The organism is Mesorhizobium sp. M7A.F.Ca.US.005.03.1.1, from assembly GCF_003997975.1.
GTDB classification, from domain to species: Bacteria; Pseudomonadota; Alphaproteobacteria; order Rhizobiales; family Rhizobiaceae; genus Mesorhizobium; species Mesorhizobium ciceri.
Genome location: NZ_RZRO01000018.1, coordinates 1 through 57,671, shown reverse-complemented (window position 1 = coordinate 57,671; position 57,671 = coordinate 1). Strand labels below are relative to the sequence as shown.

Here is a 57,671-nt window from a genome sequence, read left to right as displayed (position 1 = left end):
GTAGAGAACCGGGCGAAGACTTCCAAGCAACCCCGCCAGCAGCCCGCCCAACACAGCGAAGGCAACAATAGACCATTTTCGCCTTGCCAGAATCACGAAGAGTTGGCGCGACGCGGTGGGCGGCTCGACATATTCGCGCAATGACCGCACGTGCACTCTGCCTTCGAGAACCGGTGCTGGTGGTTGATTGATCCGTGGCAGCTGGATCGGGCTGATTGCGGAACCTACCATTTTATACTCCTGCCAGATCGGGTTCATGAATTGGGCCGGTTTGCTGTGCTTGCCGGTTGGCTTGGCTCCGCCAGGCCTGGAACATCAACGCGGACCACAATTCGCGCGAGCGGTTCTGGCCATCAATGTGATCGCGCCAGCAGGCGTCGATCTTCGCAGCGTCCAATACGTCACTGCTTTCTGCTCGCATGTCGGCGAGAAGATCGCTGGCCCAGTTGCGCAGCGGACCCCGCAGCCATGCTGCGATAGGGACATCGAAGCCCTGTTTCGGACGCTCGATCAGGTGCTGCGGGAGATACCGGCGTAGCAATCGACGAAGGATCCATTTGCCGGCGCCATCACGAACTTTCATGTTGGATGGCAGCCGCCAGGAGAATTCGACAACGCGGTGGTCGAGCAGAGGACACCGGCCCTCAAGGCTGTTGGCCATGGTGGCACGGTCCAGCTTCACCAAGATATCGCCGGGCAAGTATCCCTCCATGTCATCGCACAGAAGACGGGAGAGCAGGTCGTCAAGCGGCGGACCGCCGTAGCCGTAGATTGGTTCGGTGGGCCGCTGACGTCCCAGGTTTTCAGCCTGTGGCCGCGCCAGCCGCTGAAACAATTCGTCTTCATTCGATGCCGTGAGCAGCCGGGCGAGACGTTCCATCCGGTCGCTCCGGATAAAATGCCTCGCGCTCGCAGAGAGTGGCAGTTTGCCGATGACATCGTCGCGTCCGGCGCGTGCGAAAAAACCTGCCCCTGCCGCCAAGGTTCGGCGCAGGTGTCGGGGCAGACGCAGGTGTCGTTTCAACCGCTCCGCCATGAAGTGGCGGCCGTATCCTGCGAAGCATTCGTCACCGCCGTCGCCCGACAGCGCTACGGTGACGTGCTGACGAGCGAGCCTGGCAACGAGCAAGGTCGGTATCTGCGATTCATCGGCGAAGGGTTCATCCCAGACCTGCGGCAACTCGGGAATGACGTCACGTGCGGCGCTGGGCGAGAGGTGAAGTTCGGAGTGGTCGGTACCCAGATGACGGGCAACAGCCGCTGCGTATGGAGCTTCATCAAAGCCGCCCTCTGCGAACGAGATCGTGAAACTGCGAACCGGCTTGCAGGATTGAGCCTGCATCAGGGCGATCACGGCTGAGCTGTCGATCCCGCCCGACAGGAAGCCGCCCAGAGGGACGTCGGCGATCATGCGTTCCCGCACGGCCAGCCGAAGCCGGTTGTCCAGTTCGTCAACCAGATCGTCGTCGGTGCCGGTAGCGGGGTTCCGTCGCCCATCGGCTGCAACGTCAGCCAGTGACCACCAGCGGTGAACGCGTTGCGAAAGACGGTCCGCGCTGCGGTCTTCGGCATAATTCGCCGCGGTGACGGAAAGGACGGAACCAGGCGGCAGTTTGAACACGCCTCGCCAGATACAGAGATGGTCCGGCACCCATCCCGTTGAAAGCATTGCCGCCGCGGCATCAAGATCAAGGTCGGGAGAAAAGCCCGGAAAGGTGTTGATCGCCTTCAGCTCAGAGGCGAAAACCAATGCGTCTCGGGTCGAAGCAACATAGAGGGGCTTTTTGCCCATCCTGTCACGGGCCAGATGCAGGCTTCTTGTCTTCAGATCCCACAATGCGAACACGAACATTCCGGCAAAGCGTGTGAGGGCGGTCTCAAGCCCCCAATGCTCGATTGCGCTGAGCATCACTTCGGTGTCGCTGGCACCTTGAAAGGTTTGGCCCGCACCCTCGAGTTCGCAACGCAAATCGCGAAAATTGTATATCTCACCGTTGAAGGTGATCACGTACCGGCCGCTGGCAGAATGCATCGGCTGGTGCCCGGCGGCTGACAGGTCGACAATTGCCAATCGCCTGTGGCCCAATGCGATTCCAGCCTCGCGATCGGCCCAGAGCCCTTCGCCATCCGGGCCCCGGTGACGCAGCGATGCGGTCATCCGCCCGATCGCTTGGAGCGGCTTTATGTCTGTGGCATCGGAAGCCAATAGAATTCCGGCGATCCCACACATTTAGGGCACCCTGGGCTCGGCAAGTTGCCGCCGAAGTGCGGTCGGATTTCCGGCAACGAGGCAGAAAGCCAGCGAAAACCACACGATCGGATGGCGGATGATCAGGTGAGGCATGCTGAAGATTATCGTCGACGCACCGAGCACCAGCAGCGCGTCGAAGCCCGCTCGCCAGGCAACCGACATTGCGGCTCCCACGATCCAGACCAATGCCATCACCGCAAGCAATCCGCCCTGCAGGTAAAGGTCAAGAACGGTATTATGGGCCTCGAAAGGTCGCTGCAGAAATTGACGGTCGGCGACGGGCGGGCGCTCGAGGTGAGGCCCAGGGCCCAATCCCAGCGACCCGGATTTCAACCCCGTTTCCACCGCGTCCTGCCACAGATAGAGCCGGAGTTCGAACGTTTCGAGTGTCGCTTCCCCACCCTGGTCCTTGGTAAGGCTCTTGGCAAAATGGGCGACGCTGGCCTCTTCGGTGAGCGCGTAGGGCGTCATCGCCAGCGCTAAAGGCAAGGAACCCGCCAACAGCACAATTGCTGACAAGCGGGGCAGGCTGGCGCGACCGCTTGTTGCGATCCATGCACGAAGCCGCAATCCGAGAAAGACGAGGCAGCTCAGGATACTGGTGTAGAGATAGGTGTCGCTCTTCGTCAGCCGGCCGACATAAAAGGTCAGGATCAGGCTGGAGAATGCGAGCAAACGGCGCCATGGGTTACGGGTGGTCGTGGCAAGGTGCAAAGCCAGGGGGCCAAAAAGCGCGCAATAGAGCGCAAGTTGGTTCGGGTTCTCGGACCAGCCACGGAATCTGTCCCAGAACCAGGGGTCGACGCCGGGCTGGTGGGCTACCCCAAATGCCAATCCCAGCTGAATTACGAAGCTTCCATTGGCGATGGCGATCACCCACCAGGCACTGCGGCGAAGGTGACGATCGGCGTCGGGCTCCGCGGCCGCCAGGCATGTGAAGCCGGCCAGCAGCATGTAGGCCATCAGGTCATGTACCAGCCCGGTCAAGTAAAGGACGGTGGTCAGGTAGCCGACGATCGTGCCGATTCCCAAAGCCAGCGACAAGATCAGCCAGAAGCTCGCCAGTTGGACAAAAGCGGGTGTGACCTGGAGACGACCCCCGGCGAATATTCGTCCAATCGCCAGAACGATCCAGATCGCGATGAACAATTCGCCATAGCCGAGCGGCAATCCCGGAACGGCCAGTTGCGTCGCGTAGGACATCGCAACTCCCAGGGCGAGCAAGGCGTCCCGGATCATTGACGTGCTCCGCCCCGGTGATCTGCGAGGCTGCCCTCAAGTGCGACAGCAGGGAGCGGTCGCGGAAGCCCCGCGCGGAGTGTGTTTTCGTACAGGTCGCAGTACTGATCGACCACCAACGGCAGGGCAAATCGCTCCCGCACAAGTTCAGCGGAACGGACGCCCATTGCCTTTGCCCCAGCGCGGTCGGACAGCAAGTCTATTGTTCGCGAGGCAAGGGCATCGGCGTCATGCGGTGCAACCAGGTAGCCATTCCACCCGTCTTCGACGACGTCTCTGCAGCCTGGCATCCTGGAAGCCACGATTGGCAGTCCCGAAAGCCCCGCTTCCAGCAACACACGCGGTACTCCTTCGCGATACTGGGTGGGAAAGGCGAATACATCGGCCATGCCAAGGAGATCAGCGACATCGCGTCGTGGACCCAAGGCCAGCACATGAGATGCGTGCCGGTCGATCTCGGACTTGTCGATTGCGAATGAGCCTTCGGATTCTCGCGGGCCGACAAGCACAAATCGTGCTGCTGGTCTTTCGGCCACGACGCGAGGAACCGCCTCGAGGAGGGTTCCCACACCCTTCTGACGGGTCAAGCGGCCGACAAAGATCACCACTTCGGCGGACTGGAGGCCGAGTTCCCTACGCATCTTCGTTGCCGAGGACCCGAGATGGCGCACCGTTGCGAACGCATCGACATCGATTCCGGAACTGCGTATCAGTCGCGAGCTTCCGCGACCGGTCAGCCGAAAGCGCTCGAAGAACAGTTGGTCATCACGATTTTGGAAAACGGTCGCCGCCGTCCACGAAGACGCGAGCCATTGCAGCGCGCAATAGACCGGACGCAGGGCCAAAGCGCGAGGCGCCAGAGATGAGAACGTCCAGCCCAGCCCGTTGATGGTGCGAATAACCGGAACTGTTCCCCGCATGGAAAGGGGCGTCAACAGATTTGGCTTGGTGTCGAAACTCTGGATGATGTCGGGCCGAAGCTCCCGCATCAATCGGCGCATCGTTCCGAGAGCACGCCATTCCCCGCCGCCAGATGCAAACCGGTCGAAGGAAAACCTGTGATGCGAAATGTCATGCCTTAAAAACGGTACGGGAGAACCGCTCGAGACCGCCGTAACGCGAAAGCCTTTCTCTCGCAGCGCGATGAGGAAGGGAACTCTCAAGGCGTGATCCTCGCCTCCCACGCAGACCAGATGTGGGTTCATCTGCCTCTCCCCAGCGCACACGGCGGGCAATCGAGTAACTGACGCTCTCGATGCTGCCACGGCCCGGTTTCATCACCTATGAGCGCATCCCGCCCGAGTGCACGCTATGGGGAGGCCGGGTTCCTGTCCTCGTCCGTTTGAATGACACCATGATGTTTGGAAAGGGGTAGGACCAGTGAGGCGAGATTCCCTCGCAGTGGGGAGCGCTAATGTCCCTCCTGCCTTGCCGATGCAGTCTCACCGGGACGCCCCCACGGCATTGCCTGAAGTGGGCACGATGAGTGGCTGGAGTAAGGCGTGGCGGACCTGAACTCCGCGGCTCGCTGATGGGCGCGAAGTTCGGACGCTCGGCCCAAACGACTGTCGGCGAGGCCCCAAGACCTCGCCGACCTTTTAAGGCATTCGTCGCTGGAGCGTCAGGTGACCAGGAAAGACGATGCGGTAATCGACAGATGCGGAGAGAGGCTCGCGAAATGGATCTGGTTTGCGCCTCCGACGCCGTCGCTGTCGAAAGAAAGAGCTCCGGTCGAACTGTTGTAGATAATGTGATCGGAACTGTCATGCGCCGCTTTGCCGGCAAAGAAAGCGTCCGACGAGAGGCCCCCCTGATCGAGACCGGCAAAGATGGAATGGTCGAGGTGGATCTTGTCCTGGGCTTTGTTGAAATCAGTGATCGTGTCGACGTTTCCAGAACCAAGGGCGGTACTGAACACGAAGGCATCTCTGCCCCCGTGCCCGGTCAGCGTATCGGCCCCGCCGCCACCGTCGATCTTGTTGTTACCGGCATTGCCGTGAATGGTCTGTCCGAATTCGTTGCCGGTCAGATTGATGGCGGCCTTGCCGGACGTCTTGGTGGTTGCGAGTTGCTCGATGTGCGAGCCAGCCGAAAGAGCGAAGCTCACCGAGGCAAGAACCTTGTCGAGGCCGCTTCCTCTCTGCTCCACCACCTTGTCGTGGGCATTGTCGACGTAATAGGTGTCATTGCCGCCATAGCCGGTCATCTTGTCGGCGCCACCGCCGCCATTGATCTTGTTGGCACCGCCATTTCCATAAATGGCTTGACCGAATTCGTTGCCGGTCAGGTTGATGGACGCCCTGCCACCCGAATTGGCGGTGGAGAGCTGCTCGACATGTGATCCCGCCGTAAGAGCGTAACTCACCGAGGCCGCGACCTTGTCGAAGCCCCCGTTTGGCGCTTCCATGACCTTGTCATGAGCATTGTTGACGAGATATTTGTCATTGCCCCTGGTTGCGTGGAAAACGTCTGCGCCGCGCGTGCCATGGAAGACATGATCGCTGCCCGACGGGGCCGGCGCGGTGGGAGCAGGGGTGCCGACGTGAGTAGGAGGTGTGGTCGGTGTGCCGACCGGATCACTGACCGGGGGCGTGACAGGATCACTAACCGGGGGCGAGACCGGGGCATGGGTGCCCTCGAGATTGTGCTGGAGGAAAAAGGCTTTCAGTTCCGAGGCGCTTTCAAGCGCGGTGTCGCCATTCTGCGTTCCCCATTTATAGGTATAGTCAAAGGCCGGCGACGGAACCAGTGCGGCCCAACGATCAATCATGGCCTGCTCCTGGGCAGCGGTGGGCATGACAAACTTGCCGCCAGCGCTGGTTTCCCAGTTGCCACCACCGAACGCCTGGTAAAGCGGGACGATCTTGTCAATCGGGATGCCTGCTTCACCGGCAGCCGCAACCATCTTGTCGATATGGGTGTAGTCGGGAGCCGAAGTGTTGTTGATGGGGTAATAGCCGATACCGTAGAAATCGATGCCCGTATTCGCCGGATTGTAAGCGGCGTGGGCCGGGTCGTTCGGGTTCATGTAGCTCGGGGAGCCATCCGTGCCCAAGTTCATCATCGTGATGAAGGTCTTGGCGCCGGGAACATGAGAATGAATCCAGTCGGATTCCGCCTTTAGGTTTGCAGCGGTTGCGTAGCTGCCCCACTTGCCTGTCGGATCAGGCTCGTCGCTAAGGTAAAACCCGAACACATTTGGATTACCTATGAAGGGAGTGACTTTATCAATGAAAGACGAAGTTACTCCGTCGTGCTCACCGAGATAAACCAAGCCTTTCATGCCATCCGGCAAGGCATTGACTTGCGAAACGTACTGAACATCAGCCAGATTGAATCCGGCGGTTGCGATCTCGGCGGCTGATCCACCGGACGCGTAGTGGAGTGTCATCCAAAAATCCTTTGGTTGATTCGGTTATGCCCCACGTCTGCTTAGTTGACGGCGCATATTAGGCCCAAATCAAATACGACACCCGCTGGATAGAATCTTTGATCGCCGACAGGATTGCTGCACAGCAGGAGATGTTCCGCTTCGGGTCAACCGAAGTCTTTTAAAACAGTGCCGCAACAACAACATAAGCCCCTCTCATCCGGCTCATTGTTGAGCCGCGTGATTGGGAAATATCCGCCTTTCCCGACCGGGTTATCCCCAACTAGGGGAAAGCCAATTGGGGTGCCTCGGCACATGAACCGAGGCTTGCGCTGACGCCCTCGCGGCTCACCCGCCAACTTGACGGTCGAAAGATCGTGCCGCTTGCGGCGTGAAGCGGCCACCTATCGCTGCTTTAGGAGCACTTTCTGCTTTGATCCTATTTAAAAAATCGATGGCCCAACTCTCGTTTGAAATATGATCCGATCCAGCGCATGGAGAAAAAGTCATCTCTCCAAAATATATGTCACCATTAATGCTGTACAAATCGACCCTGACAAACTCAACATCCCTAGATATCGTTTCCGCGATCTCGATCATTTTTTCGAGATTTTCCGGCCTTTCTACGTTTTCTGGCAGGTCATAACCATACATGACATCAATCTGCTTAAAATCCGGAAGAGAAAAGACAGCCCTTTTATGATCAACAAATCTACCGACGTCGACCTGAAGATAAATTGCCTTGCCGCGAACGCAAAAGAATTTGTAGTCACTTAATTCACCACCAGTAGAAATGTTGTCTTCGACAATTAATTTCTTTTCCATTTTATAATATTGTGTCTCTCGCCCAATATTGAAGTACGACCTCTTAGAGAAATTTAAGAATTCCTCTATGGTTTTCCTATTGAGCGGTTTGTCGAGGAATATAATTTTTCCAGAGGAATGGGTCGGCTTCATCACGAAATGACGTCCGAGGAAAGGCTGGATCCAAAGTAAAATGTCATCTGCCGTCGTATTTCTATCTATCTTGAATACAGAGATCGTCTTTGGGATTTTAAGGCCTGCGATTCCACTAGCTATGTATTTAGCATAATGCTTATCAACGCAAATCTTCTCCAGGTATCCCCATCTATTTCGTATCATTCTGTCAAATATAAAATCATTTATCGTAGCCGATTGACTGGAAACCCGTCTTGGGAACCTGTTGTTCCCGTTAAAGAATCCCGCTGCTGCTATGGGGTAGTTCAGAACGTAGAAATTCGGGGTTATCAAGCTGACCCTATATATCGTTTCCCAGACAGCTCTTCTTAATTTCCGATACTTCTTTTCCACGCAACACCCCACTACGCGGATAACGCACGGCTAACGCGGCGTCCGCTCTGATAACGACGATGGCGAAGGCGCGATCCGCCTCCTTGGGCAGGTTGACAGCCGTCACAGATGGGGCCGGTCGAACCCGTCGGCCAGCGCCCCGAGGTGAACGAGCCCTCCAGTCGCCATCCCTGCGCATGCGTTAAACCACAATACGTCAGGCTCGATCACCGTCCTCCTCCGTTTGAATGACGATCCGGCGTGCCGGCCTGACGGTCGTCAATTTGCCGCCTCTGAAAGTCTGGGAGACTGATGGTCTGCTCGAGTGATTGGTGTATCGGGACGAGATCAAATACAGAATACAGAATGACAAAAGGTTTGATTGATCTAAGTTGTTGCTCCGCATCAGGTATTTTGTGTCAACGACCGTGGCGTCTTTGAAAGTGTGTGGAAGCAAGGACATAAGCCCCTTTTGCGTGTTCCATTCTGGACTGCGTTACTAGCGTGAATTGCCGTTTTTTGGGGGAGTTATCCCCAGCCTGTGCACGCTGCAGGTCGCGTTTCGTTGGTCCTGCGCCACGAATCCGCTGCATTTTCCTCAAAGTCGACGTATGTAAGCAGAGCGTAATAAGGGGGGCGACGGATAGCGGCTGCTATGCGCACCAAGAAAGGTTTGAGCCATCACAATTTACGGAAGTAACGGCGCGGCAGTGTCGCGCGAACGACCGCTGGTCATGAAAACATCGGGGGCCGGTTCTCCCGAGCTGCGTTCCGCCATTCTCGCCTGCATGCCTGGGCTGCTTGGCGTGGCGCTGTTCTCGGCAGTGATAAACATTCTCGCCCTGACCGGTTCGGTCTATATGTTGCAGATCTACGATCGCGTTCTGCCGTCGCAGAGCGTTCCAACCCTGGTGGGGTTCACGATCGGCATGCTGGGCTTGTATGCGGTCTACGGGCTCCTGGATTTCGTGCGGCTTCGCGTGCTGGTCCGCATCGGCAGTCTTCTCTATAGAAATTTGCAGGAAAAGGTGTTCTCCATCTCCCTGTCCTTGCCGCTCAAGGCAGGACGTGATGCGGGCCGCTTGCAGCCTTTGCACGATCTTGACCGACTGCGCGGCTTTCTTTCCGGAACGGGACCGACGGTCATCTTCGACGCTCCGTGGATCCCTTTTTATCTGGTGATCATTTATTTGCTCCATCCTTTGCTCGGCTTGTTGGCAACCGTCGGCGCGATCGCCGTGGTCCTCCTGACGGCAGTTGCGGAAGTCTTTAGCCGTGGTCCGGCCGCGCGCGCCTCCGAAGACTTGTCGTCGCAACGGGCGCTTGCCGACTCCGCCCGGCGCAACGCCGAGGTTGTTCATGCAATGGGGCTTTCTGGTCGACTGGCTCGACGCTGGAGCGACGTCAGCCGCGCATATCTTGGTCAGCAGGAGCGCCTCTCGGATGTCGTCGGTGGCGCCAGTTCCTTCTCGAAGGCGCTTCGCATGGGTCTGCAATCCGGCGTTCTGGGGCTCGGTGCCTACCTGGTCATCGGCGGTGAAGCTTCTCCTGGGGTGATTATCGCATCTTCCATATTGCTCGGCCGGGCCTTGGCCCCAGTTGACGCGGCGATTGCAAACTGGAGAGGTTTTCTATCGACCCGGCGCAGCTATAGCGAGCTGGCAGCTGTCATGGCTGCATTTGGCAGTCAGGACGATCCGATGGAATTGCCTCGTCCACAGGCACGATTTGCCGTCGAGCAACTGACAGTCGCGCCGCCCGGCCTGACAAGACCGACCGTTGTAAATGTAAGTTTCCACCTGTCGAGGGGGGCTGGAATGGCCGTCGTCGGCCCGAGCGGCTCCGGCAAGACGACGCTGGCCCGTTCGTTGGTCGGGGTGTGGAAGCCGCTCCATGGCTCGGTGAGATTGGACGGCGCCTCTCTCGATCAATGGAACTCGGAACATCTCGGCGCCCATATCGGCTACATGCCGCAGGATGTGGAGTTGTTTGACGGCACGGTAGCAGACAACATTTCGAGGTTCCGAGGCAAGACGGATCCAAAAGGCGTCCTTGCGGCGGCAAGAGCCGCCGGCGTCGAGAAAATGATCATGCAACTCCCTCAGGGATTTCAGACCCGCATCGGGGAGGGGGGAGCAGCCCTGTCGGCAGGGCAGAGGCAACTCGTGGGTCTCGCCCGAGCACTTTATGGCGAGCCGTTCCTTGTCGTGCTCGACGAACCGAACTCGAACCTCGACGTGGATGGGGACGCTGCCCTGGCCGGCGCCATACGGGCAGTGCGTCAGCGCGGGGGCATCGTCATTGTCGTTGCGCATCGTCCCTCGGCACTCGCCAACATCGATCAGGTGCTGGTTATGTCGAACGGGACGGTTCATGCCTTTGGCTCGCGCGAGGAGGTCTTGGCGAACGTGCTCCGACCTTCACCGCCTGTTTCACCTCGGCCATCTTCTTTGGCGCCGATACCGGGGGTTGCCGGGCATGCATGAGGCTCTGCTCGAAACATTCGTCACCTTCTCGTCCTATGCTCGGACCCTTCGTGGCAGCAAAGGGCCTGCCGTGAGCTCGCCAGATCTGCCGGACGGTATTCGGGCCAACCTGATATTCGGCTTGGTGATTACAGGTCTGCTGGTCCTTGGCGGCGGCCTGTGGCTGGGATTGACCAAGATCGCCGGCGCCGTGGTTGCACCGGCCACCGTGGTGGTAGAAAGCAACGTCAAGAAGGTCCAGCATCAAACCGGAGGCACAGTGGGCGGAATCTTCGCGCAGGACGGAGATCATGTACGAGCCGGCGACGTGCTGGTCAGGCTGGATGACACGCTGACACGCGCGAACCTGCAAATCATCAGCGAGGATCTCGATCGCGCGACCGTTCGCCTCGCCCGGCTGGAGGCCGAGCGCACGGGCTTGGCGGAAATGCAGCTGCCGGTCGACCTGAAGGCGCGAATGAACCAACCGGAGCTGGCGGCGCTCGTCAACGGCGAACGCGCTCTCTTTGAAACGCGCGCTTCGGCTTTGGCTGGACAGAAGGCGCAGTTGAGAAGCCAATCCCAGCAACTTGAACGTCAGATCGACGGTCTTAAAGCGCAACAGAGCGCGGTGGATGAATCGGTTGCCCTGCTGAGCAAGGATTTCGCCGACGTTGATTCCCTCTACGCCAAAAAACTCGTCTCCAAGGAGAGGGTAAGCAACATCAAGTTGGATGCCACCCGGGCCAGGGGAGAATCGGGGCGCCTCGCTGCAGCAGTAGCTGAAGCCCAGGCGCGCATCAGCGAAACGGGGTTGCAGATGCTGCAGCTGGATGACCAAAGGCGCACCGACGTGACGACCGAACTCCGCGAGACGGAAGCCAAGCAGACCGAACTCAACGAACGGAGGATTGTGGCGCAGGATGAACTGACCAAGACAACGATCCGCGCGCCACAGTCCGGAACGATACAGGAATCGGCTGTCCATACCGTCGGCGGCGTTATCGCGCCTGGCGAGATGCTTATGACCATCGTACCTGATACCGACGATCTTGTGGTGGACGCGCTGATCCCTCCGTCGCGGGTCGACGATGTCCGGCCTGGGCAGCCGGTGTCGATCCGTTTTCCGGCGTTCGACGTGGGAACCACTCCGGTCTGCCAAGGGTCAGTGAAACACATCTCGGCAGATCTGATTAAAGACCCGCAACGTCAGCTTTCCTATTTTTCGGCGCGTATCAAGGTTGAAAGCAAATCAAGCTGCCTGACCGAAGCGAAGGTGCTGAGGCCAGGTATGCCCGCCGAGGTTCATATCCGCACCGACGAACGCAATGTCTGGTCTTATCTGTTGAAACCCTTTGCGGATCAGATGTCCAAAGCGTTTACGCAGTGATGGCGAGGTGGAGGAGGGCGTGACCAATAGGATATCGGGATTTCTGGCGGCCCGACGGCTTTTGGGGGCGGGCGGCCGTCGAGCCTAACCGGCGACGCGGGGATGAAGCGCCTCCGGCTGGAGGAAACATGCGCGTTGTGTGACGCTACCGCATCATTCGAATAGCGAGGCTGGTTTACCGTCCCCAGACAACGGCATTCTCATGCCGTTTGATGATGTGCTTCAGGTTTTCGAAGGCGGTCGTGACGTGGCCGGCGAAGCGCTCTGCCGCCGGTGAGCGTGGTCCGCTGACCCGGCGAAGGATACCGAGTGAGCGGCTGGGCTGCGGGATTTCGTAGGGCAGCACCGTAACCCGGCTCTCCTTGCGCTGCGCGAAGACTACGGAGAATGGCAGCACGGCCAACGCATCGGTTTCGGCAAGGAAGTTGATCACGCTCATCAGCGAGCCTCCCGAATAGCGGATGTTCAGGTCCGACATGCCGATGCTCATCAGGATCATCTGCAGGTCCGACATCAGCGGAGAGCCGGGCAGGGGAGCCACCCAGGGAAAGCTGGTCAGGTCATGCGTCCCTGAGGCGGCGATTTCGCAGCAGGGGATGATCGGGCCGGCAAGCCACGACATTGCGTCCGGGCAGGATTTCGGTGAATTCGAAGCCGGGACCAAGGTCGAGAACGCCGATCGGCACGATGCCGAGGTCGATCTGGTTGCTGTCCAGCGCCGCGACCATCTCGGGCAGGTTCATATAGCTCTGCTGAACGGTGACCTCGGGTTCGAGCTTCTGGAATTCTCCGATCATCCGGCTGATCATCGCGTCCATGAAGAACGGCACGCCGCCGACACGGACGACACCTTTGGTGCCTTTCATGAAGCCCTGCACCGCATCCGACGCCTTGCGCGACGCGGTGATGATCGTGCGGCCCTGCGCCGCCAGCTGGAAGCCGAGCGGCGTCGCCTGCAGCGGCCGGCGGCCCTTGAGGAACAGCGGCTCACCCACCCGCGCCTCCAGCATGGCCAGGGATCGGCTGACCGCCGGCTGGGTCAAGCCCAGCATGGCGGCTCCTTCCGACACGCCGCCGGCATCCAGCACCGCGGCGAGCTGCATGAGGTGGCGCTCGTTCAGCTTCATAGCAAAACGCTATACAAGGGACGTCACATCTCATCAAGCATCGCGTCGGGCCGTGCTATCCCGCTTGGCAAGGGGAAGGGAGGCCCCGGCGGAATGCACGGCCAGCACGACCCGAAGCGGGATGAGTCCCCCAAGGCGATATCGACGCAGGCCGAGGAATTCTCGCGGCGCCTGACGGCAATGGGCCAGTCCCGCTTGGCGGCGGCGGCGCAGGCAGCCGTGGATGGTTTGCACGCGCTGATCGTGGAGTTGCGGCCCTCCGGCGAGGAATTCCGCCAGGCGATCGATTTTCTGACCGAGGTTGGCCACTACGCCGATGCGCGGCGCCAGGAATGGGTGCTGTTCGCCGACGTCCTGGGCGTGTCTTCGCTGATCGAGGATCAGAACAGCCCGCGCCCCGCCGGAGCGACACCAAACACCCTGGCCGGGCCCTTCTACCGGGCCGACGTGCCGGAGATGCCACCCGGCGCGAACATCTCGCGCGATCACAAGGGCGAGCCGCTGGAGGTCGCGGGCCGCATCGTCGCGCTCGACGGCGCGGGGGTCGGCGATGCGACGGTCGAGATCTGGCAGGCCAATGCCGAGGGTCTCTACGAGAACCAGGAACCCGACCGCCAGCCGGAATTCAATCTGCGCGGACGCTTCCGTACCGATCCGCAGGGACGGTTCCGCTTTACGACGGTGAAGCCGAAGGGCTACACGCTGCCGTCGGACGGACCGGTCGGTCAATTGATGTCAGCGCTGGGCCTTGGCCTCGAGCGGCCGGCCCATATCCATTTTCGCGTCTCGGCGGAGGGCTTCGAGACGCTGACGACCCACATCTTCGACCGGTCGGACCCTGCGATCGGCCGGGATGCCATCTTCGGGGTCAAACCCGAACTCATGGCCGAGTTCCGCGCGCTGCCGCCCAATGGAGGAAAACGCAAGCACGCGCTCGACCTCAACCTCGTGCTCTGCCCGCAGCGGCGGAGCGATACCGAAACCTCTGGGAGGAGATGACCGATGGCACGTATCAGCGGCTACCACCATTTGACGCTCTCGACCGACAGCGCTCAGGAAGATTTTGATTTCTATACCAAGGCGCTCGGCCTGCATTCGGTGAAGCGCACCGTCTTGTTCGACGGCGTCATCCCGGTCTACCACCTCTATTACGGCTCGCCCAATAGCGATGCGTCGACGATCATCACCACCTTCCCGTTCCGCAAGCCGGGCGTCTATGGCCGCCGCGGGTCCAATCAGTCGCGCACCATCATGCAGTCGATCCCCAAGGGCGCCGCGGATTTCTGGGTCGACCGGTTGAATGCGCGCGGCATCGAGGCCATCAAGATCACCCGTTTTGGCGCCGACCGTGCGGCTTTCGCACATCCCTGCGGCATCCCGCATGAGCTGGTGGAAAGCGACAGGGATCCCCGCGCGCCCATCACCAACGAGGCGCAGGGCATCGGCAAGGCCCACGGCATCAAGGGAATCTACGGCGCCGTGGTGGCGGTGATGGACCGCACCGCCATGGACGACTTCCTGACCATCGCATTGCCGATGGAGAAAGAGGCCGACGACCACGAGGGGCTCGTGTTCCGCGTGCCGGATGCGGCCGGCGTCGCACAGCGCGTGGAGGTCATTGTCGACCGCGACAGCCCGCAGGGCACCTGGACTCTGGCGGGAGGCACGATCCACCACCTCGCCCTCAACACCGGCGACGAAGAGAACCAGTTGAAGCTGCGCGCTCATATCGAGGGCCTCGGCTTCACGGACATATCGGAGCAGAAGGACCGCAACTACTTCAAGTCCTGTTATGTCCGCTCGCCCGGCGGCGCGCTGTTCGAAATTGCCTGGACCACGCCGGAAGGTTGGGCCAAGGACGAGCCTCCGGGCCAGATCGGCAAGACGCTGGTCTTCCCGCCTTGGTTCAAGGACCGCGAGAGCGAATTGCAGGCCGGCCTGGAACAGGCGGATTTCGCGTGAGTTCAGGCAGCGGTCCGCTCCGGCTTGGGCCAAGAGGCCCCGAGGCTAAGGCGATTTGCGTCTTCGTCCACGGCCGCGGCCAATCGCCCGAAGAGATGCAGTCCCATGTGCTGTCGCGGCTTTCCGCGTCGGCCGTGGCCTTCATCCTGCCGCGCGCGCCGCACGGCATGTGGTGGGAGGCGCGTGCCGTCGACCCGTTGACGCCGGTCGCCCGCGCACAGCTCTCTGACGCGCTCGACCACCTTGCGGCCGCAATGGTTGCGGCGCGTGCCGAACTGCCCGGACTGCCGCTGCTTCTCGCGGGCTTCTCGCAAGGGGCGTGTCTCTCGATCGAATATCTCTGTGCGGGGCTGCCGCCGCCGGACGCTTTGGCGGCCTTCACGGGCTGCCGTGTCGGCGTTCCGGCGGACGAAAGATCCGAGGCGGCGCCGGCCGGAATGCCGATCTATCTTTCCGGTGGTGATGCCGATCCCTGGATACCGGTCTCGGCGTTTGCCGATGCCGCGCAATCGCTGGGCCGGATTGGCGCGAGCCTGCGGGCCGATCTGTTCCCGGGCCGCGGCCATGAGGTCTCGGACGCCGAGATTGCCATGCTGGGCACTATCCTCGACGACCTCGCGGCCGGGCGTGGCCCGCGCATGGAGGCGGCGCGATGATGGACAGCTTCACCTTTCCGGGCCTGACGACACGGGTGGTCTTCGGTGCCGGCACCATGGCTCGCGTCGAGGACGAAGTCCGGCGGCTCGGCCATGAAAAGGTGATGGTGCTTTCGACGCCGCATCAGAAGGGCGATGCGGAAAGGCTGGCCGCAAGCCTTGGTGGCCTCGCCGCCGGGATTTTTGCCGGCGCGGTCATGCATACCCCTGTCGAGGTCACGGAAAAGGCCATCGATACCTTCCGCCGCAGCGGCGCTTCGGTGGTCGTAAGCCTCGGCGGCGGCTCGACCACCGGGCTCGGCAAGGCCATTGCCGTGCGCACGGGCGCCGACCAGGTGGTCGTTCCCACCACATATGCCGGCTCGGAAATGACCGACATACTCGGCGAGACGGCAGCCGGCGAGAAGACCACCCGCCGCTCGCCGGACATTCGCCCAGAGACGGTGATCTACGACGTCGATCTGACACTGAGCCTGCCGGTAAATCTCACCGTAACCTCGGCGATGAACGCGATCGCTCATGCGATGGAAGCCTTGTATGCCCCCGACCGCAATCCGGTCATCGTGCTGATGTGCAAGGATGCCATGGTTGCCTTCCGGGAAGGCATTCCAAGATTGATCGGCAATCCGCAGGATCGCGCGGCGCGGACGCAGGCGCTCTATGCGGCGTGGTGCTGCTCGACCGCGTTAGGCTATGTCTCGATGGCACTGCACCACAAGCTGGCGCATGTCTTCGGCGGCTCGTTCGACACGCCGCACGCCGAAACCCACGCCATCCTGCTGCCCTACACGACCGCCTTCAACGAAGCGGCGGTGCCCGATCTGCTGCGCCCGATCGCTGAGGCATTCGGTGGTGGTTCGGCGGGCGGTGGGCTCTGGGATTTCGCACAGTCGGTCGGCTCTCCGCTGAGCCTGAAGGCGATCGGCATCGAGGAGGCCGATCTCGACCGCGCGGCGGCAATCGCGGTGAAGAATGCCTATGCGAATCCAAGGCCGATTGATCCGGGATCGATAAGGGAACTCCTTCAGGCGGCGTGGGAGGGACGCCGTCCGGGGGACTGAGAACAAAACGAAAGGGAGGAACCAAACATGATCACAAGACGCAGCCTACTGAAAGCCTCGGCGGCGACAGGCCTGGCGCTCGCCGGTTCGCGTCTGGCGACGCCGGCCATCGCGCAAGGCGCCAAGATCCGCCTGGGCTATGTTTCGCCGCAGACGGGGCCGCTCGCCGGCTTCGCGGAAAGCGATGACTACAACATCAAGGCCTTCCTCGCTTCCGACGCGGGCAAGAACTTCGAGGTCATCGTCAAGGACAGCCAGTCGAACCCCAATCGCGCGGCCGAGGTGGCCAAGAGCCTGATCGTCGATGACGAGATCAACCTGATGCTCGTCGGCTCGACGCCCGAGAACACCAATCCGGTGGCCACCACCTGCGAGGCGGAGGGCGTGCCGGTGATCTCGACGATGGCGCCGTGGCAGCCCTGGTTCATCGGCCAGCAGGGCAGTCCGGCCGATCCGTCCTCGTGGAAGCCTTTCAACTTTGCCTATCATTATTTCTGGGGTCTCGAAGACATCATCGCCGTCTACACCGGTATGTGGAAGCAGCTTTCCACCAACGGCAAGGTGGGCGGGCTGTTCCCGAACGATGCCGACGGCAATGCCTGGGGTGATCCGAAGAACGGCTTGAAGCCGGGCCTCGATGCCGCCGGTTTCAGCCTTGCCGATCCCGGCCGCTATCAGAACCTGTCGGACGATTTCACTGCGCAGGTCAACGCCTTCAAGGCAGCCAATGCCGAGATCGTCACCGGTGTGGTCATTCCGCCGGACTTCACCACCTTCTGGAACCAGGCCCGCCAGCAGGGCTTCAAGCCCAAGGCGATAACGGTGGCCAAAGCGATCCTCTTTCCGCAATCGGTCGAGACGCTGGGCGATGCTGGCCACAACCTCTCATCCGAGGTCTGGTGGTCGGCCTCGCATCCGTTCAAATCGTCCGTGACGGGCGAGAGCTCGGCGGAAATCGCGGCGGATTTCACCGCCAAGACCGGGCGTCCCTGGACGCAGCCGATCGGTTTTGTCCATTCGCTGTTCGAGGTGGCGGCCAATGTCATGGGGCGCGTTTCGGATCCGACCAATGCCGAGGCGATCGCGGCGGCCATAGCCGCCACCGACATGACGACGGTGGTGGGGAAAGTGGCATGGAGCGGTGCGGGACTGCCGCCTTTCGCCGCGAAGAACGTCTGCAAGACGCCGCTCGTTGGCGGCCAGTGGCGGAAGAAGGCCGGTGGCGGGTTCGATCTGGTGATCGTCGAGAACGCCGGCGCTACCGAGATTCCCACCGCTGGCAAGATGGAAGCCCTGGCCTGACGCTGCCGGGGGCGGCTGATACCGCCGCCCTCGTTCGGCGCGACCCAAGGATGACTGTGATGATACTCAGGCTGGAAAACGTTTCGAAGTCCTTCGGCGCCCTGAAGGTTGCGGATTCCGTGACCGTCAGCGTGCCGCGCGGCGAAGCGCTGGGCATTATAGGCCCGAACGGCGCGGGAAAATCGACGCTCTTCAACCTGATCACCGGAAACTTGTTTGCAAATGAGGGCCGCATCGAATTCCTCGGCCGCGACGTGACCCGCGCTCCGGCCATGGAGCGGGTGCGCATGGGCGTCGGCCGCAGCTTCCAGATTCCGCAGCCTTTCGAGGGGCTGACCGTGTTCGAGAATCTCTTGACCGCCGCCGCCTTCGGCCGCGGCGGACGCGAGGCCGAGATGGTCGAGGATTGCGCTGGTATCCTCGAGGCGACGGAGCTCCTCAGGAAAGCCAATTTCGTGGCCGGCTCGTTGAGCCTTCTCGACCGCAAGCGCCTGGAACTCGCCCGCGCCCTGGCGACAGGCCCCGCGCTTCTGCTTCTGGACGAGATCGCGGGCGGGCTGACGGAGCGCGAATGCAAGGCCCTGGTCGCGACGATCAGAGCCATCCACGCGAGGGGAACCACCATCATCTGGATCGAGCATGTGCTGCATGCCCTGAATTCGGTGGTCGAGCGGCTCCTCGTGCTGGATTTCGGGCGCGTGATCGGGATCGGCGCGCCTGATGAGATCATGGCCTCGAAGGCGGTTCGCGAAATCTATCTGGGGCTCGAGGTCTGATGCTGGAAACGCGCGGCCTCACCGCGAATTACGGCCAGTTCCGGGCACTGTTCGGTGTGGATATCACCGTGGCCGCGGGCGAATGCGTGGCGATCATCGGCGCCAACGGCGCCGGCAAATCCACGCTGATGCGCTCGATCACCGGAGTGATCGGCAACGCGCCCGGCATGGTGCTGCACAGGGGCGAGCCGATCGGCGCGCTGTCTTCGGCCGAGATCATGAAGCGCGGCATCGCCATGGTGCCGGAGGGGCGCCGGCTGTTCCCTTCGCTGACCGTCGAGGAAAACCTGCTGGTCGGCGGGCAGGCGCGTAAGGTGCAGGGGCCGTGGAGCCTCGACGCGGTCTATGACCTTTTCCCGATCCTGGGCGAGCGGCGCAAGAGCCCCGGTACCGCGCTCTCGGGTGGCCAGCAGCAGATGGTGGCGATCGGCCGGGCGCTGATGTCGAACCCCGAATTGCTGCTTTGCGACGAGATCAGCCTTGGCCTCGCGCCCGTCGTCATCCGCGATATCTACGCAGCACTTCCCAGGATCCGCCAAGGCGGCGCCGCGATCGTGCTGGTGGAGCAGGATATCGGCAAGGCGCTGGCAGTGGCCGACCGCGTCTACTGCATGATGGAGGGTCGCGTCACGCTGGCCGCCAGGGCGGCCGAGGTCACGCGCGAAGATATCCACTCTGCCTATTTCGGAGTGGCGGCATGACGCGGGAACCAAGGCTCGGTCGTCTGCTCGCACAGCACCCTTGTGGCCTGATCGAGGTGGCGCGGCGATGATCTGGCTGGACACCCTCGTGCAGGGGATTCTGCTGGGCGGGCTCTATGCCCTGTTTGCAGCAGGGTTGAGCCTCGTCTTCGGCATCATGCGGCTGGTGAACCTAGCCCATGGCGACCTCATCATTCTTGCCGCCTATCTGGTTTTGATGGGCGTCACGCTGCTCGGCTTGTCGCCCTGGATCGCTGCCCTGATTGCCATGCCGGTGATGTTCGGGCTCGGCTGGCTGCTGCAGGCCGCCGTCCTGAACCGCATGCTGGGCAAGGACATCCTGCCGCCGCTTCTGGTCACGTTCGGCCTGTCGGTCGCCTTGCAGAACGGCCTGCTCGAGGCCTTCTCCGCCGACAGCCGCCGCATTCCGGTGGGCGCGTTGGAAGGGGCATCGCTCGATCTAGGGCTGGTCACGGTTGGGATCATGCCGTTGATGACCTTTGCCTCGGCGATCGTGACGATCATTGCGCTCAACGCGCTCTTTTACCACACCGCCCTCGGCCGTGCCTTCCGCGCCACCTCGGACGACGCCGTGACGGCGGGGCTGATGGGGATAGAGCCGAAGCGGATTTTCGCGATCGCCACCGGGATCGCCATGGTCGTGGTGACGCTGGCGGCGCTCTATCTCGGCATGCGCGCGAACTTCGATCCTTCGATCGGACCGGCGCGGCTGATCTATGCCTTCGAGGCGGTGATCATCGGCGGCCTCGGCAGCCTGTGGGGAACGCTTGCCGGCGGGATCATCATCGGCGTGGCGCAGACGTTTGGCGCCGCGCTCAATCCGGAATGGCAGATACTGGCCGGCCACATCGCCTTCCTGGCCGTGATGCTGCTCAGGCCGCGCGGACTTTTTCCGCGCGCAGTGGATTGAGGGGGGCGGCATGTATCGACTGACAACCCGCACCCGCGCCGGAACCGTGACCGCGATCATTGTGCCGCTCTTCCTCGTCGCCGCGCTCGCGCTGCCTGCCGTGGCCTCGCGTGGTGTCATACAGGATCTGTTCTTCATCCTCACCATGCTGACGCTGGCGCAGATCTGGAACCTGCTGGCGGGCTATGGCGGCCTGGTCTCGGTGGGCCAGCAGGCTTTCGTCGGCATCGGCGCCTACGCGATGTTCGCCGGCGTGATCCTGCTCGGCTGGAATCCGGTCCTGGCGATCCCGCTGGGCGCCCTTGCGGCACTGGTGCTGGCGGTTCCGACGGCCTTTTTCGCGTTCCGCTTGCAGGGCGCGTATTTCGCCATCGGCACCTGGGTGATCGCCGAAGTGACGCGCCTGCTGGTTGCGCAGTGGAAGGCACTTGGCGGCGGCACCGGCACGTCGCTGCCGCGCGAGGCGACGAGCAGCATCCTGGGCACCGATGCGGTCCGGGCGCTGTTCGGCGTCCGCGAGGCCGCGGCACGCGATGTCATGGCCTACTGGCTGGCTTTGGCGCTGGTCGTGGCCGTGACGGGCGGCATCTACTGGCTGCTGCGCAGCCGCCTCGGGCTGGCGCTGGCGGCCGTGCGCGACAATGTCGACGCGGCGCAATCGGTGGGCGTCGATACCGCCCGGCTCAGATGGGCGGTCTTTCTGATCGCCGCGGCTGCCACCGGGCTGACCGGCGCGCTGATTTTCCTGCAGACGGCCCGCATCTCGCCGAGCGCGGCCTTTGCCGTCACCGACTGGACCGCCAACGTCATCTTTATTGTCGTCATCGGCGGCATCGGCACCATCGAGGGGCCGATCCTCGGTGTGCTGGTCTTCTTTGCGCTGCGCTCGGCGCTGGCCGACTACGGCAGTTGGTACTTGATGACGCTCGGCCTCATCGCCGTTGTCGTGATGCTTTTTGCGCCAAAGGGGCTCTGGGGCCTGATCGCGTCCCGCAATGGCCTGCACCTGTTTCCGGTCCGCCGCAGGCTGACCGGTCCGAAGATCGAGGGAGGAATTTGATGGCGGATATCGAAACCGACGTGCTGATCGTCGGCACTGGCCCGGCCGGCTCGGCCACCGCCGCGCTGCTGTCGAGCTACGGCGTGGCCAACATGATCGTCAATCGCTATCGCTGGTTGTCGAACACGCCGCGTGCCCACATCACCAACCAGCGCACCATGGAAGTGCTGCGGGACCTCGGTCCGGATGTCGAGGCAGAGGCCATGATGCACGCCTCGCCGCAGGAACTGATGGGCGAGAACGTGTTCTGCGAAAGCCTGGCCGGCGAGGAGATCGGCCGCATGAAGAGCTGGGGTACAGCGCCGCTCTCCAAGGCCGAACATCTGCTGTCGTCTCCCTGTTTCATGAACGATCTGCCCCAGACCTTCATGGAGCCGATCCTGTTCAAGTCGGCCTGCGCCCGCGGGACGCAGGCACGCATGAGCACGGAATATGTCGGCCATGTCCAGGATGCGGACGGCGTGACCACGACCTGCCGCGATCGGCTGTCGGGTAAGGATTTCACCGTGCGGTCGAAGTTCCTCGTCGGCGCCGACGGCGGCAACTCGCTGGTGGCCGAGCATCTGGGCCTGCCGCTCGACGGTAAGATGGGCGTCGGCGGCTCGATGAACATCCTGTTCAGGGCCGATCTGTCGAAATACGTCGCGCACCGGCCGAGCGTCCTCTACTGGGTCATGCAGCCCGGCGCCGACGTCGGCGGCATCGGCATGGGTCTGGTTCGCATGGTGCGGCCGTGGGACGAGTGGCTGATCGTCTGGGGCTACGACATCAACCAGCCGCCGCCGGAGGTAACGCCGGAACTGGCCACCGAGGTCGCGCGTCAATTGGTCGGAGATCCCGCGCTCGAGATCAAGCTCCTGGGCGCCAACACCTGGACGGTGAACAACTGCTTCGCCACGCACATGCAGAAGGGGCGGGTGTTCATCATGGGCGACGCCGCGCACCGGCATCCGCCCTCGAACGGGCTCGGCTCGAACACATCGATCCAGGATGGGTTCAATCTCGCCTGGAAGCTTGCCAAGGTCGTCAAGGGGCAGGCGGGCATCGGGCTTCTGGATAGCTACTCTGCCGAGCGCGCACCGATCGCGCGCCAGATCGTGACGCGGGCGAACCAGTCCATTGCCGAATTCGGACCGATCTTCGAGGCGCTCGGCATGGATGGCGGCGTCGATCACGACAAGATCCAGAGGAACATGGAGGCCCGCGCCGACGCGACGCCCGCGGCCGAAGCGCAGCGCGAGGCGCTCCGCAAGGCTATCGCCTTCAAGAAGTACGAGTTCGACGCCCATGGCGTCGAGATGAACCAGCGCTATGCGTCCGGCGCGGTGGTGACCGACGGCCAGCGCGAGCCGGCATTCGAGAAGGATCGCGAGCTGCACTATGCGCCAACGACGTGGCCGGGCGCGCGCTTGCCGCATGTCTGGGTGTTCGAGCGCTCGGGCAGGAAGGTCTCGACGCTCGATCTTTGCGGGCATGGCGAGTTCACGCTTTTGACCGGTATTGGCGGCGAGGCGTGGGTCGCCGCGGCGGAGACGGTGGGCGCGGAGCTCGGTCTGCCGATCCGCAGCCATGTGATCGGCCCGCGCCGCACGATCGAGGATCATACCGGCGACTGGGCCGGCGCGCGGGAGATCCGCGACACCGGCTGCCTGGTCGTCCGTCCCGACCACCACGTCGCCTGGCGTTCCGAAACGCTCGCGGCCGATCCGGCGGCCGAACTGCGCCGGGTCTTCAAATCCGTTCTGGCGCGCTGAGGAGGATCGCATGATCGACGAACACGAATCCGGCTATTTCACCGAGGCGAACTCGGCCGAGGTCGTCGTGGCGCGCAACAGGAACGCCAAAGACGAGCGGCTCAAAGAGGTGATGGAGGTCATCACCCGAAAGCTGCACGAGGCGGTGAAGGAGATCGAGCCGACGCAGGAGGAATGGTTCGGCGCGATCATGTTCCTGACGCAGACGGGCCAGATCTGCAACGAATGGCGGCAGGAGTACATCCTGCTGTCGGATGTTCTCGGCGTCTCGATGCTGGTCGATGCGATCAACAACCGCAAGCCGTCGGGTGCCTCGGAATCCACGGTGCTGGGGCCTTTCCACGTCGCCGACGCGCCCGAATTGCCAATGGGATCGAACATCTGCCTCGACCAGAAGGGCGAGCCGATGTTCGTGCATGGCCGCATCCTCAATACCGAGGGTAACCCGATCGCAGGCGCCAAGATCGACGTCTGGCAGGCCAATGACGAGGGTTTCTACGACGTGCAGCAGAAGGGCATCCAGCCCGACTTCAATCTGCGCGGGGTGTTCCGCACCGGTGCGGACGGACGTTACTGGTTCCGCGGCGTGAAGCCCAAATACTACCCGATCCCGGATGACGGTCCGGTCGGCAAGCTGCTGGGCGCGCTAGGCCGCCACCCCAATCGTCCGGCGCATCTCCACTACATTGTCGAGGCCGAGGGCTTCGACGCGCTGACCACGCACATCTTCGATCCGGACGATCCGTACATCGATTCAGATGCCGTCTTCGGCGTGAAGAAAAGCCTGCTCGCCGAATTCCGCAAGGTCGAGGACGCCGAAGCCGCGGCCAGGGTCGAGGTCGCGGCGCCGTTCTACGACGTAGAGTTCGATTTCGTGCTGTCGCGCAAGGGAGGAAACTGATGGCCGCACTTGAGAAGATGTTCGATGTCAGAGGCAAGTCGGTGATCGTCACCGGCGGCGCCAGCGGCATCGGGCAGGCCTATTCCGAGATCATGGCCGAGCACGGGGCGAAGGTCTGCATCTTCGACCTGAACCCTGCCGGGCTGGAGAAGACCGTGGCGGCGATCAGGGCGGCGGGTGGCGATGTCTGGGGCCAGGTCGTCGATGTCGGCGACCGTGCGGCCATGGCGGCCGCCTTCGACAAGGTGGCCGAGAAGGCCGGCTCGATCGACGTCGTGTTCGCCAATGCCGGGATCGACGCCGGGCCGGGCTTCAACACCCCGACGGGCGAAAGGAACCCCGAGGGCGCCATCGAGAACCTGCCCGACGAGCACTGGGACAAGGTGATCGAGATAAACCTGACCTCGGTCTACACCACGATCAAGCATGCCGTGCGGCACATGAAGCCGAATGGCGGCGGCCAGATCATCGTCACGTCGTCCATCGCCTCGCTGATCAACGAGAGCATCGTGGGTACACCCTACATGCCCGCCAAGGCCGCGGTGAACCATCTCGTTCGCCACATGGCGATGGAGCTCGGCGCCTACAACATCCGCATCAACGCAATCCTGCCCGGGCCGTTCATCACCAACATCGCCGGCGGCCGGCTGCGCAATCCGGCGGACCGCAAGGCCTTCGAGGCCCAGTCGCTCATCGGCCGGATCGGTGACCCTGAAGAGATCAAGGGCCTGGCGCTTTATCTTGCGTCGCCGGCCGCGTCCTACGTGACGGGCTCGCTGATCGTCATCGATGGCGGCTCGCTGCTGAGGATGACCTGAACAAGCTTTGAACTGAGACCGGTCCCGTGGGCCGGAGAAACTTAACCCAGGGAGGAACCGACAATGACCTACTACAACAAACTGGTGAAATCGGGCTTGCGGCCCAGCCGCCGAAGCGTCCTGAAGGGGATTGGAGCCGGCGTTGCCGCCAGCACGCTGGGCATGCCGACCTATCTGCGCGCCGCGACGGCGGGGAAGATCAAGCTCGGCTATCTCAGCCCCACGACCGGGCCGCTCGCCCTGTTTGGTGAAACGGATGGCTACACCTTGCAGAAAATCCGCGCACTGCTCGGCGGCCAGCTGCAATGTGCCGACGGCAATACTTACGAGATCGAGATACTCGATCGCGACAGCCAGTCCAATCCGAACAAGGCATCGGAAATCGCCGGCAACCTCATCCTGAACGACGAGGTGCATCTGCTCGTACCGGCCTCGACCACCGACACAATCCTGCCCGCGGCCGAGCAGGCCGAGCTTTATGAGACCCCCTGCATTTCCTCCGGCGCTCCCTGGCAAGCGGTGATCATGCCGCGCGGCGGCGGCAAGCAGACCTTCGACTGGACCTATCATTTCTTCTGGGGCCTCGACGAGGCGCTGAACACCTTCGTCGGACTCTGGAACCATCTGGAGACCAACAAGAAGGTCGGCATGCTGTTTCCGCAGAACATCGACGGCGAGACCTGGGGCAACGACGAATATGGCTTGCCAGCGCCGACCCGCAAGGCCGGCTACGAGGTCGTGGTGCCCGGCTATTTCCAGCCCCGCACCAATGATTTTTCCGCACAGATCGCCGAGTTCAAGAAGCAGGGCTGCGAGATCATCGGCGGCATTACCTATCCGGACGATCTGAAGACCTTCGTCACCCAGTGCAACCAGCAGGGCTTCAAGCCGAAGGCGGTCACGGTGGCGGCGGCACTCCTGTTCCCGGGGGGTGTCGAGGCCATGGGTCCTCTAGGCAACGGCATGTCCTCGGAGGTCTGGTGGACACCGGCCTTCCCGTTCAAGTCGTCGCTGACCGGGCAGGTCAGCAGCGACATCGCCAGCCAATGGGAAGTCGATTCGAAGCGGCAGTGGACGCAGCCGCTGGGCTATTCGCATGCCTTGCTCGAGGTCGCGCTCGACATCCTGAAGCGCTCTTCCAATCCGCTCGATCGTACAGCCAACCGAGACGCCCTGGTCGCTACCGATCTGCAGACGCTGGTCGGTCATATCAAGTTCGACGGCTCGCCCCACAAGAACATCTGCAAGACGCCGATCTTCGGCGGCCAGTGGGTGAAGGGCGAGAAATGGCCCTATGACCTGAAGATCGTCGACAACACGGTCAATCAGCTCTTCGCGCCGCAGCAGGCTATTCAGCCGATCGCCTGGTGACATGAGCGGGGACGCGGGCAGAGTCATGCGTAGGGAAATCCTGCTGAAAGCGCACGGGGTGTCGAAGTCCTTCGGCGCTGTCCGCGTCCTGCATGACGTGACTTTCGACGTGCATCGGGGCGAGGTGCTGGGCATCCTCGGCCCGAATGGGGCGGGCAAAACGACGCTGTTCAACGTGATCAGCGGCGACTTGAAGACGTCCGGCGGCGAGATACAGCTCGGCGACACGGCACTCCGCGGCGAGCCGCCCTTCCGCCGCTGCCAGATGGGGATCGGGCGGACCTATCAGATCCCGCGTCCCTATTCCGGCATGACCACCTTCGAAAACCTGCTGGTCGCCGCCGCTTTCGGCGGCGGCCGGTCCGAGAAGCAGAGCTATGCTTTCTGCGCCCAGGTCCTGCGCGAGTGCGAACTCTCCGACAAGGCCAATGTCTCGGCCGGCGCTCTCACTCTGCTCGACCGCAAGCGGCTGGAGCTGGCGCGCGCGCTGGCGTCGGATCCGAAGCTGCTGCTGCTGGACGAGATCGCGGGCGGGCTGACCGACGATGAATCGAAGGCGCTGGTGGCGCTGGTGCGCCGCATCCGCGACCGCGGCATCACCATCGTGTGGATCGAGCATGTGCTGAACGCGCTGCTGGCGGTGGCCGACCGGCTGTTGGTGCTGAATTTCGGCGAGAAGATCGCCGAAGGCGTGCCCGCCGACGTGATCGCGCTGCCCGAGGTCCAGCGCGTCTACATGGGGATCGAGGGATGACGGCCGTTCTTTCCACCCACGGGCTGTTGGCCCGCTATGGCGACTTCCAGGCGCTCTACGGCGTCGACATCGAGCTGCACCAGGGTGAGGCCGTGGCCTTGATCGGCGCCAACGGGGCCGGAAAATCCACCCTCCTGCGTTCGATCATGGGCCTGCTTCCGGTCGGGCGCGAGATGGTGCTGCTGCACGGTGAGCCGGTCGGCGGCACCGCCACCGACCGCATGGTGCAGAAGGGCGTCGCCATCGTGCCGGAGGGCCGCCGCCTCTTCACCGGCATGTCGGTCGAGGACAATCTGCGCGTCGCCATCGACCAGGCCGCGCGCATGGGCGCCAAGGGCGGATGGACGCTGCCGCGTCTGCACCAGCTGTTCCCGATCCTCAAGGAGAAGGCTCGCACCCAGGTGCAAAGCCTCTCGGGCGGGCAGCAGCAGATGGTGGCGATCGGCCGCGCGCTGCTCTGCCAGCCGCGCGTGCTGCTCTGCGATGAGATCAGCCTTGGTCTCGCGCCCAAGGTGATCCGCGAAATCTATGCCGCCTTGCCCGAAATCCGCGCCACCGGAACGGCGATGATCGTGGTCGAGCAGGATGTCGGCCTCGCCCGGACCGCCACGGACCGCCTCTACTGCATGCTGGAGGGCCGCGTGACCCTGACCGGCAGGTCCGCCGAAATCACGCGCGAGCAGATCGGCAAAGCCTATTTTGGAGCGGGCCATGGAGTGGTTTGACGCCTTGGTGCAGGGGGTCCTGCTGGGCGGCATGTATGCCCAGTATGCACTCGGCATGGCGCTGATGTTCGGCGTCATGCGGATCGTCAACATCAGCCATGGCGATCTGGTGATCCTTTTGTCGCTGATCGGCATCTCGATCGCCACGGCTTGGGGTCTGGGACCGCTGCCGGTGCTGATCGTGCTGGTGCCGCTCGCGGTGCTGATGGGCTGGGTGCTGCAGAAGGCCGTGCTGAACCGCGTGGTGGGCAGCGATCCGCTGCCCTCGCTGATCGCGACCTTCGGACTGTCGATCGCGCTGCAGAACCTGATGCTCCAGATATGGTCCGCGAACAGCCGATCGCTGCCCGGCCATGGGATCGAGAGCCAGTCCATCGAGATCGGCGGCATCTATGTCGGTCTCCTGCCGCTGATCGTGCTGGCCGTTGCCACGGGCCTGACAGGAGGCCTCGACCTGACGCTGAAGCGCACGCGCTTCGGTCGCGCGCTCCGCGCCGCGTCGGCCGATGTCGAGGCGGCGGCGATGACCGGCATCAACCCGCGCGCCGTCTATGCGATGGCGACAGCGGCGGCGGTCGGCATTCTCGGTTTTGCAGCCGTCTTCCAGGCGCTGCGGTCGACTGTTGCTCCGGCCGACGGACCTGCCCAGCTGATCTACGCGTTCGAAGCGGTGATCATCGGCGGCATGGGGACGGTATGGGGCGCCTTCGTCGGCTCGATGGTGCTCGGCATCTCGCAGGCCATCGGCTTCCGCATCGATCCGGGCTTCGGCGTGCTTGCCGGACATATCGTCTTCCTGGTCGTGCTGGCGACCCGCCCACAGGGCCTGTTCGGAAAGGCATTGTCATGAGTGCGATTCCCTATGTGGCAACAACCGAGGTGCCCGAAGTCGTGGTCCAGCGCCAGACCCGGTCCGGTCGCATTGCGATGACGCTGGCGGTGCTGGCCACGGTCGCTGTCGCTGTCATGCCGTGGTGGGCTTCGACCGGCACGATCCGGTCGGTTCTGGTGCTGTGCTGCTATATCGCCGTCGCGCAGATGTGGAACCTGCTCGCCGGCTATGCCGGCCTCGTCTCCGTGGGCCAGCACGCCTTCATGGGCGCCGCCGGCTATGCGCTTTTCGTGCTGGCGCAGACCTACGGCATCAATCCGTTTGTGGCGGTCTTCCTGTCGCTCCTGGTGCCGGCCGCGCTGGCCGTGCCGATCTACCTGCTGCTGCATCGCCTGGATGGCCCCTATTTTTCGATCGGCACATGGGTGGTGGCCGAGGTCTTCCGGCTGACCGCCTCGAACCTGCCGCTCGTCAATTCCGGCGCGGGCATGTCGCTTCGCGTGATGAAGGACTATTCGGCCTTCGAGCGGAATGTCGCTATGTCGCTGCTCTGTGCGGGGATGCTGCTCGTCACGCTGGGCGGCAGCTATTGGCTGCTTCGCTCGCGCTTCGGCCTTGCGCTGATCGCCATACGCGACAATCCGGTTGCAGCTGCCAGCCAGGGCGTGAATGTCGTGAAGCTACGCTTCCTGATCTATGTCGCGTCGGCGGTCGGCTGCGGTCTCGCGGGCGCGATCTATTTTATGGCGCAGCTGCGCATCACCCCCGGTTCGGCCTTTGACCCGATGTGGGCGAACGTCGCGATCTTCATCGTCATGGTCGGCGGGATCGGGTCCATCGAGGGCGTTCTGATCGGATCGCTGATCTTCTTCATCGCGGACCGCTGGTTCGGCGAATATGGCGCAACCTATTTCGTCGTCCTCGGCCTGATGACGCTTCTGGTGGCGCTCTACGCCCGGACGGGCATCTGGGGCCTGATCTCGAAGCGGTGGGATGCACCATGGTTCCCGATCCGACGCAAGCTCGTCGACCCCGAACCGCTGACGAGGAGGATTTCATGAAAGCCGCCATCTTCGATAAGGTCGGGGTCCCACTGCGGATCGGCACGGTGCCGGACCCGACGCCAGCACCGGACGAGGTCGTCTTGCGTGTCGCCGCTTGCGGCATCTGCGGCAGCGATCTGCACATCACCGAGGATCCGGTGCCTTTCGGCATCGAGGCAGGCTTTGTGCTCGGCCATGAATTCTCCGGTGACATCGTCGCGGTCGGATCGGAGGCAACGGGCCTTCGGATCGGTGACCGGGTCGCTGTCGTGCCGATGCGCGGTTGCGGACACTGCGAGGCCTGCGAGCGCGGCGATCCGGCGCGCTGTCACGAGATGGAGCTGATCGGCGGCGGCTATGCGCAATACGCGACCGTGGCCGCACGCCAATGTCATATCCTGTCCGACGATGTAGCACTCGAGGATGGTGCGTTGGCCGAGCCACTGTCGGTCGCCCTGCATTGCATCGTCCGTTCGGGCATGAAGCCGGGGGATCGGGTCGCCATACTGGGTGCCGGGCCGATCGGACTGCTCGTCGCCTTCTGGGCGCGGCGCATGGGGGCATCGCGTGTCGTGGTGGCCGACATCCACGGCCATCAGCGCGAGCGTGCGCTTGCTCTCGGCGCGACCGGCTTCGCGCTTTCCGGCGAAAAGCTGAGCGAGAACCTCACCGATCTCTGCGGCGGAGCGCCCGTCATCGTCTTCGAATGCGTTGGCAAGCGTGGCCTCATCGGCGCGGCGGTCGAGGCGGTCCGGCTGCAGGGCACGGTGGTCGGGGTCGGCCTCTGCATTGGCGGAGACCAGTGGGACCCGTTCCTTGCGCTGACGAAGGAAGTGAACCTGCTGTTTTCGGTCTTCTTCCATCAGCGCAACGAATTCGGCGTCGCCCTCGATGCGCTTCGAGGCGGACCTTTCGCACCGCAAGCTCTGATCACCGACCGGATCGACCTCTCGCCGGTTCCGCAGATATTCGAGAGCCTTCGCCGCCGCACCACGCAATGCAAAGTGCTGATCCAGCCGGACCTTGTTTGAGGAGAGTGAAAAATGGCCGTTCAATTCGAAACGCTCGAATACGATATCGATGGCACGAAAACGGTGGTGATGGCCATCGGTAGAGGCAAGCCCGTGCTGTTCCTGCACGGCGCCTCGACGCTTGAAGGCTTCGACTTTGCCGAGGGCCTCGCGGACCGTTTCCGCGTGCTCTGCCCGAGCCATCCGGGCTTCGGCTTTTCTGGCCCGGCGCCGCATGTCGCTACGATGTCCGACATGGTTTTACACTATCTGAATCTGCTCGATGTTCTCCGTCTGCCGGAGAAGCCTCATCTCATCGGCTTTTCCATGGGCGGCTGGATGGCGACCGAACTCGCTGGCCTTGCGCGCGAGCGTTTCGACAAGGTGGTGCTGATCGCGCCGGCAGGGCTCAACGACCCCGCATATCCGGCCACTGATCTCGGCGCGGTCGCGCCGCAGGAGTTGCCGGCCTATCTGGCGCAAGACGTCTCGGTGGCGCTGCGCTACTTCCCGGATGGTTCCGACGCCGCCTTTGCCGAGGCCTTCGGCGCCGATCGCGCCCGCGAAGGCGAGACGCTCGGCCGGCTGCTGGCGCCGTTCGGCATGGGGCATCCGAACCTGCGGCGCTTTCTGGCGCGCATCGCCAATCCGACACTGGTCGTCTGGGGCACCAGGGACCGTATGCTGCCGGCGGGACAGGCTCCGCTCTTCGTCGAGGCGCTGCCCGACGCACGCCTGATCCTCGTCGAGGAGGCCGGCCATTTCGTCATGCAGGAGAAACCCGAAACGCTCAGGAAGATCGGCGATTTCTTCGCCGGCTGATCGCATTTGAAAAGGAGGAGGAGAACACGATGAACAAACCCATCAAGCACAGCTCGTGGGGGACGACCACCGACTATCGCGACTTGCTCAGGAAGATCGCGGAGATCGGACCGGTCCTGGAAGCCAACGCCACCGCCGATGAGGAGAATGGCGAACTGACTGCGGCCACGTTCGAGCTGCTGAAGCCGCTGCGCATGTCGCATATCTTTGCCGCGGAGAGCCTCGGCGGTGCGCAGTTGCGACCCACCGAGGGTCTCGAACTGCTGGCGGCGATCACCTGGCACTCCGGGGCGGCCGGCTGGGTTTCCATGGTGCATTGCTGCATCGGCGCGATGTCGGCTGCCTTTCTGCCGGACAGCGCGGTCGAGCGGCTGTTCGCGCCGGGCTCCGACAACCGTTTCTCGGGACAGGGGGCGCCGCTCGGCATGCTGAAGAAGGTCGACGGTGGCTACCGGCTGAACGGCAAGTGGAGCTATGGCAGCGGCTTCAGCCACGCCACCTATAGCCACAGTGCCGCCTTCGTCGACGACGGCACCGGCAAGCCCGCCAAGGACGATAGGGGCAATGTGATCATCATGTGCGCCCATGCGCCGATCTCCCAGCACAAGCAGCTCGGCAATTGGGACGTTCTGGGCCTCGGTGGAACCGGCAGCATCGACTATGCGGCCGAGGATGTCTTCATCGCCGACGATCTCGTCTTCCCGATCCTGACCGCGCCGCCACTGCGCCAGAAGGAGTTCTTCAGTCTCGGTGTCGTCGGCCTCGCCGCCATCGGTCATACCGGCTGGGCACTCGGCACCGGGCGGCGGATGCTGGACGAGATCGCCAAGTTCGCCCGCAGCAAGTCAGGCCGCGCCGGGTTGATCGGCGAAAGCGAGAAATTCTGGCACGACTATGGCCGCGCCGAAGCCCGCTATCGCGCTGCCCGCGCCTTTGTCTTCGAAGTCTGGCGCGACATCGAGGCGACGGTCGAAGCCGGCAACAGCGTATCGACGCGGCAGATCAGCCTTGTCCATCTGGCCAAATCCGAGATTCATGAGGTTGGCGTCGATATCTGCAACTTCGCCTATCGCGCGGGCGGCGGCGCGTCGCTGCGCGCCGGTGTGATCCAGCGCACCTTCCGCGAGATGATGGTGGCGGCCAACCATTTCACGATCGCGCCATCGATCGTCACCTCGGCCGGCCGCGACATCGGCGGGCTGTGGAGCGATCGCACCTGGCAGTTCTACGATCTGATCGAGAAGAAGTAGTCGCAAGGGCCGGACGGCGGACCCATCCGGCCCCATTTCATGCTGCAGAAGAGAGACGTCGATGAGCTTCCCGCATCCGATGACCAACGCCTTCCGCGAAGCCTTTCGCCACCACCCGGCCGGTGTTGCCGTGATCACGGCCGATCCCGGCGACAGACCGGTGGCGATGACCGTGTCCTCGCTGATCTCTGTAAGTGCTGCGCCACCGGTCGTCGCCTTCTCGCTGTCGATGAAATCGACCTCGTCCGAACCCTTGCTACGGGCGCAGACCATGGTGATCCACCTGCTGCGCTACACCGATATCGACCTGGCGCAGCTCTGCGCGTCGAGCGGCGCGGAACGCTTCCCGCCGGGAGGCGCCTGGGCTCGGCTGCCCACGGGCGAACCGCGCTATACCGGCGTCTCGACCTGGTTCCGCGCCCGCCGGCTCGGCGTCCTGCCGATCGAGGGCGCGACACTGGTGGCGGCCGAACTCCTTGACGGCGAGGTGCAGCTGGACGAGATCCCCCCTGAGGCGCATTCGCTGGTCTACCTCGACCGTCGCTGGCATCGCCTGCACAAGGAACTGGACGGCGTGGCTGAACTTCTTGAGTCGTCGCGTTTTCTTTGAACGGTGCCGGCTGTCCGGCCGCTGCGCACGGAATTCGCTAAGCCAGTCAAACGCGTTCGAGCGTCAGTCGCACCGTCACCCTGGCCCGCCGTGCAGGGTTGAGGGCCATCCAGCCAGTTGGGCACTGGTCGGAGCTTCGTCCCGCATCGGATGCATGTCTCAGCTTACGTTAGACATTTCTACAAAATATATCACATGTTGACGTTAATTTAACAGGCTACTATGGTCTGTTTGCCGCATCGGATGCGGCGCTTTGGTATCACCGTTGCTCGTTGATTGTCGTCATGTCCGTCATCCTTATCCCAACCTGCAGGATTGCCTTGCAGCGCCCTTCACCAGTTGCTGAAAACGGCGGCGCCCATGCCCAGTTTGCTCGGAATCGATAACGGTCTCACGGTCACCAAGGCGGTGATCTTCGATGCCGATGGCACGCAGTTGTCGGTGGCGCGTCGGCGGGTTCCGCAATCGATGCCCCATGCGCGCTGGGTGGAGCGCGACATGGCCGGCCTCTGGCAAGCGACCGCCGACGCAATCAAGGAGGCGATCGCGCTATGTGGCCGCCCGGCGGACGACATCAGGGCGGTGGCGGCAACCGCGCATGGCGACGGTCTCTATTTGCTCGACAAGGATCGTCGGCCGCTGGGGCCTGGAATCCTGTCGCTCGATAGCCGCGCCGGCAAGATTGTCGAGCGATGGTCGGCGGACCGGGTCTTCGAAGAGGCGCTAGCGCGAACAGGCCAGGCGCCCCACGTCTCGGCGCCGTCGGCGCTGCTCGCCTGGATCAGGGAGCACGAACCGGCCCGCTATGGGCGTATCGGGCATATACTGGCCTGCAAGGACTGGCTGCGCTTTTGCCTGACCGGCAAGATCGGCACCGACCGTACCGAGGCCAGCACCTCATTCACGGATTTCCGCACGCAAGCCTTCGCGCCGGAAGCGTTGCGAATCTTCGGATTGGACGATGTTTTCGACGCGCTGCCGCCGATGGCGCACTCCGCCGCGATCGTCGGCCATGTCACCGCCGAGGCAGCCGAAATGACCGGCCTTGCCAAGGGAACACCGGTCGCGTGCGGACTGCATGACGTGACTGCCTCCGCACTTGGCATGGGCGGCCATGAGGAGGGCGTGCTCGCCATCGTCGCCGGAACCTATTCCATCAACGAAGTCGTCTCTTCGCAACCACGCGTCGACCCGCGTTGGCTCTGTCGCAACGCCATCGACGCAGGCCGCTGGAACAACATGGCGATCTCGCCGGCGTCGACCGCGAACTACGACTGGTTTCTCGACACGTTCTGCCGCTCGGAGCAGGAAAAGGCATCGGTCGATGGTGGCTCGATCCACGAGCTTCTGGCAGCAGAGATCGACACGGCGCTGAAGAAGCCGTCGACCATCCTGTTTCATCCCTATCTGTTCGGCTCTCCTTATGGCGATGTTGCCAGCGGCGGCTTTGTCGGCCTGCACGGCTGGCATAATCGCGGCGATATACTCAAGGCGGTTCTGGAGGGCATTGCCTTCAATCATCGCACCCATGTGGAAGCCTTGCGCGACGGCTTTGCCGTCAGCGAGATCCGCCTGACCGGCGGCAGTTCGCGCAATCCGGCCTTCGTTCAGATGTTTGCCGACGTGCTGAACGCCCCGGTCATCGTCACCTCGACCGACGAGGCCGCGGCCTTTGGCGCTGCCCTTTGCGCGGGGGCGGCGGTTGGCATCTTCGCGACGCCGCAACAGGGCGCCAGGCAGGTCGGGATGACGGCGCGCCAATACGAGCCTGACCAAGCCTCGAGTGCTGTGTTCAACGAGCGCTTTTCCCTCTATGGCCGCATAGCCGGTGCGCTCGAACCGCATTGGCCCGACATCGAGAAGCTGGGCCGGCCAGACACTGGGGGAACCGCATGATCAAGGCCGACGAACGACGCGAAGAGATCGCCGACTATGTGATCAAGCTCGGCCAGGTGCGCATCGACGATCTGGTCGAGCATTTCGGCGTGTCGCGCATGACCGTCCACCGGCATATCGACCGGCTGGCGCAGCAGGGCGTGCTGCGCAAGCTGCACGGTGCGGTGACGGTTCAGCCTTCCGGCCTCTACGAAAGCGCCTTCCGCTACCGTGTGACGGTCAACCGGGCCGAGAAGGATGCGCTGGCGCGGGCAGCACTCGATTATGTCGAAGCCGGCCAGGTGGTGATGCTGGACGATTCCTCGACGGCAAACGCCGTCGCGGCACTGCTGCTCGACGTCAAGCCGCTGACCGTCATCACCAACTCCGTAGCGACGGCATCACTGCTGATCAATGTCGACGAACTCGACTTCATCTGTCTCGGCGGCCAGTACCACGGCACCTACAACGCCTATATCGGTATCGTCTGCGAGAACGCCGTGGCGCAGCTGCGCGCCAATGTGCTGATCTGTTCGGCTTCGGCCATCACCGGAACCACGGCCTTCATCCAGGATCCCAATGTCGTGCGGGTCAAGCAGGCGATGATGGCCGCATCGGCCAAGCGTATCCTTCTGATCGACCATGCCAAGTTCGACAGGATCGCGCTGCATGTCTTCGACGATCTGACCAGCTTCGATGTCGTGCTGGCGACCGAAGGCCTGGGCGATGCGCGGGCGCAAGCTCTCGAACGGGCCGGCGTGAAGCTGCGCATCGTCAAGACGAAAGCGTCATGAGCTCAAGCGAAGCAACATTTACGGAAAATCCCGCCGGGCGTTTGGCCGCCATGGCCGGAACCGGCGAGGTCGACGTCGTCATTCTTGGCGCCGGCATTAACGGGGCAGGGCTATTTCGCGACCTGTGCGCGCAAGGCGTCAGCTGTCTGATCGTCGACAAGGCGGATTTCGGCTCGGGCACCAGTGCCGCGCCATCGCGGCTCATTCACGGTGGCCTGAAATATCTCGAAACCGGCGAGTTCGGGCTGGTCGCACAGTCGACACTTGAACGCAATCTGCTTTTGAAGAATGCGCCGCACTATGTCAGCCCGCTGCCGACCGTCATCCCGATCTTTTCCTGGAGCAAGGGCATGTTGGCGGCATTGCGGACGCTGTTCGGCTCGACCAGCGCACCGCGCAGCCGCGGCGCCATCCTGATCAAGATCGGCCTGATGATCTATGATTTCTACGGCTCGCGAAACCAGGTCATGCCGCGCCACCGCATGGTCGGGCGGCGCCAGGCGCTCAGCGGGATGCCGGCGCTCAATCCCTCGATTGTCGCCACCGGCACCTACTACGACGCCAAGATAAGCCACCCCGAAAGGCTGGTGCTTGAACTGATCCTCGATGGGCGGCAAGCAAACGCGGCCTCGGCCAGCGCGAACTATACGGCGCTGGTCAAGTCCGCCGATGGGGTACTGACCTTCCAGCCGGAAAACGGCGCGGCCTTTTCGGTGCGGCCGAAGCTGGTGGTCAACGCCGCCGGTCCGTGGATCGACGATGTCAACGAATTGCTTGGCGCGCCGTCGAAGATGATCGGCGGCACCAAGGGCTCGCACGTCCTGCTCAAGCATGACGAACTGGTCAAAAGCCTGGCCGGGCGCATGCTCTATTTCGAAGCCGATGACGGCCGCATCTGCCTCATCTACGATTATCTCGGCCTGGCGCTGGTCGGCTCCACCGACATCAAGGCCGACAATCCCGACGCGGTGCGCTGCGAGCCCGACGAAGTCGAGTACCTGCTCGACAGCGTGCGGACTCTGCTGCCGGGAATGGCGTTCGAGCGCGACCAGATCGTCTATGCCTATAGCGGCATCAGGCCGCTGCCGGCCTCCGATGCATCGCTGCCCGGGCTGATCAGCCGTGACCACTCCGCGCCGGTCACCGAGCCGGATCGGAACAGACCTTTCGCGGTCATCTCGCTGGTCGGCGGCAAGTGGACGACCTTTCGCGGTTTCGCCGAGGAAGTCGCCGAAACCGTGCTCGGCCGCCTGCAGCGCAGCCGCAAGGTGACGACGCAAGCCATGCCGATCGGCGGCGGCAGGGATTTCCCGACCAATGCCGCAGCGCGAGCAAGTTGGCTGGCTCTGGCTCACTCGAAGACGGGCGCTGAGGAACGGCGTCTCGATGCGCTGCTGTCGCGATACGGCACCAGAGCCACGCAGATCGCCACGCATGGGTCGGGCGATGAGAGTCGGCTGCCGGATTCAGAAAGCTACAGCAAATTGGAAATCGACTACATCGTCCGCAACGAGTTCGTCGAACATCTGGCCGACATCGTCATGCGCCGCAGCACCTTGGCGATATCAGGCTCCCTGACAGGCCGCGACCTGCAGGCGATCGCGGCGATTGCCGGACAGGCGCTGGGCTGGAGCGCCGGGCGCCTTGCAAGGGAAGTCGAGGCCGCAATTGTGGAACTCGAGGACCGGAACCTGATGCGGCTGGGCTGATCAGTCCGTCACCGATGCTCTTCACAAGGCAATCCGGTCGGTTTGCCCATGGATGCGCCGCATCCGCAAATCGCCCAACTCACAGGCGGATTGGGATTTTGCCGATATTAGATATTATCCCTGAAAAACAGCTAGTTAGAAAAAAACCTGGATAGCCGACGGCCGTGCAATTCTGCCGGCTTAAGCCTGAGATAACACAGATTGACGTTAAATTAACATCACCGTATGATCGAGTAACATGCTCACCTCCTAATAGGTCGATGTTGCCCGCCGAATGCCGGCAGACCGGCGTTTCGGGAAGGGCGAGACCTGTGAATTCCCCGTATGTGCATGCGCCCAACCCGGCGGGGGATTGACAGCAATGCAGGGATGTGAAAATTTTTGCACACAAAGATAATAATATCATCTCAGGGAGGAGATGGCTTGAAATCCGGCGGAACCGCTAACCGCGATCATGAGTCCAGCCTCGCCACCCGCGCGGCCTGGCTTCACTATGCCGGGGGTCTGACGCAGGCCCAGGTGGCCAAGCGGCTCGGCCTGACCAGCCTCAAGGCGCATCGGCTCATCACGCGGGCCACTCAGGATGGCCTGGTCAGGGTGATCATCGACGGCGACGTCGGCGAATGCATCGACCTCGAGCAGCAGCTGATCAATGCTTACGGGCTCGATTACTGCGAGGTCGTTCCGGATCTCGATCAGGACGAGCTGCCGCTGAAGGCGCTTGGCATCGCCGGCGCTCAGTTTCTGAAGCGGGAGATCGATCGCGGCGAGGACATGCTGATCGGCGTCGGCCACGGCCGTACCCTTGCCGCAAGCGTCGAGTATCTGACGCGCACCGCCGCCGCCCATATCCGTTTCGTCTCGCTGCTTGGCGGTGTGACGCGCAAGTTCGCGGCCAACCCGCACGACGTCATGCATCGGCTGGCCGAGCGGACCGGCGCGCAGGCCTATGTGATGCCGGTGCCTTTTGTCGCCAACACCGCGGAGGACCGTGAGGTGCTGCTTGGGCAGCGCGGCATCAGCGATGTCTTCGACCTCGCAAGCCGGTCCGACCTGATGTTCGTCGGCATAGGGACCGCCGAGCGGGAAGCTTCGCTGGTCGCCACCGGCATGATCGAACATTCCGAAATCGATGAGGTCAAACGCGATGGCGGCGTCGGCGAGCTGCTCGCCCACTTCTTCGACGACCAGGGACGCCCAGTGGAAACGGCGCTGTCGGACAGAATCCTGGCACTCCCGCGGGACCAGTTGAAGGGCCGCCGGATTGTCGCCGTCGCCGGCGGCAAAGTGAAAATACGCGCCATCAAAGCGGTGCTCGAAAGCCGCTATCTCAGCGGCCTGATCACCGACGAGTCCACCGCTCGTGCCCTTGTCGAACAGAAAAAACCCAATGGCGCGAAGCGCCATATGAACGGAGGATCGCCAAATGCGTGACAAGCGCGGATCAGCCTTGCTGGCGGTTGCGTCATGAGCGCGAAAGCCGCCACCGCATCGACCAGGCCTGCCTCGCCCGCCCTGCGTCGGGCACTTGCCGGCGCCGCGGTTGTCGTCCTGCTCGGCGCCATGGCGCTCGATACCAAGGTGGTCAGGATAGGGTCGGCAGGCGACGTTCGCAGCGCCGTGTTTTCCGCCGTTGACTACGGCAAGTCGGAATTTCCCAAGGTGCAGGCCGATGTCGAGGCCCGCGCCGCCGACGCGGTGACGGTGGCGACGGCGATTGCCAAGGACAGGGCAACGGCGGAAAAGGAATACGGTGTGCCTGCGGGCGTCGGACCGGTCATTTCAGTCAAGTTCACCGGCGTCGTCGGCGAAGGAAAATCTGGCATCTACAAAGTCGCCGTCGACGGCGTACCCGATACGTTGATGATCCGCGTGCAGACGGGACCGGCGATCAACGGGACGGAACTGCGTGACGCCACGGGCAAGATCACATTCGGCCAGTTCACCAACCAGATTGAGTACCAGGACGCCGGTTCGGCGCTGAACAATGAGATGAAGAAGGAAGTCCTGGCCAAGGTCGATACGAGCACCTTGACCGGCAAGACCATATCGGTGGTCGGCGCATTCAAGCTGGTCAACCCGAAGAGCTGGCTCGTCACCCCCGTGAGGCTGGACGTCAAATGAAACCGGCTGCCGACACCGGACCCGCGACTGGCGACGCCGTGCTTTCGGCGCGCAACATCGTCATGTCGTATGGCGGCGTCCATGCGCTCAAGGGCGTCAATTTCGACATCCATCGCGGCAAGGTCACCACGCTGTTCGGAGAGAATGGCGCCGGCAAGTCGACGCTGATGAAGATCCTCTCCGGCGTGGTCACGCCGACATCCGGCGACATCGTGCTCGACGGCAATCTCGTCAGCTTTTCTTCGTCCTCGGACGCGCGCGATCGCGGCATCTCGATCATCCACCAGGAACTCAGCCTGGCGCCCAACCTCAGCGTTCGCGACAACATCTTCATGGGCCGCGAACTGCGCACCAGGACCGGCCTCGACTTCGCCGAGGAGCAACGCCAGGCGCGCGCTCTGATGGCTGATCTCGAAGAGGACATCGATCCGATGACCCTGGTCGAGGATCTGCGCCTCGGCCAACAGCAGATCGTCGAGATCGCCCGGGCACTGTCGGTCGATTCGCGCATCCTCATCATGGACGAGCCGACCTCCGCGCTCAGCGCAACCGAGGTGGAAGTTCTGTTCAAGGTGATCCGCGATCTGACCAGCCGCGGCGTCTCCATCGTCTACATATCGCATCACCTCGAAGAGGCGCTGCAGATCACCGACTATGCCGTTGTCCTGCGCGATGGCGCGATTACCGCGACGGCCGAAGCTCGGGATATCGATCTCGAATGGATCGTGCGCAACATGGTCGGCGAGAATTTCGATCTCGGCTCGCCGCCGACCGGCCATGAATTCGGCGAAGTCGCCCTATCGATCGAGGATGTCAGCGTCGTCGACACTTCGGGCTCAGGTTATTCCGTCGTCGATCACCTGTCGCTGGACGTGCGAGCAGGCGAGATCGTCTGCATCTACGGGCTGATGGGTGCCGGGCGCACGGAATTGCTGGAGGCCGTCGCCGGACGAGTGCCGATGGCGGGCGGGCGGGCGCTGCTGGAAGGCGAGGACGTCTCGGGGCTGAGCATTGCCCAGCGTATCTCCAGAGGGCTTGTGCTGGTCCCCGAGGACCGGCAGCGCGACGGACTGGTGCAGACGATGACCGTCGGTCGTAATCTTTCGCTCGCCAGCATCGAAGCGTTCGCCAGGGGCCTGTTTCTGTCTCGTTCCAGAGAGCGAGAGCTGGTCGAAGACTCGATCCGCAAGGTGACCGTCAAGACCGCTGGCGGCAACGCCATGATCGGATCGCTGTCGGGCGGCAATCAGCAGAAGGTCGTCATCGGCAAGATGCTGACGACCAATCCCAAGGTTATCCTTCTCGACGAGCCGAGCCGCGGCATTGATGTCGGTGCCAAGGCCGAAGTCTTCCGCTTGCTGAGCGAACGCGCTGCGCAGGGCCTTGCCGTCGTCTTCTCGACCTCTGAGGTCAACGAATGCCTCAGCATTGCCCACCGCATCGTCGTCATGCGCCGCGGCAGGATTTCAGCCGAATTCGGCGCCAATGCCACCAAAGAGCAGATCATGGCCGCCTCGGGCGAAGCCGTGGTCGCCTGATCACCAGGAATTTCGGAGCCCACACCATGACCGATGTCAGCCAGGCCAGAAAACAGTCCAGTCCAAGCGCGAGCGAAGGCTTCGATCTCGCCAAGCTGCTGCTCGAGGGCCGCGCTTTCTTTGCCCTGATCGTCATCATCGTCGTGTTCTCGATCCTGTCGCCCTACTACCTCTCGGTGGCGAATTTCCTGACCATGGCCTCGCATGTCGCCATCTTCGGCATCCTCGCGATCGGCATGCTGCTTGTCATCCTCAATGGCGGCATCGACCTGTCGGTGGGGTCGACGCTGGGCTTGGCCGGCGTCGTTGCCGGCTTCCTGATGCAAGGGGTGACGCTGAGCTGGCTGGGCGTCGTTCTCTATCCGCCGGTGTGGGTGGTCGCGGTGCTGGCCTGCATGCTGGGCGCCGTCGTCGGGCTGATCAACGGCGTGCTCATCGCGCGCTTCAAGGTTCCAGCTTTCGTCGCCACCCTCGGCGTCATGTACATGGCGCGCGGCCTGGCGCTGCTGATGACCAGCGGCCTGACCTACAACAATCTCGGCGGCAAGCCGGAGCTCGGAAACACCGGCTTCGATGCGCTTGGCTTCAACCGCTTGTTCGGCGTGCCGACGGGCGTCGTGGTTCTCGTGGTCATCGCGCTCATTGGCAGCATCGTCCTGAACCGCACCGCTTTCGGGCGCTGGCTCTACGCCTCGGGCGGTAATGAACGCGCGGCCGAACTCTCCGGCGTTCCGGTCAAAACAGTGCAGATTTCCGTCTATGTGCTGTCGGGCATCTGCGCCGCCATTGCCGGCCTGATCCTGTCCTCGCAGCTTACATCGGCGGGACCGACCGCCGGCACCACCTACGAACTGACGGCCATTGCGGCCGTCGTCATCGGCGGCGCGGCACTGACCGGCGGCCGCGGCAACATCCGCGGAACCCTGCTCGGTGCCTTCGTCATCGGCTTCCTGTCCGACGGTCTGGTGATCATCGGCATCTCATCCTACTGGCAGACAGTGTTCACCGGCGCGGTCATCGTGCTCGCCGTGCTCCTCAATGCCGTTCAGTATCGCCGCCGCAGCAAGCTCCCAAGCGCGACAGGTGGCCAACCGACTTCTCAGAAACGGGGGAAGGCCGAACCGGCCAATCCTGCCCAAGGGAAGACTGCCAGGTGAACTGGCAGCAACACCGCGTAATCATTGGAGGAATGTACATGAAAACCATGCTGAAAAGTCTGCTCGCGGCCGCGATGGTCGTTGGGTTCACGGCCGCCGCGTCAGCCGCGGGCCTGATCTCGATCATCGTCAACGATCCGGCCAATCCCTACTGGCTGACCGAGGGCAACGTCGCCAAGGCCGAGGCCGAGAAGCTTGGCTATACGGCCAATGTCGGCGCCCACAAGGGCGATACCAATACCGAAAGCAATTTGATCGACACCGCCATCACCAACAAGTCGGTGGCGATCATTCTCGATCCGGCCAACGCCGACGGCTCTGTCGGTGCGGTGAAGAAGGCGATTGCAGCCAACATCCCGGTGTTCCTTGTCAATGCCGAGATCAACCAGGAAGGCCTCGCCAAGGGGCAGCTCGTTTCCAACAACGCGCAGGGCGCTGCTCTCGGTGCCCAGCAGTGGGTGCAGGCCGTCGGTGAAAAGGGCAAATATGTCGAACTGCTCGGCGCCCCGTCGGACAACAATGCCGCCACGCGCTCGAACGGTTACGCGACTGTGCTGAGCCAGTACCCGGATCTCGAAAAGGCTGCTTCGCAGGTCGCCAACTGGGATCGTACCCAGGGCCACGACAAGATGCAGAGCATGCTGCAAGCCAATCCCGACATCATCGCCGTGATCAGCGGCAATGATGAAATGGCTCTCGGCGCGGTTGCGGCGCTGAAGGAAGCTGGCAAGCTCGCCGGCATCAAGGTCGGTGGCTTCGACGGCTCCCCGGACGCGGTTGCGGCGATCAAGTCCGGTGAACTGCAGTACACCGTGCTTCAGCCGGTCGCCATCTTCTCGGCCAAGGCCGTGCAGCAGGCGGACTCGTTTATCAAGACGGGTGCCACCGGTGCGGCGACCGAGAAGCAGCTGTTCGATTGCCTTCTCATCACCAAGGACAATGTCGACAAGTACACCGCACCCTTCGTGCTGTCTGAGTAATACCTGCACAGGGGGTGTCCTTGCGGACACCCCCTGCCTCTTCTACGAAATGACTGCCCTCGTGAACTGCCTTCGCAACCAATCGGAATTTGCGGCATGAAAGACCTGCTGATCGGCATCGACGCGGGAACGTCGGTGATCAAATCGATCGCTTTCGATCTGTCCGGGCGGCAGCTCGCCATGACGTCGGTGCCCAATAGCTTCGTCACGCTGGAAGGCGGCGGCGCCGAGCAGGACCTCGACCAGACTTGGCGCGACATGGCGCGGACCGTTCGCGATCTCGCGGCCAAGATTCCCGACCTCGCGCAACGAATCGCGGCGGTGGCCATCACCGGGCAAGGCGACGGAACCTGGCTGATCGATAGCGACGGCATGCCTGTCTCGCGCGCCTGGCTGTGGCTCGATGCCCGCGCCGGACATTTGGTGGACGAGATGCGCGCCGATCCCCGGGATCGCAGGCGGTTCGAACTGACCGGCACGGGGCTGAATTCCTGCCAGCAAGGCGCCCAGCTTGCCTTCATGAAAAAGAATCATCCCGACATGCTGGAGCGGGCGGCCACCGCACTGCATTGCAAGGATTGGCTCTACTTCAAGATGACGGGCGAACGCGCCACCGATCCCTCCGAGGGAACCTTCACCTTCGGCGATTTTCGGTCGCGCACCTATTCCGACGAAGCCCTCGACATCCTGGATCTGACGACGCATCGCCGCCTGTTGCCTCCCATGCTCGAAGGCACCACCGACCATCATCCGCTATCGCGATCGGCGGCGGCGGAGACCGGCCTGCTCGAAGGCACGCCGGTGGTGCTGGGCTACGTCGACATGGTCATGACGGCGCTCGGAGCCGGCCTCTATGATCCCTCGGGCAATGTCGGCTGCACGGTCATCGGCTCGACCGGCATACACACGCGCTTCGCAGCCACTCCCGACGATGTCGTGCTGAACGCAGATGGCTCCGGCTACACGATCGCCATGCCTATTCCGGGCGCCTTTGCACAATTGCAATCCAACATGGCGGCGACGCTCAACATAGACTGGGTGCTTGGCCTTGCGCGCGACGTGCTCGCCACGGCTGGCGGCAAACCTTCTCATGACGAGTTGCTGAAGGCCCTCGACGCTTGGATGGAAGCATCGGAGCCGGGATCGCTGATCTACCAGCCTTACATATCGCTAGCCGGCGAAAGAGGGCCGTTCGTCGACCCTGACGCACGCGCCGGCTTCATCGGCCTTTCGGTCAAGCATGGCTTTGGCGATCTGGCACGCGGCGTGCTCGAGGGGTTGGCCTTCGCCGCTCGCGATTGCTACCAGGCGATGGGCGCCGTGCCGAGTGAGATCCGCCTGTCGGGCGGCGCAGCGCGCAGTCCGTCTCTACGTCGCATCGTCGCGGCGGCGACAAGGGCGCAGGTGCGCACCAGCAGCCGCCAGGAAGCCGGCGCGGCGGGTGCCGCGATGATGGCCGCGGTCGGGCTCGGCGTCTACGGCTCCATGGAAGACTGCGCCGCCGAATGGGTGACGCCGCTTCTCGGCGACTGCGATGCCTATGACGAGGCGCTTTCGCAAACATACGATGCGCTCTTCCCTTCCTTCGTTGCGGCGCGCCAGGCGCTTCGGCCGGTGTGGAAGGGCATGGCGCACCGCACAGGAGCAAGATCTTGAGCAATACAACAGATGTCGTCGATCTCTTCGTGATCGGCGGCGGCGTCAATGGAGCCGGCATAGCGCGTGATGCTGCAGGTCGTGGCCTGTCCGTCATCCTGTGCGAAAAAGACGATCTCGCGCAAGGCACCAGTTCGCGCTCCGGCAAGCTGGTGCATGGCGGCCTGCGCTACCTCGAATATTATGAGTTCAGGCTGGTTCGCGAAGCGCTGATCGAACGCGAGGTGCTGCTCGAGGCGGCGCCGCACATCATCTGGCCGATGCGCTTCGTTCTACCGCACAGCCCGCAGGATAGGCCGGCATGGCTGGTCCGGCTCGGGCTGTTTCTCTACGACCACCTTGGCGGCCGCAAACGGCTGCCTGGGACAAGAACGCTGAACCTGAGGACCTCGCCTGAAGGCGCGTCGATCAAGGACGAATTCAAGCGCGGTTTCGAATATTCCGACTGCTGGGTCGACGATGCGCGCCTGGTGCTGCTCAATGCGCTCGATGCAAGGCAGCGAGGCGCCAGAGTGCTCACGCGCACCGCCTGTGTCGCGGCGCGCCGTGAAGGCGGACTGTGGTCGATCGACATGCAGGATGGCCGCACGGGCGCCGTCACGAAAGTCCGCGCGCGCGCTCTGATCAACGCAGCAGGTCCCTGGGTCAACGACATTGTCAGCCGCGTCGCCGGGCAGAATTCGACGCGCAATGTCCGGCTTGTAAAAGGCAGCCATATCGTCGTGCCCAAATTCTGGGAGGGGCGGCAGGCCTATCTCATCCAGAACAACGACAAGCGGGTGATCTTCGTCAACCCGTACGAGAACGATCTGGCGCTGATCGGCACGACCGACATTCCCTACGAAGGCAGGCCCGAGGAAGTGGTCGCCGAGGCCAGCGAAGTCGACTACCTGATCAAGGTGGTCAATCGCTATTTCAAGCGGCAGCTGACGCCACAGGACGTGGTCTACAGCTTCTCCGGTGTGCGTCCGCTCTATGACGACAATGCCGACAATCCAAGCGCGGTGACGCGCGACTATATTTTCGAACTCGACGCCTCCAACGGCAACGCACCGCTGCTTTCGGTGTTCGGCGGCAAGATCACCACCTTCCGCAAGCTGTCGGAACACGCGCTGGAAAAGATCCAGCCATTCTTTCCGACGATGAAGAAAGCCTGGACGGCCAAAATTCCCTTGCCGGGGGGCGACCTGCCCAATGCGGACTTCGAGCAGTTTCTGAGCGATCTGCATGTCGAATTTTCATGGCTCAGCCCGTCGTTGGTGAAGCACTACGCTCGAAGCTACGGCACCCGCGCCAGGCAATTGCTCGCCGGCGCGCAAAGCGAGGCTGATCTCGGCCGACGCTTCGGTCCCGATCTGTATGAACGGGAGGCAAAGTTCCTGGTCGAGACCGAATGGGCTGGCACATCAGCCGATATACTGGAACGCCGCACAAAGCATGGCCTGCATATCAATGCGGCCGAGCGGAAAGCATTCGAAGATTGGTTCGGTAACATCATGGCGACGGCGGGCTGATGGCCTTCACGCTTTCCCTCAACACCAATCCTCTGGTCAATCGCTTCGCCGATCCAGACGATTTGATCGACGCGATTGCTTATGGCATCGGCATTCGCGACGTGCAGTTGACGCATGAATTCGTCAATCCGGGCTGGCCGGCGGCCACGATTGCCAAATTCCTGCGCCTGTTCAACAGCGCGCTTTCGCGGACCGGTGTCAGGATCACCTCCGGCATGACCGGACCTTATGGCCGGCTCAACCATTTCGGCCACCCGGACGCCGACGTCCGGCGCTACTATGTCGACTGGTTCAAGACCTTCGCCGACATTTCCGCCGAACTCGGCGCGCCAGGCATGGGCACGCAGTTCGCCATCTTCACCTACAAGGACTTTGACGATCCGCAACGGCGGGCAGCACTTCTCGATATCGCGCTCGAATGCTGGCGCGAGGTTGCCGAACACGCCAGGGCGGCGGGGCTGACATACCTGTTCTGGGAGCCGATGTCGGTCGGCCGCGAGTTCGGCCACACGATCGAAAGCTGCGTCACGCTGCAAGGCGCCATCGACGCAGCGAAGCTGCCCATACCGATGAAGATGATGGTCGATATCGACCATGGCGACGTGACCTCACCCAACCCTGCCGACACCGATCCCTACGCCTGGGCGAAAGCGTTTCCATTGCAATCTCCGATCATCCACATCAAGCAGTCTTCCATGAACAAGGGCGGCCATTGGCCGTTCACGGCCGCCTACAACAAGGATGGCCGCATAGTGCCGCAGAAGTTGCTGGACGCGGTTCGGCAGGGTGGCGGAACCGACAACGAAATTTGCCTTGAACTTTCCTTCAGGGAGAGGGAACCAGTCGACCATCAGGTTATCGAGATGATCCGCGAGTCGGTGGATTTCTGGGCGCCTTACGTCGACAGTGGCCGCGACAGTCTCAAGCCTCGGACTTGAGCGAATACGTCGCCCGGAAGCCGGCTTCGGCCGCAAGAGTATCGAAGGAGAAAAACAATGGCCCCATATTGGGTCGGCACGAGCTGGAAGATGAACAAGACGCTTGCCGAGGCGTTGCTGTTCGCCGATGCGTTGGCCGCCTTCGTGCCTGGTTTCGATCAGGCGATACAGCCTTTCGTCATTCCGCCGTTCACCGCCGCGCGCCAGGTCAAGGCGGCACTGGCCAACACCCGCGTGAAGGTAGGTGCCCAGAACATGCATTGGGCCGATGCCGGCGCGTGGACGGGAGAGATTTCGCCAGTGATGTTGAAAGACTGCGGGCTGGATGTAATCGAACTCGGCCATAGCGAGCGCCGGGAGCATTTCGGCGAGACGGATGCGACTGTCGGACTGAAAACGGCAGCTGCTGTCAGGCACGGTTTCGTGCCACTGATCTGCGTCGGCGAGACGCTGGACGAGCGTGAATCAGGCCGCGCCGAGGCGGTGCTGACGGCACAGGTTCTCGGCGCGCTGCAGGAGCTGAGCGGCGATCAACCGAAGGCGGAAATCCTCTTTGCCTACGAGCCTGTCTGGGCGATCGGGGAGAAGGGCATTCCCGCAAGCGCCGACTATGCCGACAAGCAGCAAGCGCTGATCAAGCAGGTAGCCGCTGACCGGCTGCCGGCTGCCACGCCTGTGCTTTACGGCGGCAGCGTCAACCCCGGCAACGCGGCCGAACTTATCGGCCAGCCGCATATTGATGGCCTGTTCATCGGCCGCTCGGCGTGGCAAGCGGAAGGCTATATCGACATTCTGAAAAAGGCGTCGGCCGCCATCGCGCGCTAACCGCGCGAGCAATTCCGGGAAAGTGTGAAGCGGTTTTCCGTCCGGAATTGCGTCAAATCAAAGAGACAGAGACAAAAGCAAAGGAGTTCATCATCATGAAGATCGCACTCGGAGCCGACAGCGCCGGCAAGCCGCTGCTCGATGTCATCGCCAAGCATCTCGCCACCAAGCCGGAGTTGCAGGTCGTCGACCTGAGCCAGGCCGGCTTCTACGCCGATATCGCCGCCTCGGTCGGCCACGAAATCCTGGACGGCAACTACGACCGGGCCATCCTGTTTTGTGGCACCGGCATCGGCGTCAGCATCTCTGCCAACAAGGTGCCGGGCATTCGCGCCGCGTTGACCCACGATACCTATTCCGCGGAGCGCGCCGCCAAGTCCAACAACGCCCAGATCATCACCATGGGCGCCCGCGTCATCGGTCCCGAACTGGCGAAATCGATCGCCGACGCATGGCTTGCCTCCGAGTTTGATCCGAATGGCCCATCTGCCGCGAACGTGCAGGCCGTCGACAAGCTCGACGCCAAGCGCTGAAAGACGCGGCAAGTCCGCTGATGATCAGTCGGTCAAGGCGGTCCGCATCGCCTCGATCACGGTGACGGCGGACGCAGCGCCCGGATCCATATGGCCAAGCGAACGTTCGCCGAGGCGTGATGCCCGGCCCTTGGTGGCCACCATCGCTTTGGTCGCTTCCGCGCCTGTCTCTGCCGCCTGGGCGGCGGCCTTGAGACTGGCGGCCAGATCCTTGCCTGAGGCCAGCGCTTCGCCCGCCGCTTGCCCCGCCGGCGCCCATGCATCGATCATCGTCTTTTCGCCAGGTTCTGCCTTGCCGCGATCCTGAATGCCCTTGGCCATGGCCTGGAACAGGGCGACCACGTCCGCGTCGTCGAGCGCCGTCTTGCCCTTGACGGCTGCCGCGGCGCGCATGAGCGCGGTCGCATAGAGCGGACCGGAGGAGGCGCCGACCGCATTCAGGAACGACTTTGCCGCCGTGTTCAGCAAGGTGGTCGGATCGGTCGCCGCGGTGTCCAGTCCGGCCACCGCATCGCGCGCAGCGGAAAATCCAAGCTCCATCGCGATGCCGTGGTCGGCGTCACCGATAACCCCGTCAAGCGCGCATAGTCGGTCCCTGTCGGCGGACATGGCGGTTGCGATCGCCGCGAACATCGCGACAAGGCGGGCGGTGTCGATTGTCGTCATGTCTTGGTCCTTGCCACAGAAGTGGGTTTAGCCGGCGCGAAACATGGCGCAGTCGCAGGGGTGGTCCAGCATCGTCTGCAACTCGCCGTCCAGCCGATGCAGCGTGATCGAGGCCCCGGCCATTTCGAGCGAGGTGCAGTAATTGCCGACCCAGCTTGCGTGGATGGACACACCGATCTCATCGAGCCTCTGCTTCACGCGCCGGTTCATGATGTAGAGTTCCATCAGCGGCGTTGAGCCCAGCGAATTGACGAGCACCGCGACCTTGTCGCCGCGCGCCGGCGCCATCTCGTCGAGGATCCTGTCCAGCATCTCGTCGGTGATCTCGTCGGCCTTTTTCAACTTTTCGCGCGCGATGCCGGGCTCGCCGTGGATGCCCATGCCGATCTCCATCTCGTCCGGACCGATCTCGAAATTAGGCCGGCGGGTCTGCGGCAGCGAACAGGGCGACAGCGCCACGCCCATGGTGAAGGTGTGGTCGTTGGCCTTGCCGGCGATGCGCTCGCATTCGTCGAACGACAACATCCGGTCGCAGGCGGCGCCGGCCGCCTTGAAGATGAAGAAATTGCCGGCGACACCGCGCCTCTTGTGCCGCTGGTCGCGCGGTGCCGAGGCAACGTCGTCGGTGCTCAGCACCGTGCGCACCTCGATGTCGTCCATCGCCGCCATCTCGGCCGCCATGTCGAAATTCATCACGTCGCCGGCATAATTGCCGTACATGAACAGCACGCCGGCGCCGCCGCTGACCGCCTTGGCGCATTCGAGGATCGGGTCCGGCGGTGGCGAGGCAAAGACATTTCCGATGGCCGCCGCGTCGGCCAATCCCTTGCCGACGAAGCCGAGAAAGCTTGGCTCATGGCCCGAGCCGCCGCCAATGACGAGGCCCACCTTGCCCTGGCGCGGCCCGTCGCGGGCGACGATGGAGCGTGGGCTACCCTCCACGCTTTTGAGATGGCGGGGATGCGCTGCCAGGATGCCTTCCAGCATCTCGTCGACGGCGCGGTTGCCATCGTTGATGATCTTCTTGGTCTGCACCCGGCATCCTCCCGACTTCGGCATTTTCGCAGATAATACCGGGTGTTACCGGGATTTCCACCCGGCAAGGCGTATTTCGCGCGTTGAGATGTTCCCACCGGCCAGCACCTGGACGCAGGCGCTGGCTGTTTCAACCGCCGAGGCCGTCGCGGATGGCTGAGAAATAGCGATCGGTCCCGACCTGGCCGCCCTTGAGCGCGACCTCCAGTCCGTCGATCGCCTTGACGCGCGAGTGGGCAACGCAAAGCGGGGAACCCGGCGAAGCGGGCAGCGGCATGCGAATTGTCAGGGCATCGACACCCATCTCGCCGAGTGCGTGGCTCGACGTGTCGCCGCCTGCAATGACCACGCGACGCAGGCTCTGTTCCACCGTCAGGTTGCGAAGGATTTCTCCGAGGCCGCGGCCAAGCCTGTGGCGGGCGCCTTCCTCCCGGTCGATTTCGGCGCCCCTGTCGGCAGTGGGGCCAAGCGCGGTGTAGAGGATGACGCTGCGCCCGGCTTGCAGACTGGCACGGCCGCTTGCCGTTACGCGCGCGATCACCTGCTGTGAGGCCTCCGAAACCAGATCGACGGGATCGACCTCGATGCCGTCGAAACCGTCGGTCAGGGCATGCCGGATCTGCCGTTCGGTGGTCGGCGAGCAACTGCCCGACACGACGGCTATCCGCTCGGCTGCGCCCGGTAGCGTGAAGCCATGTCCGGCGCTGACGATGCCATTCGACGCCCATTCGGCCAGCAATGCATACTCGATCCCGGATGAGCCGACGACAAAAGAGCCGCCGGGCTCGCGAACGCGCCAGATCTCCTTGCCGGCCAGAGCCTGCGTTTCCAGATTGTCGATATCGACAAGCACGATAGCGGTGCCGTTTCCGGTCAGGCGATCGAACGCCGCCGACCGCGACGCGGACTGCAACGTCGCAAGATCGATCAGCCCGGAGCTCAGCGCCGTCTGCCGCGACAGATGGATCAGCAGATCGGACTCATCCATTGGCGTCGTCGGGTGACGGCTCATCACCGGGTGGCGATCAATGCGGAAATATTGGTCGCGATAGGCCGCGAACAGATGGCCGAAAGCGGTATAGCGCTTGAGCTGCGGCGCGCCGACCAGCAGCGGCACGCTATCCTGCGCGAACACCGAGCGGCCGACCTCGATGGCTCGGCCGATGCTGCCGATCGTCGGGCTGGAATCGAAGGTCGAGCAGACCTTGTAGTGGCAAATCTCGGCGTTAAGCGTCTTCAGCCAGGCGAAGGCATCGCGCAGATGCGTGTCCATCCATTGCGGCGTCTCACTGCGGCTGGTGCCGGCCAGCCCTATCGCCCGGCAATGGCCAAACCGGGACAGCAGGGCCGCGTCCGGCTGGCGCATGAACAGCACGGTCGGCACGCCACCGAGCTCGAGCGCCTCCATGACATCGGTCGAGCCGGTCAGGTCGTCGCCATAATAGCTGAGAAGCAGGTCCTGCATCGTCTCAGGCTGCCTTGCCGTCGCCGAATTTTTCGATCGACCGCGCCAGTTCGGGATGGTTCAAGGCGAAGTCGGCCAGCGGAATGCCGTCGACCGCCGCTTGCCAGGCTTGCTGCACGGCACGTACGCCGGCGCCCGGTCCGTCCGGATGGCTGACGATGCCGCCGCCGCAGAGATAGAGAAGATCCACGGTCCGGCCGGTTCGTGCATATGTCTCGGGCGCCTGACCGCCCCACTGGCCGGAACCTGCCACCGGTAATGCGCAGTCCCCAGGCGAAAAGATCGGCGTCGTCACCGCCTTGAAGGATTCGACGAAAGAGTCATCCGGCTCCCAGTATTTCGAGGCGATGCCGTTGATCTGGAACTGGTCGACGCCGAGCAGTCGCCAGAATTGCTGCCAGACCTTGAAGTCCATGCCGAGGCCGGGGTGACGGGTGAGGATGTCCCAGCCGTTGCGATGAGCATGCAGCACCAGGCCGGAGCGTTTTCTCAGGAATGCCATGCCGCCAAAGCCGATCGAATTGATGTTGATAACAGCACAATTGCCGCCGGCCTTCGCCACCAGATCGTGGTTGCGCATCATCTCGTCCGGATCGGCGTGCGAAATGCCGAAGGCATACATCACCTTCTTCCCGGTCTTCTGCTCGTGATCGAGGATCAGCGGCATGATTGCCTTCACCCGTTCCGACAGGGGCGAATAGGCCGGGCTCATCAGCTTCTCGTCATCCTTGATGAAGTCGACGCCGGCGGCGATCAGTTCCGCCACCATTGCCGCCGTCTCGTGCGGCCGCAATCCCAGCGCCGGCTTGACGATCGTGCCGATGATCGGGCGGTCAGTCACATTGGTCAGCCGGCGGCTGCCGGCGACACCGAACTGTGGGCCGGGATGTGCCCCGCGATACTCCTCCGGCAATTTCATGTCGACGACGCGAATCCCGGTAAGGCCCTTGATCGAATAGGTGCCGCCGATGGCAATCGTCATCAGCGCCGAAAGGTCGGTGCCGATGGCATCGAACGGAAAGGCGATGTTGACATCGGCGCGCCTGAACGGCCCCTTACCGTCATTGGGAAGCGACGGCCCCTCGGCATCGGGCAGAGGCCGAATCGCCAGCACACGCGCCGCCACCCGGGCCTTCAGTTCCTCGGTCTCGCCGGGCAGCGCTACGAAGGTGCCGGTGGACTGATCGCTGGCGATCTTGGCCGCCAGCGCTTCGATGCTTCCAGGCGTTTCGATGCGGTAGGTGAGGGTGATCATGGTCCGCTGTCTCAAGCCGAGGCGTTCGAAAAAGGTTCACTGGTGTTTCAAATCTGGTATAATGAGTACATAAGTATTGCAAGTCATATCCGGCAGCGGGATCGACAGACGGCAATTCCGGGAATTGTGGCGGCAGTGTTAGATAGGGCCGGGTCAAGGGAGTGATTCGCGGCGATGAACCGTTCGGAACCGATTGTCCGGCGCAAGCTTTCCGATGAGGTCTTCTTGCGGCTGAAGCGCCTGATCACCAGCGGCGAGCTGATGCCAGGCGACGACATGCCCTCGGAGCGCGAGCTGATGGAGCGCTTCGAGGTCGGCCGCCCCGCGATCCGCGAGGCGATGCAGGCGCTGAGCAATATGGGGCTGGTTGCGATCTCGCATGGCGAACGCGCCAAGGTGCTGCAACTCACCGCCAAGTCGATCATCAAGCAGGTCGACGGCGCCGCCAAGATCATCCTGTCGTCATCGAAAGACACGCTGGAGCACCTAAAGACCGCGCGCATCTTCTTCGAGCGCGGTATGGTCAGGGAAGCCGCCGAAAAGGCCACCGCCGAGGATGTGCTGCGGCTGCGGGCCACCGTTGCCGAACAGCGCGGCTTTCGCGGCGATTCCGAAGCCTTCATCTCCGCCGACATGAAGTTCCATACACAGATCGCCGCGATCTCCGGCAACCCGATCTATGTCGCCGTCAGCGAGGCGATGCTCGGCTGGCTGAAGGAATACCACACCGAAATGCTGATCTGGACCGGCAAGGAAAAGTTCACGCTCACCGAGCACGAAGAGATCATAGGCCGCATTGAACTGAAGGATGCGGACGGCGCCGAGAAGGCGATGATCAAGCATCTAGAACGCTCGCGCGCGCTCTACGTGATGAACTCCGAAAAATAACGTCAGTCGATCCGGACGATCTCGTAAGGCGTCATCACGAGATGGCCTCGGCCAAAAGCTGAAATGTCGACCTGCACGTCGTCCGCCGTCAGGTTCGCCAGCCACACGACAGTGTCGCCCGAGGCCGAGCGTCCAGCCAGCGCCAGCACCTTGGTCTCATCGCTCGTCCTTGCCGCCACATGCGCAAGGCCGGCCAGTTCGCAAAGCCCCTTGATGGCTCTGAAGAGCGGCCGGGGCGATCCTTCCGCGACGGGTTCTCCGGATGACGCCAGCACGCCGAACGGTCCGGTGAAGCTGGAGAGCGTGAGCTGTTCCAGCCCAGCGGCTGCGACGCGCGCGGCATAGCCGACCGTCCAAGCCGCCGCGAACTGGCCGGCATGGCGCGGATCGCTGTCGGCCATGGCAATGCGCTGTCCCCCGGGATTGGGTTTGGTCGCTCCGCCATAAGGGTTCTGCCGCATGGCAATCGTCGATGGTCCGATCCGGTAGGGTTTTGCCCCGAAGATTGCCCGTGCCGATTGGGTGATGAAAGGCAGCGCCTCCAGTGACTGCATGACGCTGAGATCGTCGGCGGCATGCACGATCGGGCAAGTGCAGTGGGTGACGAAATCGAGCTGGTCTGCCGGCACGCGCTTGCGGTTGAGTTCGGTGAAATAGCTGAACATGCCGCCGCCGAGGCGGATACCGGGGAATGCCCGCCGCGCTGCCGCATAAACGTCGTCGAGCGGCGGGCATTCCGGCCACGCGCTGCCCGGCGGCGTCGACTGCCGATCGACCGACGGCGACACGGCAATGGCCGAGAGTTTCAGCCCGGCCCGGCGAACCAGGTCGGCGACGCCGGACAGCTCGGCGTCAAGATCGCCAGCGCAGGCAACTATGCATTCGAGGGTTGTTTCGGCTGCGTAGGCAGTTGCGAGCCGGGCGAAAGCGCGCAAGGCATCGAGGCCGTGGCCGCGCGTCGGATCGTAGTGAAACAGCAGCTGTTGTGGGCCGAGTGCCGCCAGCGTGGAGAGGTTCGCCAGCGCCGTCTCGACATCCTCGGGATAGATGATCACGCCGACATCGGGCAGCCTTGCTCCCGCCTCGCCGAGTTCGACTCTGACCGGTTCGCTGGCCACTGCGGCAGCCGGCGCTTTGCCTTCACCTGCGATGCGCAGGCTGATCGTCTGGCGCAGGGGCTGGCCGGCAGGCAGCACATACGGCCACGGCAGCACCAGCGGCCGCACATAGGTCTTGTAGGAGGCGTCCGACCAGTTGCGCTGGTCCTCCATTTCGAAAGTATCGCCTTCCATCCGGCACTCAGCGGTGACACCAGGCCGAATCTGATGGGAGATGGCGCGGATATCCTTGAAAGGCTGCCAGGGGTCGATCAGCTGGGGAAGTTTCGTCGCCACCACGCTGCCGTCTGTGTGCTCGACCATGACCGGGCTACCGGCGAGGTCGGCGATCGGGTGCAGGATACAGAAGCCGCAGCGGTTGGTTTCGAAATCGTTTTCGGGAAGGGCGCTGACGTCGAAGACCAGACGGCCGTCGGCAGAGCCTTTGATGGTGGCGCGGAAGCCGAGCCGGTTTCCATCGGGGGCCAGGCAGCTTGCCGAATAGCTGACCGAAAAAGCGTCGGCACCCTGCTCGATCACCAGGTCCATCAAATTTGGCTCATAGGTGCCCCAGTCGCGGTCACGCACGATATAGGCGATGGCGCGTAGCACTTCGGTGCCGCCATGCCGAATGGTGCGCAGATTGCCGTTGACGAAGTCGGCGCTGAGCGCGCCTGCGCTGAGCCTGACCGGCTCGGCCTCGACCACGCGCGTGCCGTAAAGGAGGAAGGTATCGGCGGTCATTTCACCGAGGCGTCGAGTTGCACCGGTTGCCGGCTCGCGGCCCCAGCATAGGCGGCCTCGACCAGCGCGAACGTCTTGAGATTGTCCGCGCCCGAGGTCGCCGGTTGTACGCCCTTTGCCAGGCAGTCTACCCAGTGCTGCTGGATGGCGACGACGCTTTCCTGGATGTTGTGCCAGGGCCGCGACGCCCAGGCCAGCAGCGGCGGCGAGACGTCGGTGACGGCCGTGCCGCTCTTGCCGGTGACGGTCAGCCGGTATCCCTGCGCCAGCCGGATCGTGCCGTCGCTGCCATCGATCTCGATCAGCGTTTCGGGAAACGGCTCGGTGGCGAGCTTGGTCGCGTAGCTGCAGTCGACCACGGAGGTTGCGCCGCTCTTGTGGTCCATCAGCATGGTCGCCACATCCTCGCCCGCAATGGCGGGATTGATGCGGGCGATTCGTGTCGTGATGGTCGAGACGTCGCCGAGCAGGAAACGGGCGATATCGAGGATATGGATACCGAGGTCCTCGATGATGAAGCGCTTTCCCGTCGCCAGATAGGGCTGACCGGAAAACACGTCATAGGCCGAGCGGAAGGAGATACGCCCGAAGAAGGGTGTGCCGATCTCGCCGCTATCGAGCACGGTCTGCACCGCCTGGATAGGTGACTGCCAGCGAAAATTCTCATGCACCATCAGCGGAACGCCGGCTTCCGCGCATGCCTTGACCATCGCCTTTGCCTCGGCAAGCGTCGGCGCGAACGGCTTCTGGCAGACCACCGGTACGCGGTGGGCGGCCGCCATTTCGACAAGCGGACGATGGCTGGGCGCGGTGGTGGCGATGTCGACGAAATCCAGGCTTTCGCCGGCAAAAAGGTCCGCCGCATCGGTATAGCGCTTCGCAATGCCGAACTGGCCACCGACGATCCGCAACCGTTCCGGGTCACGGTCGCAGATGGCGATGATCGAGGCGCCCGCTATGTCGCGCCAGGCATGCATCTGGTTGACGGCAAAGAAGCCGCAGCCGATCAGCGCTCCCCGCAGTTCCGCCATGCTCAGCCTGCCTTTGCCATCTGCATCAAGGTGACACGTTGCTGAAGCCGGCGCTGTGCCTGGTCGACGACGACGGCGACGATGATGACGAGGCCCTTGATCACCATCTGCCAGAACGAACTCACGCCCATCATCACCAACCCGTCCGAAAGGATGCCGATGACGAAGGCGCCGACGATGGTGCCGCCGATCGTACCGCGGCCGCCCGACATCGAAGTGCCGCCAAGCACCGCCGCCGCAATGGCGTTGAGCTCGAAGCTTTCGCCCGTCGCCGGATGCGAGGCCATCAGCTCGGACGAGATGATCAGGCCGACGATCGCCGCGCAGAAACCGGAGAACATATAGACGAACATCT

General features: G+C 62.9%; 49 protein-coding genes and 2 pseudogenes (1 of these 51 running past the window's edge). 37 read left to right on the top strand and 14 right to left on the bottom strand.

Annotated features, from left to right (window positions below):
* The 6 genes from EN990_RS11030 to EN990_RS11005 all read right to left on the bottom strand — a co-directional run.
* Positions 1-231, bottom strand: partial view of an exopolysaccharide transport family protein gene (locus tag EN990_RS11030; RefSeq protein ID WP_127367998.1) — the 5' portion only. The gene continues 2,001 nt to the left of window position 1, outside the view; the window shows 231 of its 2,232 coding nt (coding positions 1-231); its start codon is at positions 229-231; the stop codon falls past the left edge of the window.
* Position 232: 1 nt separating this feature from the next.
* Entirely contained in the window at positions 233-2,230 is a 1,998-nt protein-coding gene (gene asnB / locus EN990_RS11025) for an asparagine synthase (glutamine-hydrolyzing) (RefSeq protein WP_127367988.1), read from the bottom strand.
* On the bottom strand, positions 2,231-3,490 hold the full coding sequence (locus EN990_RS11020) for an O-antigen ligase family protein (protein ID WP_127367989.1): 1,260 nt from the start codon (positions 3,488-3,490) through the stop codon (positions 2,231-2,233).
* Positions 3,487-4,695 carry a glycosyltransferase family 4 protein gene (locus EN990_RS11015; RefSeq protein WP_063167495.1) on the bottom strand — a complete coding sequence of 403 codons (1,209 nt, stop codon included), beginning with the start codon at positions 4,693-4,695 and terminating at the stop codon, positions 3,487-3,489. Before EN990_RS11015 ends, EN990_RS11020 begins: the two co-directional genes overlap by 4 nt.
* A gap of 416 nt (positions 4,696-5,111) precedes the next feature.
* A complete protein-coding gene (locus tag EN990_RS11010; RefSeq protein ID WP_027163958.1) occupies positions 5,112-6,881 on the bottom strand; it encodes a calcium-binding protein in 1,770 nt (589 codons plus the stop codon).
* A 327-nt stretch (positions 6,882-7,208) separates the two neighbouring features.
* The gene (locus EN990_RS11005) at positions 7,209-8,192 is read right to left on the bottom strand and encodes an ATP-grasp fold amidoligase family protein (RefSeq protein ID WP_164753421.1); all 984 of its coding nucleotides are present in this window, start codon (positions 8,190-8,192) and stop codon (positions 7,209-7,211) included.
* A 713-nt stretch (positions 8,193-8,905) separates the two neighbouring features.
* On the opposite strand from EN990_RS11005, the gene EN990_RS11000 reads away from it, so the two are divergent.
* Both EN990_RS11000 and EN990_RS10995 read left to right on the top strand, forming a co-directional pair.
* Complete coding sequence (locus tag EN990_RS11000; protein WP_024502439.1) at positions 8,906-10,657, top strand: type I secretion system permease/ATPase; 1,752 nt, start codon at positions 8,906-8,908, stop codon at positions 10,655-10,657.
* Positions 10,650-12,026 (top strand): HlyD family type I secretion periplasmic adaptor subunit, encoded by a 1,377-nt coding sequence (locus EN990_RS10995; protein WP_127367990.1) that lies wholly within the window; start codon positions 10,650-10,652, stop codon positions 12,024-12,026. Before EN990_RS11000 ends, EN990_RS10995 begins: the two co-directional genes overlap by 8 nt.
* A 175-nt stretch (positions 12,027-12,201) precedes the next feature.
* Here the strand turns inward: EN990_RS10995 and EN990_RS10990 are convergent.
* Positions 12,202-13,153, bottom strand: a pseudogene (locus EN990_RS10990) (LysR family transcriptional regulator).
* Between the two features lie 93 nt (positions 13,154-13,246).
* Between EN990_RS10990 and EN990_RS10985 the strand changes: the two are divergent.
* The 34 genes from EN990_RS10985 to EN990_RS10820 all read left to right on the top strand — a co-directional run bounded on the left by EN990_RS10985 (position 13,247) and on the right by EN990_RS10820 (position 49,135).
* Positions 13,247-14,152, top strand: a complete 906-nt coding sequence (locus EN990_RS10985) for a dioxygenase (RefSeq protein WP_063167498.1) — start codon at positions 13,247-13,249, stop codon at positions 14,150-14,152.
* Positions 14,153-14,155: 3 nt separating this feature from the next.
* The gene (locus EN990_RS10980; RefSeq protein WP_127367991.1) at positions 14,156-15,115 is read left to right on the top strand and encodes a VOC family protein; all 960 of its coding nucleotides are present in this window, start codon (positions 14,156-14,158) and stop codon (positions 15,113-15,115) included.
* Positions 15,112-15,771, top strand: a complete 660-nt coding sequence (locus tag EN990_RS10975; RefSeq protein ID WP_064995005.1) for a dienelactone hydrolase family protein — start codon at positions 15,112-15,114, stop codon at positions 15,769-15,771. Before EN990_RS10980 ends, EN990_RS10975 begins: the two co-directional genes overlap by 4 nt.
* The gene (locus EN990_RS10970; RefSeq protein WP_127367992.1) at positions 15,768-16,832 is read left to right on the top strand and encodes a maleylacetate reductase; all 1,065 of its coding nucleotides are present in this window, start codon (positions 15,768-15,770) and stop codon (positions 16,830-16,832) included. The genes EN990_RS10975 and EN990_RS10970 overlap by 4 nt, the downstream gene beginning before the upstream one ends.
* A 27-nt stretch (positions 16,833-16,859) precedes the next feature.
* Positions 16,860-18,134 (top strand): ABC transporter substrate-binding protein, encoded by a 1,275-nt coding sequence (locus EN990_RS10965; RefSeq protein ID WP_127367993.1) that lies wholly within the window; start codon positions 16,860-16,862, stop codon positions 18,132-18,134.
* A 59-nt stretch (positions 18,135-18,193) separates the two neighbouring features.
* Positions 18,194-18,910, top strand: coding sequence for an ABC transporter ATP-binding protein (locus EN990_RS10960; RefSeq protein WP_127367994.1), 717 nt, complete (start codon positions 18,194-18,196; stop codon positions 18,908-18,910).
* Entirely contained in the window at positions 18,910-19,611 is a 702-nt protein-coding gene (locus EN990_RS10955; RefSeq protein ID WP_063171519.1) for an ABC transporter ATP-binding protein, read from the top strand. The genes EN990_RS10960 and EN990_RS10955 overlap by 1 nt, the downstream gene beginning before the upstream one ends.
* A gap of 67 nt (positions 19,612-19,678) precedes the next feature.
* Entirely contained in the window at positions 19,679-20,542 is an 864-nt protein-coding gene (locus EN990_RS10950) for a branched-chain amino acid ABC transporter permease (protein WP_127367995.1), read from the top strand.
* Positions 20,543-20,552: 10 nt separating this feature from the next.
* Positions 20,553-21,602, top strand: coding sequence for a branched-chain amino acid ABC transporter permease (locus EN990_RS10945; protein ID WP_127367996.1), 1,050 nt, complete (start codon positions 20,553-20,555; stop codon positions 21,600-21,602).
* Positions 21,602-23,356 carry an FAD-dependent monooxygenase gene (locus EN990_RS10940; RefSeq protein ID WP_127384523.1) on the top strand — a complete coding sequence of 585 codons (1,755 nt, stop codon included), beginning with the start codon at positions 21,602-21,604 and terminating at the stop codon, positions 23,354-23,356. The genes EN990_RS10945 and EN990_RS10940 overlap by 1 nt, the downstream gene beginning before the upstream one ends.
* Positions 23,357-23,366: 10 nt before the next feature.
* On the top strand, positions 23,367-24,257 hold the full coding sequence (locus tag EN990_RS10935; protein WP_013533090.1) for an intradiol ring-cleavage dioxygenase: 891 nt from the start codon (positions 23,367-23,369) through the stop codon (positions 24,255-24,257).
* Entirely contained in the window at positions 24,257-25,075 is an 819-nt protein-coding gene (locus EN990_RS10930; protein WP_013533089.1) for an SDR family NAD(P)-dependent oxidoreductase, read from the top strand. Before EN990_RS10935 ends, EN990_RS10930 begins: the two co-directional genes overlap by 1 nt.
* Before the next feature lie 63 nt (positions 25,076-25,138).
* Positions 25,139-26,446, top strand: coding sequence for an ABC transporter substrate-binding protein (locus tag EN990_RS10925; RefSeq protein WP_127365425.1), 1,308 nt, complete (start codon positions 25,139-25,141; stop codon positions 26,444-26,446).
* 25 nt (positions 26,447-26,471) lie between these two features.
* Positions 26,472-27,200, top strand: a complete 729-nt coding sequence (locus EN990_RS10920; RefSeq protein ID WP_127369574.1) for an ABC transporter ATP-binding protein — start codon at positions 26,472-26,474, stop codon at positions 27,198-27,200.
* Positions 27,197-27,925, top strand: coding sequence for an ABC transporter ATP-binding protein (locus tag EN990_RS10915; protein ID WP_013533086.1), 729 nt, complete (start codon positions 27,197-27,199; stop codon positions 27,923-27,925). The genes EN990_RS10920 and EN990_RS10915 overlap by 4 nt, the downstream gene beginning before the upstream one ends.
* The gene (locus EN990_RS10910) at positions 27,912-28,775 is read left to right on the top strand and encodes a branched-chain amino acid ABC transporter permease (RefSeq protein WP_013533085.1); all 864 of its coding nucleotides are present in this window, start codon (positions 27,912-27,914) and stop codon (positions 28,773-28,775) included. The genes EN990_RS10915 and EN990_RS10910 overlap by 14 nt, the downstream gene beginning before the upstream one ends.
* Entirely contained in the window at positions 28,772-29,818 is a 1,047-nt protein-coding gene (locus tag EN990_RS10905) for a branched-chain amino acid ABC transporter permease (protein ID WP_127368554.1), read from the top strand. The genes EN990_RS10910 and EN990_RS10905 overlap by 4 nt, the downstream gene beginning before the upstream one ends.
* Positions 29,815-30,831 (top strand): alcohol dehydrogenase catalytic domain-containing protein, encoded by a 1,017-nt coding sequence (locus EN990_RS10900; protein ID WP_127368555.1) that lies wholly within the window; start codon positions 29,815-29,817, stop codon positions 30,829-30,831. The genes EN990_RS10905 and EN990_RS10900 overlap by 4 nt, the downstream gene beginning before the upstream one ends.
* Positions 30,832-30,843: 12 nt before the next feature.
* On the top strand, positions 30,844-31,632 hold the full coding sequence (locus tag EN990_RS10895) for an alpha/beta hydrolase (protein WP_013533082.1): 789 nt from the start codon (positions 30,844-30,846) through the stop codon (positions 31,630-31,632).
* A gap of 29 nt (positions 31,633-31,661) precedes the next feature.
* Positions 31,662-32,882 carry an acyl-CoA dehydrogenase family protein gene (locus EN990_RS10890; protein WP_127368556.1) on the top strand — a complete coding sequence of 407 codons (1,221 nt, stop codon included), beginning with the start codon at positions 31,662-31,664 and terminating at the stop codon, positions 32,880-32,882.
* 61 nt (positions 32,883-32,943) lie between these two features.
* Positions 32,944-33,492 carry a flavin reductase family protein gene (locus tag EN990_RS10885; protein WP_127368557.1) on the top strand — a complete coding sequence of 183 codons (549 nt, stop codon included), beginning with the start codon at positions 32,944-32,946 and terminating at the stop codon, positions 33,490-33,492.
* Between the two features lie 360 nt (positions 33,493-33,852).
* Positions 33,853-35,388, top strand: a complete 1,536-nt coding sequence (locus EN990_RS10880) for an FGGY-family carbohydrate kinase (protein WP_127368558.1) — start codon at positions 33,853-33,855, stop codon at positions 35,386-35,388.
* Entirely contained in the window at positions 35,385-36,161 is a 777-nt protein-coding gene (locus EN990_RS10875) for a DeoR/GlpR family DNA-binding transcription regulator (protein WP_127368559.1), read from the top strand. The genes EN990_RS10880 and EN990_RS10875 overlap by 4 nt, the downstream gene beginning before the upstream one ends.
* A gap of 50 nt (positions 36,162-36,211) precedes the next feature.
* Positions 36,212-37,870 carry a glycerol-3-phosphate dehydrogenase/oxidase gene (locus tag EN990_RS10870; RefSeq protein ID WP_164753430.1) on the top strand — a complete coding sequence of 553 codons (1,659 nt, stop codon included), beginning with the start codon at positions 36,212-36,214 and terminating at the stop codon, positions 37,868-37,870.
* Between the two features lie 423 nt (positions 37,871-38,293).
* Positions 38,294-39,304: a sugar-binding transcriptional regulator gene (locus EN990_RS10865; protein ID WP_024502444.1), complete on the top strand. Its 1,011-nt coding sequence runs from the start codon at positions 38,294-38,296 to the stop codon at positions 39,302-39,304.
* A 33-nt stretch (positions 39,305-39,337) separates the two neighbouring features.
* Entirely contained in the window at positions 39,338-39,994 is a 657-nt protein-coding gene (locus EN990_RS10860) for a DUF2291 domain-containing protein (protein ID WP_127368561.1), read from the top strand.
* Positions 39,991-41,532 (top strand): sugar ABC transporter ATP-binding protein, encoded by a 1,542-nt coding sequence (locus tag EN990_RS10855; RefSeq protein WP_013533074.1) that lies wholly within the window; start codon positions 39,991-39,993, stop codon positions 41,530-41,532. Before EN990_RS10860 ends, EN990_RS10855 begins: the two co-directional genes overlap by 4 nt.
* Before the next feature lie 26 nt (positions 41,533-41,558).
* Positions 41,559-42,689, top strand: a complete 1,131-nt coding sequence (locus EN990_RS10850) for an ABC transporter permease (protein WP_013533073.1) — start codon at positions 41,559-41,561, stop codon at positions 42,687-42,689.
* 32 nt (positions 42,690-42,721) lie between these two features.
* A complete protein-coding gene (locus tag EN990_RS10845; RefSeq protein WP_023756738.1) occupies positions 42,722-43,669 on the top strand; it encodes a D-ribose ABC transporter substrate-binding protein in 948 nt (315 codons plus the stop codon).
* A gap of 96 nt (positions 43,670-43,765) precedes the next feature.
* Entirely contained in the window at positions 43,766-45,325 is a 1,560-nt protein-coding gene (locus EN990_RS10840; protein WP_127384521.1) for an FGGY-family carbohydrate kinase, read from the top strand.
* Positions 45,322-46,839 carry a glycerol-3-phosphate dehydrogenase gene (locus tag EN990_RS10835; RefSeq protein ID WP_127370030.1) on the top strand — a complete coding sequence of 506 codons (1,518 nt, stop codon included), beginning with the start codon at positions 45,322-45,324 and terminating at the stop codon, positions 46,837-46,839. The genes EN990_RS10840 and EN990_RS10835 overlap by 4 nt, the downstream gene beginning before the upstream one ends.
* Positions 46,839-47,777 carry a TIM barrel protein gene (locus tag EN990_RS10830; RefSeq protein WP_013533069.1) on the top strand — a complete coding sequence of 313 codons (939 nt, stop codon included), beginning with the start codon at positions 46,839-46,841 and terminating at the stop codon, positions 47,775-47,777. Before EN990_RS10835 ends, EN990_RS10830 begins: the two co-directional genes overlap by 1 nt.
* Before the next feature lie 57 nt (positions 47,778-47,834).
* Complete coding sequence (locus tag EN990_RS10825; protein WP_127384520.1) at positions 47,835-48,602, top strand: triose-phosphate isomerase; 768 nt, start codon at positions 47,835-47,837, stop codon at positions 48,600-48,602.
* Positions 48,603-48,697: 95 nt separating this feature from the next.
* The gene (locus EN990_RS10820) at positions 48,698-49,135 is read left to right on the top strand and encodes an RpiB/LacA/LacB family sugar-phosphate isomerase (protein ID WP_024502451.1); all 438 of its coding nucleotides are present in this window, start codon (positions 48,698-48,700) and stop codon (positions 49,133-49,135) included.
* 24 nt (positions 49,136-49,159) lie between these two features.
* Here the strand turns inward: EN990_RS10820 and dhaL are convergent, their stop codons facing one another.
* The 4 genes from dhaL to oiaX form a co-directional block, all read right to left on the bottom strand.
* Positions 49,160-49,801: a dihydroxyacetone kinase subunit DhaL gene (gene dhaL, locus EN990_RS10815; RefSeq protein WP_127370307.1), complete on the bottom strand. Its 642-nt coding sequence runs from the start codon at positions 49,799-49,801 to the stop codon at positions 49,160-49,162.
* A gap of 27 nt (positions 49,802-49,828) precedes the next feature.
* Positions 49,829-50,836: a dihydroxyacetone kinase subunit DhaK gene (locus EN990_RS10810; RefSeq protein ID WP_127370306.1), complete on the bottom strand. Its 1,008-nt coding sequence runs from the start codon at positions 50,834-50,836 to the stop codon at positions 49,829-49,831.
* 130 nt (positions 50,837-50,966) lie between these two features.
* Positions 50,967-52,301: a four-carbon acid sugar kinase family protein gene (locus EN990_RS10805; RefSeq protein WP_127388297.1), complete on the bottom strand. Its 1,335-nt coding sequence runs from the start codon at positions 52,299-52,301 to the stop codon at positions 50,967-50,969.
* Positions 52,302-52,305: 4 nt separating this feature from the next.
* Complete coding sequence (gene oiaX / locus EN990_RS10800) at positions 52,306-53,556, bottom strand: 3-oxo-isoapionate-4-phosphate decarboxylase OiaX (RefSeq protein ID WP_127369351.1); 1,251 nt, start codon at positions 53,554-53,556, stop codon at positions 52,306-52,308.
* A gap of 174 nt (positions 53,557-53,730) precedes the next feature.
* Between oiaX and EN990_RS10795 the strand changes: the two genes are divergently transcribed.
* Entirely contained in the window at positions 53,731-54,444 is a 714-nt protein-coding gene (locus EN990_RS10795) for a transcriptional regulator NanR (RefSeq protein ID WP_127369350.1), read from the top strand.
* Positions 54,445-54,446: 2 nt separating this feature from the next.
* On the opposite strand, the gene EN990_RS10790 is transcribed toward EN990_RS10795, so the two are convergent.
* The 3 genes and pseudogenes from EN990_RS10790 to EN990_RS10780 all read right to left on the bottom strand — a co-directional run.
* Positions 54,447-56,285, bottom strand: a complete 1,839-nt coding sequence (locus EN990_RS10790) for a hypothetical protein (RefSeq protein WP_127369349.1) — start codon at positions 56,283-56,285, stop codon at positions 54,447-54,449.
* Complete coding sequence (locus EN990_RS10785; RefSeq protein WP_127369348.1) at positions 56,282-57,316, bottom strand: Gfo/Idh/MocA family oxidoreductase; 1,035 nt, start codon at positions 57,314-57,316, stop codon at positions 56,282-56,284. Before EN990_RS10785 ends, EN990_RS10790 begins: the two co-directional genes overlap by 4 nt.
* Positions 57,317-57,318: 2 nt before the next feature.
* Positions 57,319-57,671, bottom strand: a pseudogene (locus tag EN990_RS10780) (ABC transporter permease); the annotation flags it as partial.

Excerpts from the sequence above, each read along its gene's own strand:
- asnB (WP_127367988.1), bottom strand. The coding sequence starts at position 2,230 with ATGTGTGGGATCGCCGGAATTCTATTGGCTTCCGATGCCACAGACATA.
- EN990_RS11020 (WP_127367989.1), bottom strand. The coding sequence starts at position 3,490 with ATGATCCGGGACGCCTTGCTCGCCCTGGGAGTTGCGATGTCCTACGCG.
- EN990_RS11015 (WP_063167495.1), bottom strand. The coding sequence starts at position 4,695 with ATGAACCCACATCTGGTCTGCGTGGGAGGCGAGGATCACGCCTTGAGA.
- EN990_RS11010 (WP_027163958.1), bottom strand. The coding sequence starts at position 6,881 with ATGACACTCCACTACGCGTCCGGTGGATCAGCCGCCGAGATCGCAACC.
- EN990_RS11000 (WP_024502439.1), top strand. The coding sequence starts at position 8,906 with ATGAAAACATCGGGGGCCGGTTCTCCCGAGCTGCGTTCCGCCATTCTC.
- EN990_RS10995 (WP_127367990.1), top strand. The coding sequence starts at position 10,650 with ATGCATGAGGCTCTGCTCGAAACATTCGTCACCTTCTCGTCCTATGCT.
- EN990_RS10985 (WP_063167498.1), top strand. The coding sequence starts at position 13,247 with ATGCACGGCCAGCACGACCCGAAGCGGGATGAGTCCCCCAAGGCGATA.
- EN990_RS10980 (WP_127367991.1), top strand. The coding sequence starts at position 14,156 with ATGGCACGTATCAGCGGCTACCACCATTTGACGCTCTCGACCGACAGC.
- EN990_RS10970 (WP_127367992.1), top strand. The coding sequence starts at position 15,768 with ATGATGGACAGCTTCACCTTTCCGGGCCTGACGACACGGGTGGTCTTC.
- EN990_RS10965 (WP_127367993.1), top strand. The coding sequence starts at position 16,860 with ATGATCACAAGACGCAGCCTACTGAAAGCCTCGGCGGCGACAGGCCTG.
- EN990_RS10960 (WP_127367994.1), top strand. The coding sequence starts at position 18,194 with ATGATACTCAGGCTGGAAAACGTTTCGAAGTCCTTCGGCGCCCTGAAG.
- EN990_RS10955 (WP_063171519.1), top strand. The coding sequence starts at position 18,910 with ATGCTGGAAACGCGCGGCCTCACCGCGAATTACGGCCAGTTCCGGGCA.
- EN990_RS10950 (WP_127367995.1), top strand. The coding sequence starts at position 19,679 with ATGATCTGGCTGGACACCCTCGTGCAGGGGATTCTGCTGGGCGGGCTC.
- EN990_RS10945 (WP_127367996.1), top strand. The coding sequence starts at position 20,553 with ATGTATCGACTGACAACCCGCACCCGCGCCGGAACCGTGACCGCGATC.
- EN990_RS10940 (WP_127384523.1), top strand. The coding sequence starts at position 21,602 with ATGGCGGATATCGAAACCGACGTGCTGATCGTCGGCACTGGCCCGGCC.
- EN990_RS10935 (WP_013533090.1), top strand. The coding sequence starts at position 23,367 with ATGATCGACGAACACGAATCCGGCTATTTCACCGAGGCGAACTCGGCC.
- EN990_RS10930 (WP_013533089.1), top strand. The coding sequence starts at position 24,257 with ATGGCCGCACTTGAGAAGATGTTCGATGTCAGAGGCAAGTCGGTGATC.
- EN990_RS10925 (WP_127365425.1), top strand. The coding sequence starts at position 25,139 with ATGACCTACTACAACAAACTGGTGAAATCGGGCTTGCGGCCCAGCCGC.
- EN990_RS10920 (WP_127369574.1), top strand. The coding sequence starts at position 26,472 with ATGCGTAGGGAAATCCTGCTGAAAGCGCACGGGGTGTCGAAGTCCTTC.
- EN990_RS10915 (WP_013533086.1), top strand. The coding sequence starts at position 27,197 with ATGACGGCCGTTCTTTCCACCCACGGGCTGTTGGCCCGCTATGGCGAC.
- EN990_RS10910 (WP_013533085.1), top strand. The coding sequence starts at position 27,912 with ATGGAGTGGTTTGACGCCTTGGTGCAGGGGGTCCTGCTGGGCGGCATG.
- EN990_RS10905 (WP_127368554.1), top strand. The coding sequence starts at position 28,772 with ATGAGTGCGATTCCCTATGTGGCAACAACCGAGGTGCCCGAAGTCGTG.
- EN990_RS10900 (WP_127368555.1), top strand. The coding sequence starts at position 29,815 with ATGAAAGCCGCCATCTTCGATAAGGTCGGGGTCCCACTGCGGATCGGC.
- EN990_RS10895 (WP_013533082.1), top strand. The coding sequence starts at position 30,844 with ATGGCCGTTCAATTCGAAACGCTCGAATACGATATCGATGGCACGAAA.
- EN990_RS10890 (WP_127368556.1), top strand. The coding sequence starts at position 31,662 with ATGAACAAACCCATCAAGCACAGCTCGTGGGGGACGACCACCGACTAT.
- EN990_RS10885 (WP_127368557.1), top strand. The coding sequence starts at position 32,944 with ATGAGCTTCCCGCATCCGATGACCAACGCCTTCCGCGAAGCCTTTCGC.
- EN990_RS10880 (WP_127368558.1), top strand. The coding sequence starts at position 33,853 with ATGCCCAGTTTGCTCGGAATCGATAACGGTCTCACGGTCACCAAGGCG.
- EN990_RS10875 (WP_127368559.1), top strand. The coding sequence starts at position 35,385 with ATGATCAAGGCCGACGAACGACGCGAAGAGATCGCCGACTATGTGATC.
- EN990_RS10870 (WP_164753430.1), top strand. The coding sequence starts at position 36,212 with ATGGCCGGAACCGGCGAGGTCGACGTCGTCATTCTTGGCGCCGGCATT.
- EN990_RS10860 (WP_127368561.1), top strand. The coding sequence starts at position 39,338 with ATGAGCGCGAAAGCCGCCACCGCATCGACCAGGCCTGCCTCGCCCGCC.
- EN990_RS10855 (WP_013533074.1), top strand. The coding sequence starts at position 39,991 with ATGAAACCGGCTGCCGACACCGGACCCGCGACTGGCGACGCCGTGCTT.
- EN990_RS10850 (WP_013533073.1), top strand. The coding sequence starts at position 41,559 with ATGACCGATGTCAGCCAGGCCAGAAAACAGTCCAGTCCAAGCGCGAGC.
- EN990_RS10845 (WP_023756738.1), top strand. The coding sequence starts at position 42,722 with ATGTACATGAAAACCATGCTGAAAAGTCTGCTCGCGGCCGCGATGGTC.
- EN990_RS10840 (WP_127384521.1), top strand. The coding sequence starts at position 43,766 with ATGAAAGACCTGCTGATCGGCATCGACGCGGGAACGTCGGTGATCAAA.
- EN990_RS10830 (WP_013533069.1), top strand. The coding sequence starts at position 46,839 with ATGGCCTTCACGCTTTCCCTCAACACCAATCCTCTGGTCAATCGCTTC.
- EN990_RS10825 (WP_127384520.1), top strand. The coding sequence starts at position 47,835 with ATGGCCCCATATTGGGTCGGCACGAGCTGGAAGATGAACAAGACGCTT.
- EN990_RS10820 (WP_024502451.1), top strand. The coding sequence starts at position 48,698 with ATGAAGATCGCACTCGGAGCCGACAGCGCCGGCAAGCCGCTGCTCGAT.
- dhaL (WP_127370307.1), bottom strand. The coding sequence starts at position 49,801 with ATGACGACAATCGACACCGCCCGCCTTGTCGCGATGTTCGCGGCGATC.
- EN990_RS10805 (WP_127388297.1), bottom strand. The coding sequence starts at position 52,301 with ATGCAGGACCTGCTTCTCAGCTATTATGGCGACGACCTGACCGGCTCG.
- oiaX (WP_127369351.1), bottom strand. The coding sequence starts at position 53,556 with ATGATCACCCTCACCTACCGCATCGAAACGCCTGGAAGCATCGAAGCG.
- EN990_RS10795 (WP_127369350.1), top strand. The coding sequence starts at position 53,731 with ATGAACCGTTCGGAACCGATTGTCCGGCGCAAGCTTTCCGATGAGGTC.
- EN990_RS10790 (WP_127369349.1), bottom strand. The coding sequence starts at position 56,285 with ATGACCGCCGATACCTTCCTCCTTTACGGCACGCGCGTGGTCGAGGCC.
- EN990_RS10785 (WP_127369348.1), bottom strand. The coding sequence starts at position 57,316 with ATGGCGGAACTGCGGGGAGCGCTGATCGGCTGCGGCTTCTTTGCCGTC.